The 56906-nt window shown below is 67.5% G+C and carries 49 protein-coding genes and 2 tRNA genes (2 of these 51 only partly in view); 19 read left to right on the top strand and 32 right to left on the bottom strand.

Annotated features, from left to right (window positions below):
* From FFS23_RS02635 to ligA, 3 genes are all read right to left on the bottom strand, one after another.
* Window positions 1–470 carry the beginning of a sensor histidine kinase gene (locus tag FFS23_RS02635; protein ID WP_038659440.1) on the bottom strand. It extends 643 nt beyond the left edge of the window, so only the first 470 of its 1113 coding nucleotides appear in the window; it begins with the start codon at window positions 468–470; its stop codon lies off the left edge, out of view.
* Between the two features lie 102 nt (window positions 471–572).
* The gene (locus tag FFS23_RS02630; protein WP_137897335.1) at window positions 573–3362 is read right to left on the bottom strand and encodes a TonB-dependent receptor; all 2790 of its coding nucleotides are present in this window, start codon (window positions 3360–3362) and stop codon (window positions 573–575) included.
* Window positions 3363–3531: 169 nt separating this feature from the next.
* Window positions 3532–5682: an NAD-dependent DNA ligase LigA gene (gene ligA / locus FFS23_RS02625; RefSeq protein ID WP_137897334.1), complete on the bottom strand. Its 2151-nt coding sequence runs from the start codon at window positions 5680–5682 to the stop codon at window positions 3532–3534.
* 162 nt (window positions 5683–5844) lie between these two features.
* Between ligA and FFS23_RS02620 the strand changes: the two genes are divergently transcribed.
* Window positions 5845–6825 (top strand): SDR family oxidoreductase, encoded by a 981-nt coding sequence (locus tag FFS23_RS02620; RefSeq protein ID WP_137897333.1) that lies wholly within the window; start codon window positions 5845–5847, stop codon window positions 6823–6825.
* Window positions 6826–6860: 35 nt separating this feature from the next.
* On the opposite strand, the gene recN is transcribed toward FFS23_RS02620, so the two are convergent.
* Both recN and FFS23_RS02610 read right to left on the bottom strand, forming a co-directional pair.
* The gene (gene recN, locus FFS23_RS02615; RefSeq protein WP_137897332.1) at window positions 6861–8519 is read right to left on the bottom strand and encodes a DNA repair protein RecN; all 1659 of its coding nucleotides are present in this window, start codon (window positions 8517–8519) and stop codon (window positions 6861–6863) included.
* An 89-nt stretch (window positions 8520–8608) separates the two neighbouring features.
* Window positions 8609–9577: an outer membrane protein assembly factor BamD gene (locus tag FFS23_RS02610; protein ID WP_038659425.1), complete on the bottom strand. Its 969-nt coding sequence runs from the start codon at window positions 9575–9577 to the stop codon at window positions 8609–8611.
* A 91-nt stretch (window positions 9578–9668) separates the two neighbouring features.
* Between FFS23_RS02610 and FFS23_RS02605 the strand changes: the two genes are divergently transcribed.
* Both FFS23_RS02605 and FFS23_RS02600 read left to right on the top strand, forming a co-directional pair.
* Complete coding sequence (locus tag FFS23_RS02605; protein WP_137897331.1) at window positions 9669–10493, top strand: pirin family protein; 825 nt, start codon at window positions 9669–9671, stop codon at window positions 10491–10493.
* 50 nt (window positions 10494–10543) lie between these two features.
* Complete coding sequence (locus FFS23_RS02600) at window positions 10544–11752, top strand: glycosyltransferase (protein ID WP_038659419.1); 1209 nt, start codon at window positions 10544–10546, stop codon at window positions 11750–11752.
* On the opposite strand, the gene FFS23_RS02595 is transcribed toward FFS23_RS02600, so the two are convergent.
* The 4 genes from FFS23_RS02595 to yajC are packed head-to-tail and all read right to left on the bottom strand — an operon-like array spanning window position 11734 to window position 15043.
* Entirely contained in the window at window positions 11734–12102 is a 369-nt protein-coding gene (locus FFS23_RS02595) for an Mth938-like domain-containing protein (RefSeq protein ID WP_137897368.1), read from the bottom strand. The two genes, FFS23_RS02600 and FFS23_RS02595, sit on opposite strands and share 19 nt — an antisense overlap.
* Window positions 12103–12112: 10 nt before the next feature.
* A complete protein-coding gene (gene secF / locus FFS23_RS02590; RefSeq protein ID WP_137897330.1) occupies window positions 12113–13087 on the bottom strand; it encodes a protein translocase subunit SecF in 975 nt (324 codons plus the stop codon).
* 16 nt (window positions 13088–13103) lie between these two features.
* A complete protein-coding gene (secD, locus tag FFS23_RS02585) occupies window positions 13104–14705 on the bottom strand; it encodes a protein translocase subunit SecD (protein ID WP_038659411.1) in 1602 nt (533 codons plus the stop codon).
* Window positions 14705–15043, bottom strand: a complete 339-nt coding sequence (gene yajC / locus FFS23_RS02580; RefSeq protein ID WP_038659408.1) for a preprotein translocase subunit YajC — start codon at window positions 15041–15043, stop codon at window positions 14705–14707. Before yajC ends, secD begins: the two co-directional genes overlap by 1 nt.
* 205 nt (window positions 15044–15248) lie before the next feature.
* On the opposite strand from yajC, the gene FFS23_RS02575 reads away from it, so the two are divergent.
* Window positions 15249–15325 (top strand) — tRNA-Pro (locus FFS23_RS02575).
* Between the two features lie 93 nt (window positions 15326–15418).
* Here FFS23_RS02575 and FFS23_RS02570 read toward each other — a convergent pair.
* The 4 genes from FFS23_RS02570 to FFS23_RS02555 form a co-directional block, all read right to left on the bottom strand.
* Window positions 15419–16075 carry a GntR family transcriptional regulator gene (locus FFS23_RS02570; RefSeq protein ID WP_137897329.1) on the bottom strand — a complete coding sequence of 219 codons (657 nt, stop codon included), beginning with the start codon at window positions 16073–16075 and terminating at the stop codon, window positions 15419–15421.
* An 86-nt stretch (window positions 16076–16161) separates the two neighbouring features.
* A complete protein-coding gene (locus tag FFS23_RS02565) occupies window positions 16162–17610 on the bottom strand; it encodes an efflux transporter outer membrane subunit (RefSeq protein WP_502702110.1) in 1449 nt (482 codons plus the stop codon).
* A 4-nt stretch (window positions 17611–17614) separates the two neighbouring features.
* Window positions 17615–19189 carry an MDR family MFS transporter gene (locus tag FFS23_RS02560; protein WP_137897328.1) on the bottom strand — a complete coding sequence of 525 codons (1575 nt, stop codon included), beginning with the start codon at window positions 19187–19189 and terminating at the stop codon, window positions 17615–17617.
* On the bottom strand, window positions 19186–20373 hold the full coding sequence (locus FFS23_RS02555; RefSeq protein ID WP_249340488.1) for an HlyD family secretion protein: 1188 nt from the start codon (window positions 20371–20373) through the stop codon (window positions 19186–19188). The genes FFS23_RS02560 and FFS23_RS02555 overlap by 4 nt, the downstream gene beginning before the upstream one ends.
* A gap of 75 nt (window positions 20374–20448) precedes the next feature.
* Here FFS23_RS02555 and FFS23_RS02550 point away from each other — a divergent pair, with 75 nt between their 5' ends.
* Entirely contained in the window at window positions 20449–20892 is a 444-nt protein-coding gene (locus tag FFS23_RS02550) for a MarR family winged helix-turn-helix transcriptional regulator (RefSeq protein WP_137897327.1), read from the top strand.
* Between the two features lie 205 nt (window positions 20893–21097).
* Here FFS23_RS02550 and FFS23_RS02545 read toward each other — a convergent pair whose 3' ends face one another.
* From FFS23_RS02545 to FFS23_RS02530, 4 genes are all read right to left on the bottom strand, one after another.
* Window positions 21098–21289 (bottom strand): YbdD/YjiX family protein, encoded by a 192-nt coding sequence (locus FFS23_RS02545; protein WP_137897326.1) that lies wholly within the window; start codon window positions 21287–21289, stop codon window positions 21098–21100.
* On the bottom strand, window positions 21286–23340 hold the full coding sequence (locus tag FFS23_RS02540; RefSeq protein WP_137897325.1) for a carbon starvation CstA family protein: 2055 nt from the start codon (window positions 23338–23340) through the stop codon (window positions 21286–21288). Before FFS23_RS02540 ends, FFS23_RS02545 begins: the two co-directional genes overlap by 4 nt.
* A 78-nt stretch (window positions 23341–23418) precedes the next feature.
* On the bottom strand, window positions 23419–25356 hold the full coding sequence (gene acs / locus FFS23_RS02535) for an acetate--CoA ligase (RefSeq protein WP_137897324.1): 1938 nt from the start codon (window positions 25354–25356) through the stop codon (window positions 23419–23421).
* Window positions 25357–25443: 87 nt separating this feature from the next.
* On the bottom strand, window positions 25444–26271 hold the full coding sequence (locus FFS23_RS02530; protein WP_137897323.1) for an alpha/beta fold hydrolase: 828 nt from the start codon (window positions 26269–26271) through the stop codon (window positions 25444–25446).
* Between the two features lie 126 nt (window positions 26272–26397).
* Between FFS23_RS02530 and FFS23_RS02525 the strand changes: the two genes are divergently transcribed.
* Entirely contained in the window at window positions 26398–28134 is a 1737-nt protein-coding gene (locus tag FFS23_RS02525) for a DUF885 domain-containing protein (RefSeq protein ID WP_137897322.1), read from the top strand.
* A 130-nt stretch (window positions 28135–28264) separates the two neighbouring features.
* Here FFS23_RS02525 and FFS23_RS02520 read toward each other — a convergent pair whose 3' ends face one another.
* Window positions 28265–29662 carry an MFS transporter gene (locus FFS23_RS02520; protein ID WP_137897321.1) on the bottom strand — a complete coding sequence of 466 codons (1398 nt, stop codon included), beginning with the start codon at window positions 29660–29662 and terminating at the stop codon, window positions 28265–28267.
* Window positions 29663–29746: 84 nt separating this feature from the next.
* On the opposite strand from FFS23_RS02520, the gene FFS23_RS02515 reads away from it, so the two are divergent.
* A complete protein-coding gene (locus FFS23_RS02515; RefSeq protein ID WP_137897320.1) occupies window positions 29747–31861 on the top strand; it encodes a prolyl oligopeptidase family serine peptidase in 2115 nt (704 codons plus the stop codon).
* A 40-nt stretch (window positions 31862–31901) separates the two neighbouring features.
* On the opposite strand, the gene FFS23_RS02510 is transcribed toward FFS23_RS02515, so the two are convergent.
* Window positions 31902–31991, bottom strand: a tRNA-Ser gene (locus FFS23_RS02510).
* 137 nt (window positions 31992–32128) lie between these two features.
* On the opposite strand from FFS23_RS02510, the gene FFS23_RS02505 reads away from it, so the two are divergent.
* The 8 genes from FFS23_RS02505 (at window position 32129) to mazG (ending at window position 39868) form a co-directional block, all read left to right on the top strand.
* The gene (locus FFS23_RS02505; protein WP_249340487.1) at window positions 32129–33130 is read left to right on the top strand and encodes a lytic murein transglycosylase; all 1002 of its coding nucleotides are present in this window, start codon (window positions 32129–32131) and stop codon (window positions 33128–33130) included.
* 68 nt (window positions 33131–33198) lie between these two features.
* Window positions 33199–34365 carry a D-alanyl-D-alanine carboxypeptidase family protein gene (locus FFS23_RS02500; RefSeq protein ID WP_038659370.1) on the top strand — a complete coding sequence of 389 codons (1167 nt, stop codon included), beginning with the start codon at window positions 33199–33201 and terminating at the stop codon, window positions 34363–34365.
* Between the two features lie 10 nt (window positions 34366–34375).
* The gene (locus FFS23_RS02495; protein ID WP_137897318.1) at window positions 34376–35350 is read left to right on the top strand and encodes a DNA polymerase III subunit delta'; all 975 of its coding nucleotides are present in this window, start codon (window positions 34376–34378) and stop codon (window positions 35348–35350) included.
* 41 nt (window positions 35351–35391) lie between these two features.
* Complete coding sequence (metG, locus tag FFS23_RS02490; RefSeq protein WP_137897317.1) at window positions 35392–36942, top strand: methionine--tRNA ligase; 1551 nt, start codon at window positions 35392–35394, stop codon at window positions 36940–36942.
* Complete coding sequence (locus FFS23_RS02485) at window positions 36942–37718, top strand: TatD family hydrolase (protein WP_137897365.1); 777 nt, start codon at window positions 36942–36944, stop codon at window positions 37716–37718. Before metG ends, FFS23_RS02485 begins: the two co-directional genes overlap by 1 nt.
* Entirely contained in the window at window positions 37715–38479 is a 765-nt protein-coding gene (locus FFS23_RS02480; RefSeq protein WP_171009327.1) for an MBL fold metallo-hydrolase, read from the top strand. The genes FFS23_RS02485 and FFS23_RS02480 overlap by 4 nt, the downstream gene beginning before the upstream one ends.
* Complete coding sequence (locus FFS23_RS02475; RefSeq protein WP_137897316.1) at window positions 38476–39093, top strand: retropepsin-like aspartic protease family protein; 618 nt, start codon at window positions 38476–38478, stop codon at window positions 39091–39093. Before FFS23_RS02480 ends, FFS23_RS02475 begins: the two co-directional genes overlap by 4 nt.
* 43 nt (window positions 39094–39136) lie before the next feature.
* On the top strand, window positions 39137–39868 hold the full coding sequence (gene mazG, locus FFS23_RS02470) for a nucleoside triphosphate pyrophosphohydrolase (RefSeq protein WP_137897315.1): 732 nt from the start codon (window positions 39137–39139) through the stop codon (window positions 39866–39868).
* A 9-nt stretch (window positions 39869–39877) separates the two neighbouring features.
* On the opposite strand, the gene hflX is transcribed toward mazG, so the two are convergent.
* The 7 genes from hflX to dusB form a co-directional block, all read right to left on the bottom strand.
* On the bottom strand, window positions 39878–41164 hold the full coding sequence (hflX, locus tag FFS23_RS02465) for a GTPase HflX (protein WP_137897314.1): 1287 nt from the start codon (window positions 41162–41164) through the stop codon (window positions 39878–39880).
* 2 nt (window positions 41165–41166) lie between these two features.
* Complete coding sequence (gene hfq / locus FFS23_RS02460) at window positions 41167–41652, bottom strand: RNA chaperone Hfq (RefSeq protein ID WP_038659355.1); 486 nt, start codon at window positions 41650–41652, stop codon at window positions 41167–41169.
* A gap of 122 nt (window positions 41653–41774) precedes the next feature.
* The gene (ntrX, locus tag FFS23_RS02455) at window positions 41775–43151 is read right to left on the bottom strand and encodes a nitrogen assimilation response regulator NtrX (RefSeq protein WP_038659353.1); all 1377 of its coding nucleotides are present in this window, start codon (window positions 43149–43151) and stop codon (window positions 41775–41777) included.
* 3 nt (window positions 43152–43154) lie between these two features.
* The gene (locus tag FFS23_RS02450) at window positions 43155–45380 is read right to left on the bottom strand and encodes a sensor histidine kinase NtrY-like (RefSeq protein ID WP_137897313.1); all 2226 of its coding nucleotides are present in this window, start codon (window positions 45378–45380) and stop codon (window positions 43155–43157) included.
* A gap of 586 nt (window positions 45381–45966) precedes the next feature.
* Entirely contained in the window at window positions 45967–47382 is a 1416-nt protein-coding gene (gene ntrC, locus FFS23_RS02445) for a nitrogen regulation protein NR(I) (protein WP_137897312.1), read from the bottom strand.
* Window positions 47379–48440: a two-component system sensor histidine kinase NtrB gene (locus FFS23_RS02440; RefSeq protein ID WP_137897311.1), complete on the bottom strand. Its 1062-nt coding sequence runs from the start codon at window positions 48438–48440 to the stop codon at window positions 47379–47381. Before FFS23_RS02440 ends, ntrC begins: the two co-directional genes overlap by 4 nt.
* A gap of 7 nt (window positions 48441–48447) precedes the next feature.
* Window positions 48448–49455, bottom strand: a complete 1008-nt coding sequence (gene dusB, locus FFS23_RS02435) for a tRNA dihydrouridine synthase DusB (RefSeq protein WP_137897310.1) — start codon at window positions 49453–49455, stop codon at window positions 48448–48450.
* A gap of 81 nt (window positions 49456–49536) precedes the next feature.
* Between dusB and FFS23_RS02430 the strand changes: the two genes are divergently transcribed.
* Genes FFS23_RS02430 through FFS23_RS02420 form a run of 3 tightly spaced genes read left to right on the top strand, consistent with a single transcriptional unit; the run spans window position 49537 to window position 51679 of the window.
* Complete coding sequence (locus tag FFS23_RS02430) at window positions 49537–50661, top strand: bifunctional 2-C-methyl-D-erythritol 4-phosphate cytidylyltransferase/2-C-methyl-D-erythritol 2,4-cyclodiphosphate synthase (RefSeq protein ID WP_137897309.1); 1125 nt, start codon at window positions 49537–49539, stop codon at window positions 50659–50661.
* Complete coding sequence (locus FFS23_RS02425; protein WP_137897308.1) at window positions 50658–51179, top strand: hypothetical protein; 522 nt, start codon at window positions 50658–50660, stop codon at window positions 51177–51179. Before FFS23_RS02430 ends, FFS23_RS02425 begins: the two co-directional genes overlap by 4 nt.
* A complete protein-coding gene (locus FFS23_RS02420; protein WP_038659336.1) occupies window positions 51179–51679 on the top strand; it encodes a CinA family protein in 501 nt (166 codons plus the stop codon). Before FFS23_RS02425 ends, FFS23_RS02420 begins: the two co-directional genes overlap by 1 nt.
* Here the strand turns inward: FFS23_RS02420 and FFS23_RS02415 are convergent.
* Together FFS23_RS02415 and lipA are read right to left on the bottom strand one after the other, a co-directional pair.
* Complete coding sequence (locus tag FFS23_RS02415; RefSeq protein WP_137897307.1) at window positions 51640–52098, bottom strand: type II toxin-antitoxin system RatA family toxin; 459 nt, start codon at window positions 52096–52098, stop codon at window positions 51640–51642. The two genes, FFS23_RS02420 and FFS23_RS02415, sit on opposite strands and share 40 nt — an antisense overlap.
* Complete coding sequence (gene lipA, locus FFS23_RS02410; protein ID WP_137897306.1) at window positions 52091–53041, bottom strand: lipoyl synthase; 951 nt, start codon at window positions 53039–53041, stop codon at window positions 52091–52093. The genes FFS23_RS02415 and lipA overlap by 8 nt, the downstream gene beginning before the upstream one ends.
* 139 nt (window positions 53042–53180) lie before the next feature.
* Here lipA and FFS23_RS02405 point away from each other — a divergent pair, with 139 nt between their 5' ends.
* On the top strand, window positions 53181–53810 hold the full coding sequence (locus tag FFS23_RS02405) for a carbonic anhydrase (protein ID WP_137897305.1): 630 nt from the start codon (window positions 53181–53183) through the stop codon (window positions 53808–53810).
* Window positions 53811–54039: 229 nt separating this feature from the next.
* On the opposite strand, the gene FFS23_RS02400 is transcribed toward FFS23_RS02405, so the two are convergent.
* The 4 genes from FFS23_RS02400 to FFS23_RS02385 form a co-directional block, all read right to left on the bottom strand.
* A complete protein-coding gene (locus FFS23_RS02400; protein ID WP_171009326.1) occupies window positions 54040–54558 on the bottom strand; it encodes a GNAT family N-acetyltransferase in 519 nt (172 codons plus the stop codon).
* Window positions 54558–54980 (bottom strand): nucleoside-diphosphate kinase, encoded by a 423-nt coding sequence (gene ndk / locus FFS23_RS02395; RefSeq protein WP_038659321.1) that lies wholly within the window; start codon window positions 54978–54980, stop codon window positions 54558–54560. The genes FFS23_RS02400 and ndk overlap by 1 nt, the downstream gene beginning before the upstream one ends.
* A gap of 112 nt (window positions 54981–55092) precedes the next feature.
* Window positions 55093–55533, bottom strand: a complete 441-nt coding sequence (locus FFS23_RS02390) for a DNA polymerase III subunit chi (protein WP_137897303.1) — start codon at window positions 55531–55533, stop codon at window positions 55093–55095.
* Window positions 55534–55860: 327 nt separating this feature from the next.
* A protein-coding gene (locus FFS23_RS02385) for a leucyl aminopeptidase (RefSeq protein ID WP_137897302.1) crosses the window boundary here: on the bottom strand, window positions 55861–56906 show its 3' portion. Its footprint extends 427 nt past the window's final position; only the last 1046 of its 1473 coding nucleotides appear in the window; its start codon lies off the right edge, out of view; its stop codon occupies window positions 55861–55863.

Here is a 56906-nt window from a genome sequence, read left to right as displayed (position 1 = left end):
ATCTCGTCGATCTGCTGCTCGACGATCAGGTAGAAATTGATCCCGAAATACAGCGCCGACCACCCCGCCATCACCGTGAAGGCGACATAGAAGGAGACGAGCAGCCGCGGCAGCGTCACGCCGGGCTGGCCGTTCTGGATCAGCGACCAGGTGAAGGCGTCGAGAAAGGCGAAGAACAAGGTCGCCGCGGCGAAGGCAAGGACGGTCAGCAACAGCCCCGGCGCGCGCGCCAATCCGCGGAAATAGCCGTAGAAGGTCGAGAGCAGCAGCGTGACGCAATAACCGACGATCGCCTCGACGATCACCGGGATGATCGCGTCGAGCGACAGATTGGTCAGCGTCGAGGCGCCGCGCAGCAGCAGATAGCCGGTCCAGCCGACCGCCTGCAACGTCCAGAAGGCGCGGCTTTTGTTCTCGAAGAACGGACGCACGTTGAGCGCCGGGCGGGATGGGGCGGGAAGGGTCGCCATGTCGGGGCGTCTCTACACGGGTGATCCCGCCGGTGCAAAAAAGAAGGGCCGCCGCTCCCGAGGGGAGCGGCGGCCCAAGACGTTGCTAGTCGGGATAGCGGATCAAAATGCCGTGTTGATCGACATGATGAAAGCGCGTGGGCTGCCGATCTGAACGAACGGGATGGTGTTATTGACCGAAAGGGTCGAACCGCCCGTGAATCCGCCAACGTAGAATTTGTTGAAGGCGTTGACGACGTTAAGCTGCAGATACGTCTTGTTGTTGCCGCCGATGCCGATCCAATCAAGCGCCAGACGCGCGTCAAAGTCGACGACCGTATAGCCCTTGGCATAAGAATCCCAAGTCTGGACCAAGATGCCGCGCGTGCCGGTGTACGTCGCAGGCACGTCGTTCACCGTGGGGCAAACGGTGTTCACGAGTGCGACCGTGCAGCCGAAGTTGCCGAGATTCTGGTCGTTAACGTAACGGCGGCCGGTGCGTTTGGCCTGTGCGCCGAGTTCGAGGGGGCCCAGCGTCGCCTGAATACGGCCGCCGAACGTGTATACGGGCGCACCGGATTCGCGCTTACCTGCGGTCTGGGCGAGGATGGGCGCACCCGCGACGGTACAGTTATTGGTCGTATTGGCTGCGGTCAGCGTCGTCGGGCAGCGGCCGATCTCGACGTCGTTCTTGATCTCCGACTTCAGGTAGGAGCCGTAGACGTAGAACAGCAGCTCGTTGATCGGACGATAAGAAATGTTGCCGTCGATACCATACTTATCGACGCGTCCGAGGTTGCGGTAGATCGTCTGCTGGGTGTCGATGTCGTAGGAGCTTGCCAGACGATTCTGGAAGCGCGTGTACCAAGGGCCGACCGAAGCCTGGATGCGGCTGCTCGCGAAACGAAGGCCCGCATCGAAATTGTCGGTAATCTCAGGCGTCGGGTTCGCGGCGTTGGTGTTCTGCGGATAATAGAATGCCTGATACAGGTTGTCCGTGCCCGGGACCTGAATGCCCTTCGAGTAATTGCCGAAGATCGAAAAGGCATTGCTGATTTCGTACGTCAGACCGCCCGCCGGTAGGATGCGATCATATTTGTAGACGCGGTTCTGCGGCGCCGCGAAGCCAGTTATCGTCGGGGCGGTTGCGGTGCCACCAACGACATAGGGGTTGGCCGTCGCATACGCCGTGTTCTGTCCCGGAGTGGCCAAACAGTCGACATTGCCGCCCGCCGAGGTCGAGAAGCAATAATTGGTTAGATCGCGCTTGAACCATTTGCCGGTCACCGACGCTTCGACGCGCAGCTTGCTGTCGAAGAAATTACCGATGTATTGCGCGAAGCCCTGGTTCAGGATCGCCTTCGAAAAGCGGTTGCGCTTCTGCACGATGCCGCCGTTGGTGGCTGCGAGACCGTTATTGCTCGGGAAGACGTCGAACGGAATGCCGTTCGCCTGAAGGTAGCCGAGCTCGCCGGTCTGGCGATGGCGGCCATAATCGAGCGTGTAGCCGACACGCAGGCTCTGCGTGTCCGAAAAGTCGTAACGCAGCGATGCGATGACGCCATAGCGGTTGGTCACCGTCTGGCTGGGCGCAAGCAGCGTGATCTGATCGAGCACGTCACCATCGCCGTTCAGGTCACGCCCGAAATAATACTGGCCGCCGATAAAGCCGTATTGCGGCGTGCTGATCGCCGGCAGTGTGGACGTCGCCGCGCGGGTGTAGCCGCTTTCACGTGCCGTGACCGTGCCGCCGCCGTTCGCCTTGGTGTATTGATACGAGGGATCGACAAAGAGCGTCAGCTTGTCGTTTAGCGTGAATCGTGAGTTGACGCGGATGTTGGCCGTGTTCGAAGGGTTGTAGCGCTCGTCGAAGGTGGTGCCGCAGCCGCTGCCGTTATTGGACGCGCCGGGCACGTTGACGATCGCCGGCGTGTCGGCGACACCAGCCTGCGGCTGGTCGATCTGGCAGCGACCCACCGAATACGGCAATTCGTCGCGGCTGTTCGGGAAGCGGCTAAGGTTGCTCGTTCCTGCAACGCGGGTCGCGCCGGTGACGAGAACCGGGGCGGCGGCATTGGCACCGGTGCCGCCCGTCGAGGTGAAGACGTTCGTATCATAGCGCAGCGGTGCCGAGCCGAAGAAGTTGTTGCGATTCTGGTTGTAGTGGCCGGCAACGGAGATGAAGTCCTTGCCGCTGCCGATCGGCTGATAGACCTTCGCGTTATACTGCTGCTTGTTGATCTTGCCGAAATTGTTGAACACGACGTCGTTGGTCGCGCTCGAGCCCGAGAACCATGCCTTGGTGCCGAATGGGGTGAAGACGCCCGTGTTGACCAAGCCGAACACGCGGAAGAAGCTGTAATCGCCGATCGAGCCGACCATCCGGGCGCCGAGATCGTCGGTCGGGATCAGCGTGCGATAGTTCACCGTCGAACCTGATGCCGAGGCGGTCGGCGAGTCCGGGTCGGTCGATCCGAGATTGACATTGACCTGCTCGATGAGCTCGGGATCGAGCTGCTGGTTGGAATAGATCGCGTAGTTACCGGTATCGTTGAGGGGAATACCGTCGAACGTCTGGCTGATGCGGCTGCCGTCGAACCCGCGAATGGTGAGCGTGCCGCCTGCTGAGCCGAAAGGATCGTTGTTCTGGAAGCTGACGCCGGGCAGCTGGTTGATGATGTCGTTCACCGTCTGGCCAGGCGTCTGGTGCGAGATGAAGGTCTGATTGAGAACCTGCTTGTTCTTCGCCGTGTTGGGGATGTCGACGCCGCCGACACCGGTCTCCCGCGCGCCGGTCACGACGATGTCAGTGCCCACGTTGTCTGCTTCGGACGATCCTGTCGACTGAGCGGAGGCTGCGGCTGGAATCATGAGCGCGGCCAAGGCCACGCCGCAAGCGAATGTCGTGCGCATCGAATAAGTCCCCTTTGAGCGTCTGCTCGGAATCGCGGCCGGCTGTTTGCCGTTGCCGCGGCCCTTGGGTGCCTAATATTGCGAGTTTGTGACATTCGCGAGCCTGACGATGGTGCTGCGATGCTTCGATATTTTGCGTTGCAAAAAAGCCACGCCGGTGGCGATCAGATCATGCCGGTCCGGCCACGATTTCAACCCATTGCGCCTCGCTGATCACGGTCACGCCGAGGTCGCTCGCCTTCTTGAGCTTCGACCCCGCATCCGCGCCAGCGACGACCAGATCGGTCTTGGCCGACACCGACCCCGAGACGCGCGCGCCCAGCGCCTCGGCCTGTGCCTTCGCCTCGTCACGCGACAGGGTTTCAAGTTTGCCGGTGAACACCACGGTCTTGCCGCTCACCTGCGACGCACGCGTTTCCCAAACCAATTCGGTCGGGCGCACTTCGCGCAACAGGTCGAAGACGACATCGCGGTTGTGGCGCTCGGCGCAGAATCCGATCAGCGCGCCGGCGACCTCGGGACCGATCCCCGGCGTCTCGATCGCCGCGACGAGCAACCGGTCGCGGCGCAGGACGAACTTGCGTTCGGTCTCGCCGATGACCGGCTCGATCCGATGGTGGAGGAACACCGCGTGGCGCAGCATCGCGCCGAGCGCGCGGATCGAGCGATAGCGGCGGGCGAGGTCGCGGGCGGTGATCTCGCCGACGTGGCGGATGCCGAGCGCGAACAGGAAGCGGTCGAGCGCAATCTCGCGCCGCGCGGCGATCGCCGCGACCAGATTGGCCGCCCAGGTCCGCCCATCCTTCTTGCGCGCGGCGAGCTGGTCCTCGGTGAGACGGAAGATGTCGGCGGGCGACTGGATCAGGCCGTCGGTGAAGAAGGCCTCGATCAGCGTCGCGCCGAGCCCGGTGATGTCGAAGGCGTGGCGCGAGACGAAGTGGATCAGCCGTTCGACCCGCTGCGCCGGGCAGATCAGCCCGCCGGTGCAGCGATAGACGACCTCGCCCTCGTCGCGCTCGACGGTCGATCCGCAATCGGGGCAGCTGCGGGGGAAGGGCCAGGCGGGGCGGTCCGCCTCCGGCGTGAGGTTGCGGACGATCTGCGGGATGACGTCGCCGGCGCGCTGGACGACGACGCGATCGCCCTCGCGCACGCCGAGCCGCTCGATCTCGTCGGCATTGTGCAGCGTCGCATTGGTCACGACGACGCCGCCGACGGTGACCGGCGCGAGTCGCGCGACCGGGGTCAGCGCACCGGTGCGACCGACCTGGATATCGATCCGCTCCAGCGTCGTCTGCGCCTGTTCGGCGGGGAATTTGTGTGCGATCGCCCAGCGCGGCACGCGGCCGACGACGCCGAGCCGCTCCTGCCAGTCGAGCCGGTCGAGCTTGTAGACGACGCCGTCGATGTCGAACGGCAGATCGGCGCGCTGCGCCTCGATCCCCGCATAGGTGCGCAGGACGTCGGCCGCATCGCCCGCGACGGCGATATTGGGGGTCAGCGGCGTGATCAGATCGTCGTCGGCGACGCGAAAGCCCCAGTCGCGGACATGCTGGACCATCGCCGACTGCGTCGTCTCGGGCAATGTGTCGTGATCGCCCCAGCCCCAGGCGAAGAAGCGCAGCGGCCGGGTGGCGGTGACGCGCGCGTCCTTCTGGCGCAGCGAGCCGGCGGCGGCATTGCGCGGGTTGGCGAACTGGCGCGCCTTTTCGGGGTCCTCGGCCTCGTCGAGCAGGCGCCGGTTGAGCGCGGTGAAATCGGCCTTCGCCATATAGACCTCGCCGCGGACCTCGAACACCGCCGGGGCGTCGGCGGGGAGGCGGTGCGGGATGTCGGCGATATGGCGGACGTTGGCGGTGACGTCCTCGCCGATCCGGCCGTCGCCGCGGGTGAGGGCCTGTTCGAGCACGCCGTCGACATAGCGCAGCGAGCACGACAGGCCGTCGATCTTGGGCTCGGCGGTGAGCAGGACCGGCTCGTCGGCGTCGAGCCGCAGGAAGCGCCGGATACGCGCGACGAACTCGACGACGTCCTCCTCGCTGAACGCATTGTCGAGGCTGGTCATCGGCCGGGCATGCGGCGCCTTGGCCAGATGCGCGGCGGGGGCGGCGCCGACCTGCCGGTTCGGCGAATCGGCACGGACGAGCTCCGGGAAGGCCGCTTCGATCGCGGCGTTGCGCCGGACCAGTGCATCATAGGCGGCGTCGGAGATCTCGGGCGCATCCTCGGTGTGATAGCGCTGGTTGTGATGGGCGATCTCGGCCGCGAGTGTTTCGAGCTCGGCGGCGGCATCCGGCGCGGTCTTCGGCAGGTCGGTCATGGCAGCGGGGTAGGGGAGCAAGGGCCGGTCGGGCAAGGCTCGCCGCGACGGGCAGACCCCGTCATCGAATATCTTGCTGTAAAACCGCAATAATCTTCCTCGATCGATGAACTATCGGGGCGTGCGGGAGCTTTTCCTACGAACGCCTTCCGGAGCCCTGCCATGACCGATCAGACCAACCGCCGCGACCTGTTCAAGGGTGCCGCCGTCGTCGGCGCCGCTGCCGTCGCCGGATCGGCGATCGCGCAGACCGGCCCCGCCGCGGCGCCGGCCGACCCGCGGACGAAGTTCACCAACCAGCCTTTCCCCGAACAGAAGCAGAAATGGCCGGCGTTGCAGCGCGAGATGAAGCCGGTGCCCGACTGCGGCGAAGCGAGTTACCGCGGCTCGGGCAAGCTGACCGGGCGCAAGGCGCTCGTCACCGGCGGCGATTCGGGCATCGGCCGCGCCGCGGCGATCGCCTTCGCGCGCGAGGGTGCCGACGTCGCGATCAACTATTTCCCGACCGAGGAACCCGATGCGCAGGACGTCGCACGACTGTTGCGGGCGGAGGGGCGCAAGGTCGTGCTGATCCCCGGCGACCTGACCGACGAAAAATTCTGCCGAGACCTCATCGCCCGCGCCAATCGCGAGCTCGGCGGAATCGACATTCTCGTCAACAATGCCGCCTATCAACAATCGAAGCAATCGATCGCCGAAATCACCGCCGAGCAATTCGACCGGACGATGAAGACCAACGTCTATGCGATGTTCCACCTCAGCAAGGCGGCGATCCCGCTGATGAAGCCGGGTGCGGCGATCATCAACACCGGCTCGGTCAATTCGGTCGCGCCCGAGGAGGAGTTGCTCGATTACGCCTCGACCAAGGGGGCGATCCTGATCTTTACCAAGGCGCTCGCCAAGCAGCTCGGCAAACAGGGTATCCGCGTCAACATGGTGGCACCCGGACCGATCTGGACGCCGTTGCAGGTCGCAGGCGGGCAATTGCCCGGCAAGATGCACGAATTCGGGCAGGACACGCCGATGGGGCGGGCGGGGCAGCCGGCGGAGCTCGCCGGCCTCTACGTGGTGCTGGCGGATAGCGGCAACAGCTTCACGACGGGCAGCGCGTTCGGCGCCAATGGCGGCACGGGCGCGATCTGACCGGGAAGCGCGGGGCCGATTCACCGGCCCCGCGGTCAGGCCGTTTCGAGCAGCCGTTCCGCCTGTGCGCGCGCCTCGTCGGTGACGGTCGCGCCCGACAGCATCCGCGCGATCTCCTCGCGCCGTTCCGCCTCGTCGAGCACGCGGACGCCGGTACGCGTCACTATGCCGTCGTGGCTCTTGGCGATCAGCAGATGCTCGGCGCCACGCGCGGCGACCTGCGGTGAGTGGGTGACGACCAGCAATTGGGTATGTTCGGCGAGCCGCGCCAGCCGCTCGCCGATCGCGCTCGCGACAGCGCCGCCGACGCCGCGGTCGATCTCGTCGAAGATCATCGTCGCCGCGCCGCCTTCCTCCGCCAGCGCGACCTTGAGCGCGAGGATGAAGCGCGACAGCTCGCCCCCCGAGGCGATCTTGGCGAGCGGCGCGAAGGGCGCGCCCGGGTTGGTCGCGATCTCGAACTCGACCCGATCCTTGCCATGCGACGACCAGCCGTCCGGCGCATGCGTGGCCACGACGGTGCGGAAGCGCGCTGCGTCGAGCTTCAACGGCGCCAGCTCGCCGGCCACCGCCGCGTCGAGCCGTTCGGCGGCGGCATGGCGCCGCCGGGACAGGATGTCGGCGGCGGCGTCGTAATCGGCCCGTGCCGCGGCAACGGCGGTCTCCAGCACGGCGATGCCGTCCTCGCCGGCTTCGAGCCGTTCCAGCTTGGTGCGAAGATCCTCGGTCAGCGCCGCGAGTTCGTCGGGTTGGACGCGATGCTTGCGCGACATGCCACGCAGCTCGAACAGGCGTGCCTCGTCCTCCTCCAGCGCGCGCGGGTCGAAGGCGAGGTCGCGTCGCGCCTCGGCCAATTGCTCTTCGGCAACCGTCGCCTCGATCACCGCGCGGTCGATCGCGGCGAGCGCCTCGCCCAGCGCGGCATGATCCTCGGCGATCCGTTCGAGGACGCGTGCCGCCTGGCGGAGCTGCGCGAGGCCGCCGTTCGATCCTTCGAGATAGTCGTCGATCGCGGCAAGCTCGTCGGCGATCTTCTCGGCGCGCTGCATCCCGCGCCGCTTGTCGGCCAGTGCTTCTTCCTCGCCGGGCTCGGCGGCCAGCGTGGTGAGTTCGCCGACCGCATGTTCCAGCCATTCGCGATCCCGCGCCGCGGTCTCGATCTCGGCACGCGCGGCGGCCAGCTTGGTTTCCGCCGCGCGCAGCGTCGTCCAGGCGCGCGCGGTGTCGCCCGGATCGACCCGGCCGAAGGCGTCGAGCAAGGCGCGATGGCCGCGCGGATTGAGCAGGCCACGATCGTCGTGCTGACCGTGGATCTCGACGAGCATCGGCGCCATCTCGCGGAGCAGCGCAGCGCCGGCGGGCTGGTTGTTGACGAAGCCGCGGCTGCCGCCGTCGGCCTTGACGATGCGGCGCACCAGCAACGGCTCTCCCGGCTCGATCTCCACGCCATTGTCGTCGAGCAACGCGGCAAGCGGGCCGTTCGGCGGATCGAAGGTCGCGGTGACGACCGCCTGGGTCGCGCCATGACGGACGAGACCCGTCTCGCCACGGCCGCCGAGCGCCAGCCCCAGGGCATCGAGCAGGATCGACTTGCCCGCCCCGGTCTCGCCGGTGAGCACGTCGAGCCCGTGCCCGAATTCCAGGTCGAGCGCCTCGATCAGCACCACATCGCGAATGGACAGCGCGGTCAGCATCGCGGTCGATATAGCGCGGCGTTACCGGGATGTTGATCCCTAAACGTTCCGGTCCGTCACGAAAGTGTCGGCCGGCGCGCCGCGATCCATCAGCTCGTCGGCGTCTCGGTGCTCGGCACCGGCCCGCCGGTGGTGCCGCCGGTCGTCCCGACCGGGGTGGGCGCACCGGGGGCCTCGGCCTTGGGCGTCGCGGTGCCCGATTCGCCGGGCAGCGTCTGTGCCTTCGCACCAGGCGTGCCGGCCGGGATGATCGGCTGCCCCGCCGGGATCGGCGCAACGGGCTTGACCGGATGCTTCTGCATCAACTCGTAAGCGTGATTGTACCAGTCGCTTCCCGGATAATTGGCGCCGAGCACCGCGGTCGCCTTCTGCGCCTCGTCGGGCAGGCCGACGGCGAGATAGCTCTCGGTCAGCCGCATCAGCGCTTCGGGCGTGTGCGTGGTCGTCTGGAACTTGTCGATCACGGTGCGGAACCGCAGCGTCGCGGCGAGCCACTGGCCGCGCGTTTCGTAGAACCGGCCGACTTCCATCTCCTTGCCGGCAAGGTGATCGTTGACGAGGTCGATCTTCAGCCGGGCGTCGGAAGCATAGCGCGTGTTGGGATAGCGGCGGGTCAGTTCGCCGAGCGCGTCGAGCGCCTGACGGGTGATCTTCTGGTCACGCGTGACGTCGCGGATCTGCTCGTAATAGCTCAGCGCGACGAGGTAATAGGCATAAGGGGCATCGCGGTTGCCGGGATGGACCGACAGGAAGCGCTGTGCCGACTGGATGCTCTGCGTGTAATCCTTGTTCAGATAATAACTGAACGCGCTCATCAGCTGCGCGCGGCGCGCCCAGATCGAATAGGGATGCTGGCGCTCGACCTCGTCGAACAGCACCGCCGCTTCCTTGTAGCGCCCTTGATCGAGCCGCTTGCGCGCGGTCGAATAGAGCGTGCCGACGTCGCGCGCGACATAGGGCAGGTCGGACTTCGCACGATTGCGGGCGCAGCCCGCGACGGGAAGCGCGAGGACGGCGATCAGCGCTGCGGCAAGCGCCTTGGACTGGGGGATACGCATCGGCTAAGGCTCTTAGCGTAAGGCCGCCCGTGCGAACAATCCCCCCTGTCGCACGTTGGCGCCGAGTTGATACGATCACGAAAGGACCCGCATGCCTGCTACCCTGCTCCACACCCATCGCGTCGAAAAGCCATGGGGCCGGCATGATCTGGGCTTCGGGTTCGAGGATGCGCCCGCCGACGGCGAGCCGATCGGCGAAATCTGGTTCCAGGAGCCGGGTGACACGTCCCCCGACCTGCTCATCAAATATCTGTTCACCGGCCAGAAACTGTCGGTGCAGGTCCATCCCGACGACGAGCAGGCGCATGCCCGTGGCCTGCCGCGCGGCAAAGACGAATGCTGGACGATCCTGGCGGCGCGTCCCGATTCGACGATCGCGCTCGGCCCCAAGGCGCCGATCTCTGCCGAGCAGCTGCGCACCGACGCGCAGGACGGTTCGATCGAGGACGATCTCGACTGGGTGCCGGTCAAGGCGGGCGATTTCTATTATGCGCCATCAGGCACGATCCACGCGATCGGCGGCGGGCTGACGCTGATCGAGGTGCAGCAGAATAGCGAGACCACTTATCGCCTGTACGATTATGGCAGCGACCGCGAATTGCACCTCGATGACGGCGTCGCGGTGGCGCATTTGACCCCCTATCAGCCGATCACCTCGCCGGGCGCGGCCGGGGAGGGGCGGACGATCCTCGTCGAGGGGCCGAAATTCGTCCTCGAACGCTGGTCCGCCGGCAGCCATGACGTCGCCCTGGCCGAAGGGCAGACGGGCTGGCTGGTGCCGATCAGCGGCTCGGGCGAGGTCGCCGGTACCGCCTTCAAGGCGGGCGAATGCCTCACCGTCAGCGGCAGCGAGACGATCACCACCAGCGCCGGCGCCGACCTGCTGTTCGCCTATCCGGGCACCCGGCGCATCTGAACGGACGGGTCGGGAGAAAGCTTTAACTTCGAGTGGTTAGTACGCGGGTCATGCTCCGCGTACTGACGCTCTCGACCTTGTTTCCGGACGCTACCCGACCGAACTTCGGGATATTCGTCGAACGGCAGACGCGTGGCCTCGCCACTGCCGAGGATGTCGAGGTTCGCGTCGTCGCGCCGATCGGCCTGCCGCCCGGTCCGCTGGCGCTGATCCATCATGCCGACAAGCTGACGCTGCCCTTGCACGAGATATGGCACGGGTTGCCCGTCCATCGGCCGCGTTTCACCTCGATCCCCGGCGTCGGCGGGCGTTGGCACGCACACCATCTGGTCCGCGCGCTCGTGCCGCTGCTCGACGACATCCGCACCGACTTCGCCTTTGATGTCATCGACGCCTCCTTCTTCTTTCCGGACGGCCCGGCCGCGGTGGCATTGGGCGAGCGCTATGGCGTGCCGGTGTCGATCAAGGCGCGCGGCGCCGATATCCACCATTGGGGCACCAGCGGCCCGACCGCCGCGCAGGTCATCGCCGCCTCGCACGGCGCCGACGGCCTGCTCGCGGTCAGCGCCGCCATGCGGACGGACATGGCGGCGCTCGGCATGCCGGAGGAGCGTATCCGCGTTCATCTCACCGGTGTGGATCTGGCACGGTTCCGGCCGGTCGCGGACCGCCCGGCCGCGAGGACGGCGCTGGGGCTGACGGGGCCGCTGGTGCTGTCACTCGGCGCGCTGATTTCACGCAAGGGCCACGATCTGGTGCTCCGGGCCGTGGCGGCCTTGCCGGGAGTCGCATTGGCGATTGCAGGCGATGGACCGGAGCGCGCGCGGCTGCTGGCTCTGGCCGACGAATTGGGATGTGCGGATCGCCTGCACCTGCTCGGTGCGGTGCCGCACGGCGAACTTCCGGCGATCTGTGCGGCGGCGGACGTCATGGCGCTGGCCTCCACGTCCGAGGGGCTGGCCAACGCATGGCTGGAGGCGCTCGCCTGCGGGACGCCGATCGTCATCTCCGATGCGGGTGGTGCACGCGAGGTCGTCGCCTCACGCGCCGCCGGGCGCATCGCGCACCGCGATCCGGCATCGTTCGCCGTGGCGATTGCCGACCTGCTCGCGGCGCCGCCGGAGCCGGAGGCGGTGCGCGCCACCGCGTCGGCCTTCACCTGGGAGGCGAATACCGCCGCCTTGGTCGATCATCTACGCGGGCTCGTTCGCCACGGCCGGCGCAGGACGATCCGGACGCGTCAGGCGTCGAGCGGGTAGAGCGCCGCACCGATCACGCGCCCCTCGCCACGCAGCACGCCCCAGGCGCGCGCGGCGGCACGGCTATCCATCGCCTCGACGCCGATCCCGCGATCCTCGAGCGCGCTGACCAGCGCGACCGGCGGCCGCACCAACGTCGCCCCGGTGCCGATCAGGATGAACTCCGGATCGGCGTCGATCAGCAACTGCAACGCATCCTCGCCGAGCACCGAAAGCGCCGGCGGGGTCCATTCGACCGACGTCTCATGCGTCATCAACAGAGCGCGTGCCACATGCTCATCATCGACGCGAAACCCACTGCCGACGAAGCCGCGGACGATCGGGCCGCCGGTCTGCGCGTCTGCCTGCATCCGCATCGCCTCAGCCCTCGCGCGGGCCGACGCGCTCCGCATTGTCGGCGACGCCGCGGGTCGGCTTGTCGGCGCCGGTCGGCTCGGCGCGCAGACCCAGCGTAATGAGCAGCGACGACGACACGTAGATCGACGAATAGGTGCCGACGACGATGCCGAGGATCATTGCGGCAGTGAAGCCGCGCAGCACGTGGCCGCCGAGCAGCAGCATTGCGACGAGTGCGAGGAGGATCGTCACCGAGGTCATCACGGTGCGCGGCAGCGTTTCGTTGACCGACAGGTTGATGATCTCGCGCATGTCCATCTTGCGATAGCGGCGCATGTTCTCGCGGATGCGATCGTCGATGACGATCTTGTCGTTGATCGAATAGCCGATGATGGTCAGCACCGCGGCGATGATGTTGAGGTCGAACTCGAACCGTGACAAGGCGAAGAAGCCGACCGTCATCAGCAGATCGTGGACGATCGCGACGATGGTGGAGACGCCGAACTGCCATTCGAAGCGCAGGATCGCGAACAGGCCGATGCCGAGCACCGCCAGCACGACGGCGAGCACGCCGTTGCGGATTAGTTCGCCGGACACCTTGCCGGACACGGTCGAATAACGGCTGAACGTCGCCCCGGGGAAGGCGCGTGCCAGTGCGGTTTCCACCTTCTTCACAACGGCGTTGGTCGCACCTTCGTCCGCACCTTCCTGCACCGGCAGGCGGATGATCAGCGTCTGCGGACCGCCCTGCTGCTGCAACGCGGCTTCGCCGACGCCGAGGCCGTCGATCACCGAACGCACCTTGTTCTGATCGGGCGGGCTGGCGAACTTCTCCTCGATCATCAGGCCGCCGACGAAGTCGACGCCGAAGTTGAGGCCTTTGTAGACGGTCAGCCCGACCGCGATCACGCTCAACAGCAGCGTCAGCCCGAAGGCAAGGCCGCGCAGCCGGACGAAGTCGATGTTGGTGTTGTCGGGTACGATTTTCAGGAGGCGCATGTCTTGGCCTTTCGCCTCAGATGTTGATCGTCTTGGGCTTCTCGCGCCGGATCCACTGCGCGACGAGCATGCGCGTGAAGGTGACGGCGGTGAAGACCGAGGTGGCGATGCCGATCAGCAGCACGACCGCGAAGCCCTTGACCGGACCGGAGCCCAGCGCGAACATGATGATGCCCGAGATGGCATGCGTCATATTGGCCTCGAAGATCGTCCGGCTGGCTTCCTTGTAGCCGAGTTCGACCGCCTGGACGACCGAGCGTCCACGCCGGCGTTCCTCGCGGATACGTTCGTTGATGAGCACGTTGGCGTCTACCGCCGTGCCGATCGTCAAGACGAAGCCGGCGATGCCCGGCAGCGTCAGCGTGCCGTTGAGCAGCGCCAGCACGCCGAGGATGACGAACACGTTGATGACGACGGCGATGTTCGCATAGAGGCCGAACCGCCCATAGGTCAGGAACATGAAGGCGACGACCAGCGCGACCGCGACCGAGCAGGCGAGAATGCCGGCCCGCACCGAATCCGCGCCCAGGTCGGGTCCGACGGTCGATTCCTCGATGACCTTGAGATTGATCGCCAGCTTGCCCGAACGCAGCGCGATCGCGAGCTGGTTGGCACTGTCGACGGTGAACCCGCCGTTGATGACCGCCGAGCCGCCGAGGATCGCAGTCTCGATGTTCGGCGCGGTGACGACCTGATTGTCGACGATGATCGCGAACGGTTTGCCGACATTGGCCTGCGTCACGCGCGCGAACCGGTTGCCGCCCGCCGCGTTGAACGTGATCTGGACGTTGGGCTGATTGGTCTGCTGATCGAACGCCTGGCGTGCGTCGGCGAGCTGGTCGCCCGAGATCATCACCGAGCGTTTGACGGCGATGAAGGGCACGCCCGACGGGTTCTTCGGATAGGGCAGGATCTGGCTGCCGATCGGGGCGATGCCCTTAACGAGATCCGCCGGGTTGGTGACCGTCTGATCGACCAGCTTGAATTCGAGCTTGGCGGTCTTGCCGAGCAGATCCTTCAGCGCCTGCGGATTTTGCAGGCCCGGCACCTGGACGAGGATGCGGTTGTCGCCCTGGCGGACGATGGTCGGTTCGCGCGTGCCGAGCGCGTCGATGCGCTTGCGGACGACGTCGGTGGCGTCTTCCATCGCCGTCTTGATCGCCTGCTGCAGGCCGGCCTGCGTCGGCGAGAGCACGAACCGGCTCGAATCGACGACCTGGATGTCCCATTCGCGCTGGCCGGTCATCCCCGCGCCGCCACCGGTGATGCCGAGCAGCCGCTCGCGCGCGGCATCGACCTGGCTGGGGTCGCGCAGCATGAAGCTGATCTGGTTGTTGCGCGTCGAGACGTCGCCGATGTCGATCCGCGGCGTGCCGTTGCGCATCGTGCCCTGGATCTGTTCGCGCATCGCCTCGATCCGCGTGTTCGCGAGATCCTGCGTATCCGCCTCGAGCATCAGATAGCTGCCGCCCGCAAGGTCGAGGCCCTTGTTGATGCGCGGGTGGAACGGCCAGCTGTTGGTGACGGACTCGGGCAGGAAGCTGGGGATCGACAGCGCGCAGAGCAGCGCGAGCACCGCCCAGATCGACGCTACCTTCCAGCGCGGAAAGTCGAGCATCAGTCGTTCGCCGGCTTCGTATTGAGGCCGGTCACCTCGGCGAGCGTCGCCTTGACGACCCGGATGCGGGTATTCGGGGCGATCTCGACCTCGACGAACGCATCCTCGACCTTGGTGACCTTGCCCATCACGCCGCCGGCGGTGACGACGCTGTCGCCCTTCTTCACCGCGGCCACGGCCTGCTGCAGCGCCTTCATGCGGGTCTGCTGCGGGCGAATCATCAGGAAGTAAAAGACGATGAAGATGAGAAGCAGCGGCGCGAAGCTGATGAGCGAGGCGTACCCGCCGGCATCAGCGGCACTGCCGGCGGTCTGGGCATAAGCTGGAGAGATCAACATCGTATCCGTGCATGGTTGATCGGCGGGGGAAATCCTCCGCACAAGATAATCCGCGCGCTAGCATCGGTTAGGGCGGCGCGCAATGTTGCGCCGCTGCAACGGCTCTTCCCGGCGCAGCATCGATAAAGGCCGCTTGCATCCCCCGGCGGACCCGCCTACAGGCCCCGCTCCGGGATCGATGGCCATGTGCCGACGGTCCCTCGGTCGGGGCGTAGCGCAGCCTGGTAGCGCATCACACTGGGGGTGTGGGGGTCGCAGGTTCGAATCCTGTCGCCCCGACCATTTCATTCGCTCGGGACGGGCGAGCCGGATCGATCCCGCGGGATCTCCAACCAATAACATTACAGATTGCGTAAGCGCCGTCGCGGCGCAGATCTATCGGCTGCGCAGGTGTTGCAGCTCGGCCTGCAGATCGGCGCGGGTCAGTTCGAGATGCTGGATCATGAGCTGCTCGACCGTGTCGCCGTCGCCGTCGAGCCAGGCGGCGAGCAAATCGCGATGTTCGCGGTCGGCACGCGCGAACCGGCCGGCAGGCTCCAGATGCGCGATGACGTAACGTTCGGCGAGCATCGCCAGCCGCTCGATCAACTGGGTCGTCAGCATGCGGTCGCCGGGCCGCACCAGCGCGACGTGGAAGCGGCGATGGCGCACCGCAATTTCGGTGGGCGCGGCGCCGCGTGCCTCTTCGAGCGCGGCAAGTGAGGTCGTCGCATAGCTGCGGTCGTCGCCATCCGCCTCCGCCGCACCGATCGCCGCGGCACGCGGCTCGATCGCCAGGCGCAACGCATAGATCTCGTCCGCCTGTTCCGCCGATAGCGCACGGACCGAATAGCCGCGGTTCGCCTGGCTGTGGATCAGCCCTTCGTGTTCGAGCCGGACGAGCGCCTCGCGCAGCGGGATCTTGCTGACCCCCAATTCCGCGGCGAGCGCATCCTGCCGGATCGGCGCTTCGGCGCGGATCGATCCATCGACGATCCGTTCGCGGACGATTTCGAAGACCTGATCGGAAAGGGTCCGTACGACGATGCTCATCGGCTTGTTTCCCAGCGCGACGATCGCGACGCGTATACGGTCCTCTTCCAGAATCCGGCCGCAAGATCAATATATTGCAAATCGGATCACACCGCAGGCGGCGTTGCCCCCCAGCCCAGGCCGAGCGCTTTTTGCAAGGCGATGAAGTCGCCGGTCAGCCCCGCCGTGCCCGCCGACAGATTCTGTTCGGCAGCGACCCGCTGCCGCTCGGCGTCGAGCGTGTCGATCAACGTCGCGGTGCCGGCGCGGAAGCGTTGCTGCATCAGATCGGCGGCACGATCGGCACTCGCCTTGCTGCGCAACAGGCTGGCGACCGTCTCGCGGCGGTGGCCGAAGCGGGAGAGGGCATCCTCCGCATCCTTCAGCGCGCCGAGCACGGTGCCGCGATATTGCGCCTCGGCCTCGTCGCGCTGGCCCTCGGCCTGATTGATCCGCGCGCGGTTGCGACCGAAGTCGAGGAAGTTCCATTGCAGCATCGGCGCGGCGAGGCCGACCAGCTTGTCCGGGCTGATGTCGGAGAGCTTGGTCCCGCCGAGGCCGATCAGCCCGAGGATGTTGAGCCGCGGGAAGCGCGCCGCGTCGGCAACGCCGACCTGCGCGGTGCGCTGCGCCAACTGGCGCTCGGCCGCGCGGATGTCCGGACGGCGCTTGAGTAAGGCGGCGGGGTCGCCGACCGCGACCGCGGCGGGGGGCAACGGCACTGCGCCGATCGGGCTCAGTCGCGCATCGAGGGCGCCTGGCTCCTGTCCGGTCAAAACCGCCAGCGCGTTGAGGTAGCTTTCGAGCTCGGCCTGAAGCGGCACGATCTGGCCGTTGGTCGACTCGACCTGGCCACGCAGCCGCTCGACATCGAGATCGGAGGCGGCGCCTTGCCCGAACCGCTGCTGGGTAAGCTTGAGCATCTGCTGCTGCATCCGCGCCGCGTCGCGCGCCAGGGCGATGCGGCGCTGGACGTCACGCAGATTGACATAGGCCTGAGCGACGTCGGCGGTGAGGCTGACCTGCGCATCGGCGACGTTCGCCTCCGCCGCCTCGGCCTGCGCGCGGGCGGCCTCGACCGAGCGGCGGCGGCCACCGAACAGATCGACCTCCCAGCTCGCGTCGAAGCCGAGGTTGTAGACGTCGACCGCGCTGGCGCCGGTGTCGCTGCCGCTCGTGCCGCCGAAGTCGAAACCGGGAATGCGCGCATGCAGATAGACTGCCGAGGCATTCGCGCTCGGTGCCTGATTGGCGCGTTCCAGCCGCAGCGAGGCGCGCGCCTGCCGCAGCCGTGCGGTCGCCACCGCGATGTTCGGGTTGGCGGCGAGCGCCTGCGTCTCGAGCTGGCTGAGCAGCGGATCGTTGAGTTGCGTCCACCAGGCGGCGACGCCCGGCGCCGCCGGCGAGGCGAGCGGGCCGCCGCGCTTGAAACCGGCGGGGGCGGCGGTGTCGGCGAGCGTCCTGGGCGGACCGGCGTAATTCGGGCCGACCGTACAGGCGCCGAGCGCCAATGCCGGGATCAGCAGAAGGGAAGGGGAGCGGAGAGTTTGCATCATCGCCTCAATGCATCGCCACGGGGCCGCCCTGCGGCAGCGGGCGGAGGAACAGGACGAGCGGCACGACGCAGCAGATGCCGACCGACAGGAGCCAGAACAGGTCGTTATAGGTCATCACCAGCGCCTCGCGCTGGATCGTACCGCCGAGCGACTGTATCGCGGTGGCGGCGCCGCCGAGCGACCGGCCGGTGGCGGCGAGATAATCCTGCAGCGCGACCGAATTGGCGTTGAGCACTTCGTCGATCCGCCGGCTGTGCAGATAGCTGCGCTGGTCCTGCAACGTCGCGATGCCGGCGAGTGCGAACGAGCCGCCGATATTGCGCGCCGCGCTGAACAGGCCGGCGGCATCGCCGGCCTCCTCTGGCCGCACCGAAGCGATCGCCGCCTGGTTGAGGAAGACGAAGCCGAGGATCGTGCCGACGCCGCGCAGCAACTGTGAATCGGTGAAGGCGCTGCCGACCGATTGCGCGGTCAGCGTCGTGTCGAGGTGGCAGCTCAGCGCCATCAGCAGCAGCCCGGAGGCGACCGCGACGCGGATGTCGAGATGGCGGATCATCAGCGGCACCAGCGGCATCATCAACAGGCTGGGGATGCCGCTGAGCAGCACCACCTTACCCGATTGCAGCGCGTTATAGTCGGCGATCGCCGCCAGGAACTGCGGGATGACATAGCTACTGCCGTACAGCACCATGCCGAGTACCAGCCCCATGATCGCGACACTGCCGAACTGGCGGTCGATCAGCAGGCGCAGCTTGACCACCGGCTTTTCGGCAATGAACTGCCCGGCGAACAGCATCGCGAGCCCGAACACGGTGAGCACGGTCAGCTTGATGATCAGCGCCGACTGGAACCATTGCTCGCGCTGTCCCTCTTCGAGAACGACGGTGAGGCCGCCGAGACCCAGTGCGAGGCCGGCGATGCCGAGCCAGTCCGCCTTGAGCAATTCGCGCAGATGCGGCTTCTGGTGCGGCAGGCCGACGAGGAGCAGCACCAGCAGCACCGCGCCGACGGGTACGTTGAGGAAAAAGGCATAATGCCAGCTGACGTTCTCGGTGAGATAGCCGCCGATCAGCGGCCCGAGCACCGGCCCGAGGATCGCGGTGACGCCGAACAACGCGGTGCCGATCGGCTGTTGCGAGCGCGGCAGTCGCGTCGCGATGATCGTCATCGCGGTCGGGATCAGCGCCCCGCCGGTGATGCCCTGGCCGGCGCGGCCGATGATCATCATCGTCAGCGTCGTCGACAGGCCGCAGACCACCGAAAAGGCGGTGAACAGGATCGATGCGATCAGCAGGAAGGTCCGCAGGCCGAGCACGCGCTCGAGCCAGGCGGAGAGCGGAATGATGATGATCTCGGCAACAAGATAGGAGGTGGCGATCCACGTGCCTTCGGTGCCGCTCGCGCCGATCTCGCCCTGGATCACCGGCAGCGCCGAATTGACGATCGAGATATCAAGCGTCGCCATCAGCGCGCCGAGACTGCCCGCCGCCACCGCCAGCCAGGCGGCAAGATCGGCGCGTTCGGGCGTGGCGGCCCGTGCCCGATTGCCCTGAGCCGCAGGAGCGGCGGCCGCGCTCATTGGCCGCGCCGCTCGTTATGCTGGTCCTGCTCGTCGCGGATGCGCTGCACGCTGCCCTTGGCGGAGCGGGTATCGACGGTGACGTCAACCGACATGCCGGGAACCAGCAGCTTGCGCGTTTCGGGCCCGGCATCGAGCGCGATGCGAACGGGAACGCGCTGAACGATCTTGGTGAAATTGCCGGTCGCATTCTGGGGCGGCAGCAGCGAGAATTGCGCACCGGTGCCCGGCGAGACGCTCTCGACGCGGCCGTGGATTTCGACACCGGGCAGCGCGTCCACGTCCAGCGTGACCGGCTGGCCGACGCGCATCAGGCCGAGCTGCGTTTCTTTGAAATTCGCCTCGACGTAGATCTGCTGCACCGGAACGATCGACATCAGCCGGGTACCGGCCTGGGCGAACTGGCCGATGCGCACCGTCTTGTCGCCGACGCGGCCATCGATACTGGCCCGCAGGATCGTCGCGCCGACATTGACCTTGGCGGCGGCGAGCTGCGCGCGGCTGGCCTCGCCCTGCGCGTTCGCCTGCTGGACCTGCGCCTGCAACGTGCCGACGCGGCGCGTCGCGCTGGTCAGCGCGGCCTGCGCCGAGGCGACCTGCGCATCCGCCTGACGCGCCTGGTTCAGCAGCTGCGACAGCTTTTCACGCGTTTCGGCACCGGAGGCGGCGAGCGGCTGGTAGCGGACGACCTCGGCATGCGCGAAGGCGGCATCGCTGCGCGCCGCGACGAGGTCCGAGCGCGCCTTGTCGATCGCCGCCTGTTGTTCGCGGATCTGCGCGCGCACGCCCTCGGCATTGGCGCGGGCGACATCGATCTGCGCCTCCACCTGCGCCGCCTGCGCGTTATAGTCGCGCGCGTCGATCTGGAGGAGCGGCGTGCCGGCCTTCACCTGCTGGTTGTCGGCGACGAACACCTTGTCGACATAGCCCGACACCTTGGGCGAGATCGTCACCGCATCCGCCTGGATATAGGCGTCGTCGGTGCCCTGCATGAACTTGCCGACGCTTTGATAGCGCACGTACCACAAGACGCCGCCGATCACCGCGACGGCGATCACGATCAGGAGGATGATCCGCACTCGCGGGTTCTTGAGCGGCGAAGGCTTGCTTCGCGCCTGGTCCGAGTCGCCCTGCGATTCGGCGCTATCATCCCGATTTTGCTCGTTTTCGGCCATCAGCTTCATCTTCTTGCTTGGATCGGCGTCGTGATGCTCGCACTTGCAGCATTGTGCAAGACCATTTAATGAGGGTCCTCACATATGTCTGATTGCGAACCCCTTGCCGCCGAGCTGTTCCGGCTTTTCTTCCGGATGCAGCGTCTGATGAACCGGCGGATGGCGGAGCAGGGTGCGTCGCTGGCGCGGACCAAATTGCTGCTGTTCCTATACAAGCGGGGGCCGTCGCGCGCGGCGGACATCGCCGACTTCTTCGATTACGCGCCGCGGACGGTGACCGAGGCGATCGACGGGCTCGAACGCGACGGGCTGGTGATGCGCACGCCCGACGAGCGGGACCGGCGCGTCAAACAGGTGTCGATCACCGACGAGGGGCGGCGGGTGATCGGCGAAACCGAACCGCTGCGCCACGAGTTGATCAATGGCGTATTCGGCGCGCTTACCGTCGAGGAGCGGCTCGCGCTTGCCGGCATGGTCGACACCCTTTCGACGGCGCTCGACACGGAAGAGGCGCGTCCACGGCGATGACGCCTATTGCATCCGGATCGGCCTATGTTAGCTTCTGCACGTCGCCGGAAGAGCGACGATGAGGAGAGGTGCTATGGACCGGTATCAGCCGACCTTGTGCCAATGTGGCTTCGGCATTCTGTGCTGCGCGAGCGGTGCGGCGCTTTCGATCTGCGCGGTGACGTTCGCCCTGTTGGGCTGAGCCGCCCGGCGGTCGCGCTGAACGTCAGCAGCAGCGACCGCCGTTGCGCCCGCCATAGCGGGCTTCCTGCCGGTTGCGAAAGAAGGCCGCCTCGCTCATCACCGGCGCATCGGGGTGCGCCGCCGCCATATGCGCCACATAGGTGCGATAGGACGGCACCCCGACCATCAGCCGGCCGGTCTCGGCGATAGCGCGCAGGATCGTCCCGACGTTCATTCCGCTGCCACTGCCAGCGCGGGGATCTCGCTGACGCTCGGCGCGTCGAGAGGGCGCGCGATCAGGCAGGTGCGGATGCCATAGCCGATGATCGACACCACCACCGCGAGGAACAGCGCGCAGAGCGCCGCGTCGATCCGGTCGTTCATCACGATCCGGCCCATCTCGCCGAGCGACTTGGCGGGCGCCAGCGTCTCGCCGCGCGCCGCCGCGTCGGCGAAACGGCGGGCGTGGGCGAGGAAGCCGACCTTCGGATCGGCGGAGAAGAGCTTGAGCAGGCTGGCGGTCACCGTGCACAGCACCAGCCACGCCGCCGGCAGGATCGTCACCCAGGCATAACGCTCGCGCTTCATCCGGAACAGCACGATGGTGGCGAGCACCAGCGCCACCGCGGCGAGCATCTGGTTCGAGATGCCGAACAGCGGCCACAAGGTGTTCACCCCGCCGAGCGGATCGGTGACGCCCTGGTAGAGGAAGAAGCCCCAGGCCGCGACGCATAGCGCCGTGCCGATCAGTCCCGGGACAAAGGACGTCGAGTTGCGGAAGCGCGGCACCGCGAGGCCGATCAGGTCCTGCAGCATGAAACGGCCGGCGCGGGTGCCGGCGTCGACGGCGGTGAGGATGAACAACGCCTCGAACAAAATCGCGAAATGATACCAGAAAGCCATCATCGCGCGGCCGCCGACCAGATGACTGAAGATCTGCGCCATCCCGACCGCCAGCGTCGGCGCGCCGCCGGCGCGGCTGATGATCGTCGTCTCGCCGACGTCGCGGGCGGTGGCGGCGATCGTCTCGGGCGTGATCGCGAACCCCATCGCCGATACCGCCGCGGCGGCGCTGGCCGGGTCGGTGCCGACGACCGCGGCGGGGCTGTTCATCGCGAAATAGACGCCGGGATCGATGATCGACGCCCCGACCAGCGCCATGATCGCGACGAAGCTCTCCATCAGCATCGCACCGTAACCGATGAAGCGCGCATCGCCTTCGCTGGCGATCAGCTTGGGGGTGGTGCCACTGGCGATCAGCGCATGGAAGCCCGACACCGCACCGCAGGCGATGGTGATGAACAGGAAGGGGAAGAGCGAACCCGACCAGACCGGGCCGCTGCCGTCGACGAACCGGGTCAGCGCCGGCATGCGCATCGGCGGCGCGACGACGACGATGCCGATCGCCAGCGCGGCGATAGCGCCGATCTTGAGGAAGGTCGACAGATAGTCGCGCGGCGCGAGCAGCAGCCACACGGGGAGCAGCGCGGCGACCGCGCCATAGCCGATCAGGATCCAGCAGAGCTGCACCGGCGTATAGGTGAACCACGGCGCCAGACTGGTCGAGGCGGCGACGTTCTGGCCGTAGACGATCGCGAGGATCAGCCCGACGAGGCCGAGCAACGAGACTTCGCCGATCCGGCCGGGCCGGATCCAGCGGGTATAGACCCCCATCAGGATCGCGAGCGGGATCGTCGCTGCGACGGTGAACATCCCCCAGGGGCTGTCGGCGAGCGCCCGCACGACGATCAGCGCGAGCACCGCCAGAATGATGATCATGATCATGAACGCGCCAAACAGCGCGATCGTCCCCGGCACCGCCCCCATCTCCATGCGGATCAGCTCGCCGAGCGATCGGCCGTCGCGTCGCATCGACAAGAACAGCACCATGAAGTCCTGCACCGCGCCGGCCAGCACGACGCCGGCGAGGATCCACAACATGCCCGGCAGATACCCCATCTGCGCCGCGAGCACCGGACCGACCAGCGGCCCCGCACCGGCGATCGCGGCGAAATGGTGGCCGAACAGCACGCGACGGTCGGTCGGGACGAAGTCGAGCCCGTCGGGGTGGCGCTGCGCCGGGGTGGGGCGCGCCGGATCGATGCCGACCACGACCTTGGCAAGATAGAGCGAATAGAAGCGATAGGCGATCAGATAGACCGACACCGCCGCAACGACGATCCACACCGCATTGACGGTCTCGCCACGGGCGGTCGCCACCACCGCGAGGGCGCCGGCGCCGATCAGCGCGACGACGATCCAGCCGATCCTGCTCGCGAAGGTCATCGATCCGTCTCCCTTTGGCGGCGTGCCTAAAGGGGGCGGGAGGAGAGGGCAACCCGCTCCCCTTACGGTCGAGGACGATCAGACGATGCGGTTCGCGACCAGATCGTCGACCACCGCCGGATCGGCCAGCGTCGAGGTGTCACCCAGTGCGGTCACGTCGCCCTCGGCGATCTTGCGCAGGATGCGGCGCATGATCTTGCCCGAGCGCGTCTTGGGTAGGGCCGGCGCGAATTGCAGCTTGTCGGGGCTGGCGATCGGGCCGATCTCCTGCCGCACCCAGGCCACCAATGCGTTGCGCAACGCCTCGTCGCCCTCCCGCCCGGCGTTAAGCGTCACATAGGCGTAAATGCCCTGACCCTTCACCTCGTGCGGCATGCCGACCACCGCCGCCTCGGCGACCGCCTCGTGCAGCACCAGCGCGCTCTCGACCTCGGCGGTCCCCATGCGATGGCCCGAGACATTGATGACGTCGTCGACCCGGCCGGTGATCCAATAATAGCCGTCGCCGTCGCGGCGGCAGCCGTCGCCGGTGAAATACTTGCCCTCATAGGTGGTGAAATAGGTCTGGAAGAAGCGATCCTGATCGCCCCAGACACCGCGCATCTGGCCGGGCCAGCTCTGCGTGATGCACAGATTGCCCTGCGCCGGGCCGGTCAGCACCGTTCCCTTGTCGTCGACGAGCTGCGGCACGACGCCGGGCAGCGGTTTCGAGGCGGACCCCGGCTTCATCGGCACCGCGCCGGGCAGGGGGGCGATCATGATCCCGCCGGTCTCGGTCTGCCACCAAGCGTCGACGATCGGCGCGCGGCCTTCGCCGACGACGTCGTGATACCAGCGCCACGCCTCCGGATTGATCGGTTCGCCGACCGAGCCGAGCAGCTTGAGCGACGAGCGATCGGTCTTGCGGACGAAATCGTCGCCCTCCTTCATCAGCGCGCGTAGCGCGGTGGGCGCGGTGAACAGCGTATGGACCTTATGGCGGTCGACCACCTGCCAGATGCGGCTGGCGTCGGGCCAGGTCGGCAGCCCCTCGTACATCAGCGTCGTGCCGCCGTTGGAGAGCGGGCCGTAGAGCAGGTAGGTGTGGCCGGTAACCCAGCCGATATCGGCGGCGCACCAGAAAACCTGCCCCGGCTTGTAATCGAAGGCGATCTTGAAGGTGAAATCCGCCCACAGCAGATAGCCGGCGGAGGTGTGGAGAACGCCCTTCGGCTTGCCGGTCGAACCGCTGGTATAGAGGATGAACAGCGGGTCTTCCGCCGCCATCGTCTCCGCCGGGCAGTCGCTGCCGACGCCGGCGGCGGCCTCGTGATACCAGACATCGCGCGCGCCCATCGTAACGTCGGCACCGGTCGCCTTGACGACGATGACCGTCTCCAGCGTCGGCGCACGCGTAGCGGCCTCGTCGACGCAGGCCTTGAGCTTGATCCTTTTGCCACCGCGACGGCCTTCGTCGGCGGTGATGACGATCTTCGACCCGCAATCCTCGATCCGGCCGGCGAGCGCATCGGCGGAGAATCCGCCGAACACGACCGAATGGATCGCGCCGATCCGCGCACAGGCGAGCGCGGCATAGGCCGCCTCGGGGATCATCGGCATGTAGAGCGTGACGCGGTCGCCCTTGCCGACGCCATGCGCCTTGAGCACGTTGGCGAAACGGCCAACCTCGTCATGGAGCTGGCGATAGGTGATGCGCCTCGGCTCTTCCGACGGCTCGTCGGGTTCCCAGATGATCGCGACGGTATCGCCGTGCTTGGCGAGATGACGGTCGATGCAATTCGCTGCGACGTTGAGTTCGCCATCCGCGAACCATTTGATGTGGAAGTCGGCCTTGGCGAACGACCAGTCGCCGCCGATCGTCGGCGCCGTGATCCAGTCGAGCCGCTTGGTCGCCTGATCGAGCCAGAAGCTGCCCGGGCTGCTCGCCGCGGCTTCGTAGAGGTCTTCGTATTTCTTGGGGTCGAGGCTGGCGTTGGTCCAGTCGCCGGTGATCGGGTAGATTTCAGGATCGGTCACGCAACGCATCCCCGCCATGATGATGAAGCGGGCGCCGTCGGGCGCCCGCGAGGGTGGATAATGGAGCGGCCGGCAGGATGCCAGCCGTTACCGGCCGAGGAAGGTCAGCAGATCGTTGGTCAGGCGATCGCCGTGCGTGGCGAAGAGGCCGTGCGGCGCGCCGTCATATTCGACGAGCTGGCTGTTCGCGATGCCGAGCGAGGCGGGACGGCCGGCCGCGTCGATCGGTACCGTCTGGTCGGAGGTGCCATGGATGATCAGCGTCGGGACGTTGAACGACGCGAGGTCGGGACGGAAGTCGGTATGGCCGAACGCCTCTGCGCAGGCGAGCGTCGGCTTGAGCCCCGCCTGCAACGCGGTGGTCGTCGCCCAGTCGAGCACGTCGTCGCTGACCGGATGGCTGATCACGCCGACGCCGAAGAATTGCTTGAAGAAGGTGTCGCGGAAGAAATGCGCGCGGTCCTTCTGGATGTTCTCGCCGATCTCGGCGAGCTTGTCCTCGGGCGTGCCGTGCGGATTGTCCTCGGTCTTCAACATGTACGGCACGACCGAGGCGACCAGCGCCGCGGCGATCACGCCTTTGCCGCCGTGGCGGCTCATGTAGCGCGCGACCTCGCCGCCGCCCATCGAGAAGCCGACGAGCGTGGCGTCGGTATCGGCGCCGGTCGCCGCCATCACATCGGCCAGATCGTCGGCGAGCGTGTCATAGTCATAGCCGCTCCACGGCTGGCCCGACCGGCCGAAACCGCGGCGGTCGTAGGCGATCGCCCGGAAACCGGCGTCGGCGAGCGCCATCATCTGCGGGTCCCAGCTGTCGGACGACAAGGGCCAGCCGTGCAGCAGGATGACCGGGCGGCCCGATCCCCAATCCTTGACGTAGATGTCGGTGCCGTCGCGCGTTTTGACGTAGGGCATGAAATCGTCCTCTCGTAGTGTCAGCGCGGTCAACGTGGCGCGCCGCGGGCCGTTCCTCGCCCGGGCTGGCGTTCGCGACGGCCGGATGCCAGCATCGCGGCGAAACACGAATCAGGGGATCAGGTTATGCGTATCTTCGTGGCGGCCTCGCTGCTCGCGCTCGCCGTAGCAGGCTGTTCGGGCGGCGCGCCCTCCGCGACCAACGAGAGCGCGGCGGCGCAACCGGCGCACAGCAACGGCTTCGCGCAATTCCGCGACGGCTTCGTCGAGGGCTGGTTCAAGCTCGATCCGGCCAATGCGGTCTATCAGGGCCGCCACGATTTCGACGGCCAGTTGCCCGACTGGAGCGGCGCCGGGCTGCAACGCCAGTCCGCCTTCCTCCACCACGCCATCGACCGCGCCCGCGCGTTCGGCGATGCCGATCTCAGCCCCGACGAGCGGTTCGAACGCGACTATCTGATCCGCGTCGCCGAGGGGAAATTGTTCTGGCTCGAGGATGCCGACCAGCCGCATGCCAACCCGGCCTATTACGTCGGCGGCGGGCTCGACCCCAACGTCTATATCGCCCGACCCTATGCCGACGCGCCGACGCGGCTGAAGGCGCTGATCGCCTTCTTCGGGCGGGTGCCGGCGGCGGCGCAGGCGATCCGCGCCAATCTCAAGACGCCGATGCCGCGGTCGTTCATCGATTACGGCGTCGCCGGGTTCAACGGCTTCGCGGATTATTACGTCGGCGACGCGCGCAAGGCCTTTGCAGACGTCCGCGACCCGGCCTTGCAGGCGCAACTCAAGACCTCCTCGGAGGCGGCGAGCAAGGCGGTGCGCGAACTCGGCGGCTGGCTCGCGGCGCAGCGTGGCACCGCGACGGACGATTTCGCGCTCGGCGCCGATCGCTTCCAGCGGATGGTACGCGCCACCGAGGGCGTCGACGCGTCGCTCGCGACGCTGGAGGCGGCGGGCCGCGCCGACCTCAAGCGCAACCAGGATGCGCTCGCCGCCGCCTGCAAGCAATTCGCGCCGGGCCAGACGATCCCCGCCTGCATCGACAAGATGAACGCCAACAAGTCGGCGGACGGCCCGGTAGCGGAGGCGCGGCGACAGATTCCGACGCTGCGCGCCTTCGTCGTCGCCAAGGACCTCGTCACCATTCCCGGCACCGAGGAAGCGAAGGTCGAGGAAAGCCCGCCCTACAACCGCCAGAACTCGGCCTATATCGACCCCGCCGGCCCGTATGAGAAGAACGTGCCGTCGGTCTATTATATCTCGCCGCCCGATCCGTCGTGGGACAAGAAGACGCAGGACGCCTTCGTGCCGGGCAAGAAGGATCTGCTGTTCACTTCGGTGCACGAGGTCATGCCGGGGCATTTCCTCCAGTTCCTCCACGCCAACCGGTCCAAGTCGATGTTCGGCCGGGTGTTCGTCGGCTATGCCTTCGCCGAGGGCTGGGCGCATTATGCCGAGGAGATGATGTGGGAAGCGGGCCTCGATAACGGCGATCCCGAGACGCATATCGGCCAGATCAGCAACGCGCTGCTGCGCGATTGCCGCTTCCTGTCGGCGATCGGCATGCACGCGCGCGGCATGACGCAGGAGCAGAGCCTCAAGATGTTCCGCGAACAATGCTATCAGGACGAGGGCAATTCGCGCCAGCAGGCGGCGCGCGGTACCTATGATCCGGCCTATCTCAATTACACGCTCGGCAAGCTGATGATCCGCAAGCTGCGCGACGACTGGACCGCCACCCGCGGCGGTCGCAAGGCGTGGAAGGCGTTCCACGACCAGTTCCTCAGCTACGGCGGCCCGGCGATTCCGCTGGTGCGGCAGCGGATGATGGGCGAGGAGACGGCGCGGGCGGTGTTCTGACCGGCTGACGTGGCCTTCGTCCTTCCGTTCGCCCTGAGCCTGTCGAAGGGCAGGTGAGTCTCATCGTGCTTCGACAGGCTCAGCACGAACGGTTGCGGACATAGTCGCCGGTCGGCTGGAAGGGGAAGACTCACCGCGAAACCTGCGTGCCCGGCTGCTCGTCTTCCGCCTCGTCGCTCGACGGATTGCGGATCGACGGGCGCAGCCGGGCGAGGCTGCACAGGCCCGCCACCAGAGCGAGGCCCGCGGCGACCAGCGGCGGCGCCATCCCCGCGCCGACGTTCATCGCGAGCAGCGCCGCGACCAGCGTCGCGCCCGTCGTCTGCCCGACCAGCCGCACCGTGCCGACGAGGCCGCCCGCCGCCGCGGCGCGCTCGCGCGGGGCGGAGCCGATGATGAGCCGCGCATTGGGCGGCAGGAACAGGCCGAACCCCGAGCCGCACAACGCCATCCGCCACGCGATGTCGAAATAGGCGGCATCGGCAGGCAACGTCGCGATCAGCAGCAGCGCGACGATCGACACCGCCATGCCGATCCCGCCGAGCAGCCCCGCCGGCACCCGGTCGGACAGCCAGCCGGCGAGCGGCGCGACGATCATGTTGGTGAGCGGCCAAGGCGCGATCGCCGCGCCGACCTCAGCCGCGCTGAAGCCATAACCGTGCTGCAACCGGAACGGTGTCGACAGCAGCAGCGTCATCGAGGCGGTGAATGCCGTATAGGCACCGATCGCCGACAGTGCGATCACCGGCCGCGCGAGCAGGTCGATCGGCAGGATCGGTTTTTCCTCGCCGCGCTCGCGCCGGACGAAGATCCAGCCGATGCCCGCTCCGACCGCGACGATCGCCGCCGACACCACCGGGCTGTCGCCGTGTACCGCGCTTTCCGCCCCCGAGATAACGAGGCCGATCATGCTCGCGCACATCACCGCGCCGAGCACGTCGAACTTTTCGTCGCGCGGCTCGGGCGCGGGCAGCGCGCGGCCGAGCGCAAGGCTGAGCAACGCGAACGGCACCGCGCTGGCGAACACCCAGGGCCACGGCGCGATGCCGAGCACCAGTCCGCCGATCGTCGGCGCCAGCGCCGCCGAGCTCGACACCACCACCGAATTGATTCCGAGCCCACGCCCCAATTGCTTCGCGGGATAGATCGAGCGGATCAGCGCCGACGAGACGCTGAGCGCCGCCGCCGCGCCGAGCGCCTGCGCGGCGCGGACGACGAGCAGGAACGGCAGGCTCTTGGCGAAGAAGCAGAGCAGCGTCGCGACGGTGAAGACGAGCTGGCCGAACTGATAGGTGCGCTTGAGCCCGAATTTGTCGCCGAGCCCGGCGAAGGGCAGGATCATCATCGCCAGGATGAGCTGATAGACGGTGACCACCGCCACTACCGCGCTGTTGCCGACGTGCAGGTCGCGCGCGATCGTCGGCAGCGCCACCGTGGCGATGCCGCCGTCGATGATGACCAGCGCGGTCCCCGCGGAGATCGCGCCGATCGCGACATAACGGCGGGGCAGGGGCAAGCCATCGGTCATCGGATAGGGTCCAGGCATACGGGCGGATTGCGCGCCAACGCATTGCCCGGCAAGACCGGTCCATCACAGGGAGAAACCGCGCCGATGATCCTCCGCACGCTGCTGATCGCCTCGACGATCCTTGCCGCCGCGCCCGCGCTCGCGCAGAGCAGGCCGATGACGACCACCCCGACCACCGAAACCGACCCCTATATCTGGCTCGAGGACAAGGACGGCGCCAAGCCGCTCGCCTGGGTCGAGGCGGAGAACGCCAAGACGCTGCCGCGGCTGCAGAACGATCCGCGCTACCGGACCTTCTATGCCGAGGCGCTGGCGATCGCCTCGGCCAAGGATCGTATCCCGATGCCGAGCCAGCTCTTTGGCCGCATCTACAATTTCTGGCGCGACGCCGATCATCCGCAGGGCATCTGGCGCTGGACGACCGAGGCGAGCTACGCCCAGCCGCAGCCGCAATGGACGACGGTGCTCGACCTCGACTCGCTGTCGAAGGCGGAGGGCAAGAAATGGGTGTGGAAGGGCGCGTCCTGCCTGCATCCTGAGGAACGCCTCTGCCTCATCGCGCTGTCCGAGGGCGGCGAGGACGCGATCAGCTATCGCGAGTTCGATCTCGCCACCGGCCAGTTCGTCGCCGGCGGCTTCGCGCTGCCCAAGTCGAAGCAGGGCGCGAGCTGGCTCGACAAGGACACGCTGCTGGTCAGCCGCGACTGGGGGCAGGGGACGATGACCGCGTCGAGCTATCCCTTCGTCGTCAAGCTGGTGAAGCGCGGCCAGTCGCTCGACGCGGCGCAGGAGATTTTCCGCGGTCAGCCGACCGACCAGCTCGGTACCTATGCCGGCGTGATCACCGATGGCCAGGGCAACCGGCTGGTCGCGATCGAACGGCGCATCACCTTCTTCGGCGGCGAGACGCACGTCTGGACGCCGGAGGGGGCCAAGAAGCTCGACATTCCGGCGCGGACCAGTCCGGTCGGCATGGTCGCGGGGCAGGTGCTGTTCCAGACCAGCGATCCGTGGGGTGCGGTGACCGCCGGATCGGTCGCGTCGGCGCCGCTCGCCGAGGTGCAGGCCAATGCGATCCGGCCCGTCGTGCTGTTCGCGCCGACGCCGCGCCAGTCGGTCGACGAGGTAGTGACGACGAAAGACCATGTTGTCCTGATCTACAACGACAACGTCCGGGGCCGCGCATCGGTCTACACGCCGGGCAAGACCGGCTGGACGTCGAAACCGATCGCCCTGCCCGACAATGTCTCGCTCGGCGTCGCCAGCGCCGACGACAAGAGCAATCACGGCTATCTCACCGTCACCGGCTTCCTGACGCCGACGACGCTGCTGCCGCTCGACGCCGCTACGGCGAGCGCCGCGAGGCCGGTCAAGACGCTGCCCGCGAAGTTCGACGCGAGCAACCTCGTCGTCGAGCAGCATGAGGCGACCTCGACCGACGGCACCAAGGTGCCGTATTTCATCGTTCACAAGAAGGGCATCGCGCTCGACGGCACGACGCCGACGATCATGACGGCTTACGGCGGGTTCGAGCTGCCGATGCTGCCGGGCTATTCGGCGATCACCGGCAAATTGTGGCTCGAGCGCGGCGGCAGCTACGTCCTCGCCAATATCCGCGGCGGCGGCGAATTCGGCCCCAAATGGCACGACGCCGGCCGCAAGACCAAGCGGCAGGTGATCTACGACGATTTCGCCAGCGTCGCGAAGGACCTGTTCGCGCGCAAGCTGACCAGTGCGCAGACGCTCGGCATCTACGGCGGCTCGAACGGTGGCCTGCTGATGGGCGTCGAGTTCAACCAGCATCCCGATCTGTGGAGGGCGGTGACCATCCAGGTGCCGCTGCTCGACATGCTGCGCTACGAACAGATCGCCGCGGGCGCGTCATGGGTCGACGAATATGGTTCGGTCTCAGTGCCGGAGGAGAAGGCGTTCCTCGCGGCGATCTCGCCCTATCAGAATATCAAAAAGGGCGTGGCCTATCCCGAGCCCTATATCTGGACGACGACCAAGGACGACCGCGTCGGCCCGCAGCACGCGCGCAAGTTCGCCGCGCGGCTGAAGGAATACGGCCTGCCGTATCTGTTCTACGAGGATACCGCCGGCGGCCATTCGGGCGATGCCGACATCGAACAGGGTGCGCGGTTGCAGGCGTTGCAGATGACCTATTTCGCGCAGAAGCTGCTCGGCCCGGCGAAATGACCTGTGCGTGTCCCCGATCTTTAATCGGGGACGCAGCAGTTGGCGGAGGGAGTGGGATTCGAACCCACGGTAGGCTTCCACCTACGGCGGTTTTCAAGACCGCTGCCTTAAACCACTCGGCCATCCCTCCGTGGTGACCCCGGATAGTCGCACCGCGGCTGCCCGTGCAACCCCTGCGACGATAAGAGGTTCACGCCACCCGCCCGCTGTGGCACCACGGCCGGCATGTGGGGGCAACGACTGCGACGCGCGCTGACGACCGGCGTAATGGCAACGACCTTGGCGCTCGGCGGCGCCGCGCCCGTCGCGGCGCAGGACGAAGCCGGGTTCCAGACCTATCTGCAGGAGCTTCGCCGGCAGGCGCTGGCCGAGGGCGTGACGGAGCGGACGGTCGATGCCGTCTTCCCGACGTTGACGCTCAGCGACCGCACGATCCAGCTCGATCGCGCCCAGCCGGGCAATCCCGGCAGCACCGCGACGCCGCCGTTCGCGCCGTATAAGGCGAGCCATGTCGACGCCGCGCGGATCGGCCGCGGCCGTACCACTTATCAGGCGCAGCGGGCGCGACTGGCGCGCGTCGAGCGCGAGACGGGCGTCCCCGAATCGATCATGGTCGCGATCTGGGGCCATGAGACCAATTATGGTGCCTATACCGGCAATTTCGATCTGCTGCGCAGCCTCGCCAGCCTCGCCTATGAGGGGCGGCGGCGCAGCCTGTTCGCGGGCGAGTTCATCGCCGGGCTCAAGATCCTCGACCGCGGCATTCCGCGCGAGCAGTTGAAGGGCAGCTGGGCGGGCGCGACGGGCAATCCGCAGTTCCTGCCCTCCGTCTATCTCCGCCTCGCACGCGACGGCGATGGCGATGGGCGGGCCGATATCTGGACCAGCCCGGCGGATACGCTGGCCTCAATCGGCAATTATTTTGCCAATGCTGGCTGGCGTCCCGGTCAGCCATGGGGCCTTGCGGTCAGCGTTCCGGCGGGGCTCGACCGTAGCGGCCTGACCAGCCGGCTCGTGTCGCCGCGCTGCCCGCGCGTGTTCGAGCGGCACAGCCGCTGGCGGACGATGGCGGAGTGGCGCGCGCTGGGCGTGGTGCCGCAGGGCAGGGCATGGCCCGCCGACAGCGTGCAGGCGACGCTGATCGAGCCCGACGGTCCCGGCGCGACCGCCTATCTGCTCACCGGCAATTATCGGGTGATCCTCGATTACAATTGCTCGAACTTCTACGCGCTATCGGTCGGCCTGCTCGCCGATGCGGTTGAGGGCTGACGCCGCCCGCGCGCGGCGCTATGCCAGCATCATTCCCGCTTAACCTCCCGGAAAGCCCCATCGCCGTCATGAACAAGCTGCTCGCCGCCCCCCTCGCGATCGTCGCCGCCGCCGTCCCGTCGGTCGCCGCCGCGCCCCAGTTTCAGGGGACCGCGCCGATCGCCTATATGGAAGACCTGTCGTCGGGCGCGGTGCTCTATCAGCGCGATGCCGACCGCCGCATGCCGCCGGCGTCGATGGCAAAGATGATGACCGTCTATGTCGCCTTCGACATGATCAAAAAGGGCGAGTTGAAGCTCGGCCAGACGTTTCAGGTCCGGCCCGAGACGTGGCAGCGCTGGCACGGGCCGCAGGCCGGCTCGACGATGTTCCTGTCGACCGGGGAGAACGTCAGCGTCGAGAATCTCCTCAAGGGCATCGTCACGCTGTCGGGCAACGACGCCTGTGTCGTGCTCGCCGAGGGCATTTCGGGGACCGAACAGACCTTCACCGACCGGATGAACGATCAGGCGAAGAAGCTCGGCCTGACCAACAGCCATTTCGGCACGTCGAACGGCTGGCCCGACAATGGCGTGACCTATGTCACCGCCAAGGATCTCGCGCATCTCGCCAGCGCGACGATCAAGGACTTCCCAGATCTCTACAAGCGCTTCTATTCGCTGCGCAGCTTCACCTGGGGCAAGACGCTCGGCGCCGGTGCCGACATCACCCAGGCCAATCGCGATCCGCTGCTCGGCCGCGTCGCCGGCGCCGATGGGCTGAAGACCGGCCATACCGAGGAGGCGGGTTTCGGCTTCACCGGTTCGGCGGAGCAGAACGGCCGGCGGTTGGTGATGGTCGTCGCCGGGCTGACCTCGTCTAACGGCCGCGCCGAGGAATCGGTGCGCTTCATGGAATGGGGCTTCCGCGCCTGGCAGGCCAAGCCGGTCGTCGCTGCGGGCAAGCAGGTGTCGACCGCCGAGGTACAGATGGGCAGCGCGAGCAGCGTCGGCCTCGTCGCGCCGCGGCAGCTCACCGTCACCGTGCCGGCGGGTGCGGTGCCGCAGATGAGCGCCAAGGTCGTCTACGATGGGCCGATCCGCGCCCCGATCAAGGCCGGCCAGCATATCGCCGATCTCGTCGTCAAGGCGCCCGACCTGCCCGAACAGCGGCTGCCGCTGGTCGCCGACAAGGATATCGGCGAGGCCGGCTTCTTCGGTCGCGCCTGGGCGGGACTGACCTCGCTCTTCGGCTGATGCCGCGGCCGTGACCGAATTGTTCGGCAACGCCGACGCGCACACCGCATTCGTCGCGGCGCTGCGCGGCGGCGCCCTGCATCACGCCTGGCTGCTGGTCGGGCCGGAGGGCGTCGGCAAGGCGCGCTTCGCGCAGGCCGCGGCGCTGCGCATGCTTGCCGAGGCGAGCGCGACCGGCGTCTCGGCGCCGGGGCTGGTCGTGCCGGAGGGGCATCCGACGCGCGCGCTGGTCGATGCCGGCTCCCACCCCGATCTGCGCGTGATGCAGCGGCTGCCCAAGGATCCCGAAAAGCCCGATCAGGATCTGGCGCGGAGCATCACGATCGCGCAGGTGCGCAGTCTCCAGCCGCTGTTCGCGACGACGCCGTCGATGGGCGCGCGCCGCGTCGTCATCATCGATGCCGCCGACGATCTCGAGCGCAACGGTGCCAACGCGCTGCTCAAGAACCTCGAAGAGCCGCCGGCGGGGACGATCTTCCTGCTCGTCAGCCATGCGCCGGGCCGACTGCTGCCGACGATCCGCTCGCGCTGCCGCGTGCTGCGCTTCGCCGCGCTCGACGACGACGATATGGCAAAGGCGCTGCGGCAGGCCTTGCCCGAGGCCGATGCGGATGAGATCGCCGCGCTGGTGCGAACCGGGGAGGGCGCGCCCGGCCGTGCTCTGCGTTATGCCGGGCTTGATATCGACGGGCTCGACCGGGCGATCGCAGGCATCGCCGAGGATGGCGATCCGATGAATGCGCGCCGCGCCGCGCTTGCCAGGGCGCTGGCGGGGAAGGGCAATGCCGCGCGCTACGAAGCCTTCCTCGATCGCGTGCCGGCGATGATCGCGCGCGAGGCGCGGAGCCGGTCGGGCGCGCGGCTCAAGACGGCGCTCGATGCGCAGGCGGCGGCGCGTGATCTTGCCGGTGCGGCGCTTGGCCTGTCGCTCGATGCGCAGGCGACGGTATTCGAGATGGCGGCGATCGTCGCGGCGCTGCGCTGACCCGCTTCACCTCGCCCTGAGGATCGACTAGGAGGCCCGGCATGGCCGATCCTTATTATATCACCACCGCGATCCATTACCCGAACGGGCGTCCGCATATCGGCCACGCTTATGAGATGATCGCCGCCGACGCGATCGCGCGCTTCCAGCGGCAGGCGGGCCGCGACGTCCGCTTCCAGACCGGCACCGACGAGCATGGCCTCAAGATGGCGCAGACGGCGCGGGCCCGGGGCGTCGAGGTGCGCGCCTTCGCCGACGAAATGTCGTCCCATTTCAGCGAGATGGCGGACACACTTAACATCTCCTACGATCGGTTTATCCGCACCGTCGAGCCCGCCCATTATGCCGCGAGCCAGGCAATCTGGCGGGCGATGCGCGACAAGGGCGACCTGTACCTCGACCGCTACGAGGGCTGGTATTCGGTTCGCGACGAAGCCTTTTACGACGAGAAGGAGCTGATCGACGGGGAGGGGGGGCAGCGCCTCTCGCCGCAGGGCACGCCGGTCGAATGGACCGCGGAGGAGACGTGGTTCTTCCGCCTGTCGAAATATCAGCAGCCCTTGCTCGACCTATACGCCGCCAATCCCGATTTCATCCGTCCGGAAACCCGGCGCAACGAGGTGATGCGCTTCGTCGAGGGCGGCCTGTCCGACCTGTCGGTGTCGCGGACCAGCTTCGACTGGGGTGTGCCGGTGCCGGACAGCCCCGGCCACGTCATGTACGTCTGGGTCGATGCGCTGACCAATTATCTGACCGGTGCCGGCTATCCGGACGACAGCGAAGCGCTGGCGCGCTTCTGGCCGGCCGATCTGCATCTAATCGGCAAGGATATCACGCGCTTCCACACCGTCTACTGGCCGGCGTTCCTGATGTCGGCGAACCTGCCGATCCCGAAACAGGTGTTCGCGCATGGCTTCGTGCTCCACCGTGGCGAGAAGATGTCGAAGTCGGTAGGCAATGTCGTCAGCCCCGACGAACTGACGCAGGCGTTCGGCGTCGACGCGGTCCGCTATTTCCTGCTCCGCGAGGTCAGCTTCGGGCAGGACGGCAGCTATTCAGCCGAGGCGATCGTGACGCGGGTCAACGCCGAACTGGCCAACAGCTTCGGCAACCTCGCACAACGGACTTTGTCGTTCATCGCCAAGAATCTCGGCGGCGCATTCCCCGATGCCGGGCGTAGCGATCCCGCCGATGCGATGCTGATCGAGGAGATCGTCGTCGCCTGTGCCGGGCTCAAGACCGCGTTCGACGATCTGATGCTGAGCCAGGGGATCGAGGCGTGGATGCGCGGCGTGTTCGCCTGTAACCAATATATCGATGCGCAGGCGCCCTGGGCATTGCGCAAGACCGATCCCGAGCGGATGCATGCCGTGCTCGGCACGCTGGTCCGCGCGATCCGCATGCTGGCGATCGCCATCCTGCCGGTGGTGCCGGATGCGGCGGGCAAGGTGCTCGACCAGATCGGCGTCGATGTGCGCGATCACGCCGCGATCGACGACGACGGTTGGTATGCGCGTCAGGCGGCGTCCGGCTTCGTGATCGCACCCCCGTCGCCGGTCTTCCCGCGCCTCGAGCTGCCGGTGACGGAATGATGTTCGCCGACAGCCACTGCCACCTCAACTACAAGGGCGTGTTCGAGCAGCAGGGCGAGGTGCTGGCCCGGGCGCGGGCGAGGGGCGTCGGCGCGATGCTCAACATTTCGACGCGCGAGAGCGAATGGGATGCCGTCGTCGCTACCGCGGAACGCGAGCCCGACGTCTGGGCCGCGATCGGCATCCACCCCAACGAAGCCGACGCCTATCCGGATGTCGGGCGCGCGACGCTGGTCGATCGCGCCGCGCATCCGCGTGTCGTCGCGATCGGTGAGTCGGGACTGGATTATTACTACGAACATTCCGATCGGGCGCGGCAGCAGGCGAGCTTCCGCACGCATATCGCCGCCTGTCGCGAGACGGGATTGCCGCTGATCGTCCACACCCGCGACGCGGAGGAGGATACGCTGGCGATCCTGCGCGAGGAGATGGAGCAGGGGGCCTATCGCGGTGTCATCCATTGCTTCACCGCGAGCGGGGCGTTCGCCGACGGGGCCCTTGAACTGGGCTTCTATATCTCGATTTCGGGGATCGTGACGTTCAAGAACGCGCGCGATCTGCAAGAGACCGCCGCACGGCTGCCGAGCGACCGCTTGCTGATCGAGACCGACGCGCCGTTCCTCGCGCCGGTACCCAATCGCGGCAAGCCGGGCGAACCGGGCTTCGTCGCAGACACGGCCGCCTTTCTTGCCAAGCTGCGCGGCGAGCCACTTGAAGAGCTGGCCGCAAGAACCGCCGACAATTTCTTCACTTTGTTCGATAAAGCGCAGCGGTGAAGGTCCGTATCCTCGGCTCGGGCACCTCGTCTGGCGTGCCGCGGATCGGCAACGATTGGGGCGCCTGCGACCCCGGCGAACCACGCAACCGGCGTACCCGCGCGTCGCTGCTGGTCGAGCATGACGGCACGCGCATCCTCATCGATACCGGGCCCGACATGCGCGAGCAGTTGCTTGCCGCCGACGTCGCGGCGGTCGACGCGATCATCTGGACGCACGATCACGCCGATCACTGTCACGGTATCGACGATGTCCGCCAGATCTACCATGCGCTCGGTAGACCCGTGCAAGGCTTCGCCCGACCGAAGACGTTGGCGGCCTTGCACGAAAAGTTCACCTATGTCTTCGCCGGTCGGCAGGGCTATCCACCAACAATCCAAGCGGCGGCGCTGCCCGATCGACTGACGATCGGCAGCATCACGATCGACGTCGTCGACCAGCCGCATGGCCATATCACCTCGGCCGGACTGCGCTTCTCCGCCGGCGACGCGGTGGTCGGCTATGCCACCGACTTTCACGAACTCACGCCGGCGATGCGCGCGCTTTATACCGGGCTCGACGTCTGGATCGTCGACGCGCTGCGCTATGCGCCGCACCCGACGCATCCCGACGTACCGGCGGTGCTCGACTGGATCGAACAGCTTCGCCCGGGGCGGTCAGCGTTCATACATATGGACCATAGTATGGACTATGCGACGTTGATGGCGACGCTGCCGCCAGGCGTCGAACCTGGCTACGACGGACTCGAATTCACGCCATGAACACGGATCTGGGCGGCTCGACGCTCTTCTATCTGGTGCTGCTCATCCTCCCGATTTCGGCGTTGATCGCCCGACGCGTCCCGATCCTCCGCATCGTCCTGTCGCTGGCAAGTTGGGCGCTCATCATCGGTCTGCTCGTCATCGTCGTCGGCCAGCGCGAGCGGTTCGATCCGTATCTGCAACGGATCGCCAGCGTGCTGAAGATCGCCGACCAGACGGTCGTCGGGCGCGAGACGCGGATTCGCATGGCCGCCGACGGGCATTTCTGGGCGCGGGTGACGCTGGACGGTGTCCCGCGGCGGATGCTGATCGACAGCGGCGCAACGGTGACCGCGCTGTCGACGCGCACCGCGCAGGCCGCCGCGCTCGACGTGCGCAACAGCGCGTTCCCGATGATCCTCAACACCGCCAATGGCCAGATCAGCGCGCAGACCGCGACGGTCCGCGAATTGCGACTGGGCGATATCGCCGCGCGTGGCCTCGGCGTCGTCGTCTCGCCGGCATTCGGCGATACCGACGTGCTGGGCATGAATTTCCTGTCCAAGCTGAAATCGTGGCGGGTCGAGGGGCAGACGCTGATCCTCGAACCCCACCACCATCAAGATTTTACATAATGTATATTATCGATCCCAAGCTTGGGTCGGTGAGAGGGGGCGCATGACGGTCGAACGGCTGGTAGCGATCATGGCGCGGCTGCGCGACCCCAAGCGTGGCTGCGACTGGGACGTCGCGCAGACCTGGGCGACGATCGCGCCGTACACGATCGAGGAAGCCTATGAGGTCGCCGACGCGATCGCCCGCGACGATGCGGCCGATCTCAAGGACGAGCTCGGCGACCTATTGCTTCAGGTCGTCTTTCACAGCCGGATAGCCGAGGAAGCCGGCGCCTTCACGCTTGACGATGTCGTGGCGTCGATCAGCGACAAGATGGAACGTCGCCACCCCCATATCTTCGGCGATGCGGCGCAGAGCCCCGGCTGGGAGGAACTCAAGGCGGCCGAGCGCAGCGGCAAGAGCGATGCGAGTGCGCTGGCAGGCGTCGCTGCCGGGCTGCCGGCGTTGATGCGCGCAGTGAAGCTCCAGAAGCGTGCCGCCCGCGTCGGCTTCGACTGGCCCGACGCAGACGGTTCCCGCGCGAAACTGCACGAAGAAATCGAAGAGGTCGATGCCGCGACCGGCGATGAGATCGAAGACGAGATCGGTGATCTACTCTTCGCTGCGGTCAACTGGGCGCGGCATCTCGGCGTCGATCCGGAAACGGCATTGCGACGTGGCAATGCCAAGTTCGAACGCCGCTTCCGGGCGATGGAGGCGATCGCCGGCGAGAGCTTTCCGGCGCTCAGCCTCGACGACAAGGAAGCGCTCTGGCAGCGGGTGAAGCGCGGCTAGGTCGCCCCCTCACCGCTGCAAGAAGCGTTCGTAATCGCGCTCTGCGAGGCGAACCTCATACTGCGTCTGAAGATCTTCGCTGATCTGGCCGAGCACTTCGCCATGTGCGTGGAGCCAAGCCGCCCCCGCCCCGTCGCCGGCGTCGAGCGTGATCCAATAGCGGCGATGGCCGGCGGTGAGCTTGGCGGCGACCTGCTCGATCAGGTCGTCGATCCCCTCCCCGCTGAGCGCCGAGATCGCGACGACATCGTCGCGATGCCCCGCCTCGACCAGCACGTCGTCGTGCCGCTCGGGATCGAGCAGGTCGAGCTTGTTCCACGCCTCGAAGCGCGGCGTCAGTTCGGACACGCCGATCTCGGCGAGCACTGCCTCGACGTCGCTGCGCTGCGCCTCGGTCTCGGGATGCGCGATGTCGCGGACGTGGATCAGCAGGTCGGCCGACACCACTTCCTCCAGCGTCGCCTGGAAGGCGGCGACGAGCTGCGTCGGCAGGTCGGAGACGAAGCCCACCGTGTCCGACAGGATCGCCTTGTCGATGCCCGGCAGCGAGATCTGCCGCAACGTCGGGTCGAGCGTCGCGAACAACAGGTCCTCGGCCATGACATGCGCGCCGGTCAGCCGGTTGAACAGCGTCGACTTGCCGGCATTGGTATAGCCGACGAGCGCGATGATTGGCCACGGCGCGCGCTGGCGCCGGTCGCGATGCAGGCCGCGGGTACGGCTGACCTGCTCCAGCTCGCGCCGGAGCCGTGCCATCCGGTCGCGGATCAGCCGCCGGTCGGCCTCGATCTGCGTTTCGCCGGGACCGCCGAGGAAGCCGAAGCCGCCGCGCTGCCGCTCGAGATGGGTCCAGCTGCGCACCAGCCGCCCGGCCTGATAGTCGAGATGCGCGAGTTCGACCTGCAACCGCCCTTCGGCGGTGGCGGCGCGTTCGCCAAAAATCTCGAGGATCAGGCCGGTACGATCGATCACCTTGGCTTCGAGCGCGGTTTCGAGATTGCGCTGTTGCACGGGCGTAAGGCTCGCGTCGAAGACGACGAGATCGGCCTCGTTCTGGCGGACCTGCACCGCAAGCTGCTCGACCTGACCGCTGCCGATCAGCGTCGCCGCCTTGGGCGCCCTCACCCTTACCGCGACCTTTTCGGTCACGACGAGACCGATCGCAGCGGCCAGCCCCGCGGTCTCGTCGAGCCGGGCGTCGGCATCGCGATGCGCATCGCCCTGGTCGGGCAGGACGATCAGCGTGCGTCCGCCGCGGGCGAAATCGTCGCGATCGCGATTGAAGCCATTGGTCACGGTCAGTCTTCCGTCTCCCCGTCATCGGCAAGGTTGAGCGCGCGCGCCGGCTGGATCGTCGACACGGCATGTTTGTAGACGAGCTGCGCCATGCCCTCGCGCTGGAGCAACATGCAGAACAGGTCGAAGCCGGCGATCTGGCCCTGCAGCATGACGCCGTTGATCAGGAACATCGTTACCGAATCCTCGGACTTGCGCACCGCGTTGAGGAAGATCTCCTGCAACAGCGGCTGTTTGCGCTGCGCCTCGCCGACCGATTCGATCAGCGCGGCGATATCCATCGGCCCCGACGGCATGATCGTCGAGATGGCGTGCTTGTAGATGAGCTGGGACTGGCCGTCGCGGCGCAGCAGCACCGAGAAATTGTCGAACCAGGTGACGATGCCCTGCAATTTGACGCCCTTGACCAGAAACATGGTCACCGGGGTCTTCGAGCGGCGAAGGGCATTGAGGAAGAGGTCCTGCAGGGACCCTTGTTTTTCGGCCATGATGAGCCTTTCGGTTTTTGGCGAGCCGTTTGCCCGCTATCGCGCCGTTTCCCGGCGTCGGATCGCCGCCCGGGTCGGGCGGCACCTTGCATCTATGAACGAAGGAGCGCTTCGTCCAGCGCTCAATCCTCGCGCACGTCGGTGATACCGAGCAGCTTGAGCTTCCGGTGGAGCGCCGAGCGCTCCATGCCGATGAAGCTCGCGGTGCGGCTGATGTTGCCCGAGAAGCGGCGGATCTGGACGCGGAGATATTCGCGCTCGAACGTTTCGCGTGCCTCGCGGAGCGGCGCGCCCATGATCGCGCCCCCGCCCCCGCTGCCGAGATCGCCCTGATCGCCGAGCACTTCGGCGGGAAGCAGGTCGAGATCGATCCGACCGATGCGGTCGCCGGGGGCGAGGATGATCGTCCGCTCGACGACGTTGCGGAGCTGGCGGACGTTGCCTGGCCAATCGTAGGATTGCAGCGCGACCATCGCGTCGGGCGCGATCTCGGGCGTCGGCACGCGGCGATCGGCGGCATAATGCGCCATGAAATGCTCGACCAGCGCTGGAATGTCCTCGCGGCGTTCGGACAGGGCCGGCAGCACGACGGGGACGACGTTGAGGCGGTAATAGAGGTCCTCGCGGAAGCGGCCCTCGGCGATCTCGTGCGTCAGGTCGCGCGAGGTGGCGGAGACGACGCGGACGTCGACCTTGACGATCCGCGTGCCGCCGATGCGGCTGAAGCTCTGGTCGGTGAGCACACGCAGGATACGCGCCTGCGTCGCGACCGGCATGTCGGCGATCTCGTCGAGGAACAAGGTGCCGCCATGCGCCTGTTCGAGCAGGCCGGGGCGGACGAGGTCGCCGCTTTCCTCGACGCCGAACAGCTCCTCCTCGACGCGTTCGGGGGTCATGCGCGCGGCGCTGACGATGACGAAGGGCGCCTGCGCGCGGTTGCTCCAGCCATGGAGCAGGCGCGCGGCGACCTCCTTGCCGACGCCGGCGGGGCCCATGATCAGCACGCGGCTGCCGGTGGCGGCGACGCGCTTGAGCGTCGCGCGGACGCCGTTGATCGCGCCCGAGCTGCCGGTGAGGTCGCTCTCGCGCCCCGCCGAGACGCGGAGGCTGGCGACCTCGCGGCGCAGGCGCTCGGTCTCGGTCGCGCGGGCGACGAGCAGCAGCAGGCGCTCCGCCTCGAACGGCTTTTCGATGAAGTCGCTGGCGCCGCGGCGGATCGCGGCGACGGCGGTGTCGAGATTGCCGTGGCCCGAGATGACGAGCACCGGGATCGACGGATCGCGGCGCTTGATCTCGTCGAGCAGTTCCAATCCGTCGAGCCGCGAGCCCTGGAGCCAGACGTCGAGCAGCACCAGCGACGGGCGGCGGGTGGCGATCGCCTCGAGCGTCGCGTCGCTGTTGGCGGCGGAGCGGGTCTCATAGCCCTCGTCTTCGAGGACGCCGGCGACCAGTTCGCGGATGTCGTGTTCGTCGTCGACGACGAGGATGTCGAGCGGCATGGCTTAATTCCGATTGCGTGTGAGGGCGGCGAGCTGGCCTTCGTCAGCCGGCTCGGGCGCCGCGGCCCCCTGGTCGAGGGCGGCGAGCGCCGCGGCGTCGAAGGTCATGCGGACGACGGTCCCCCCGCCGTCGCGGTCGGCGAAGGTCATGGTGCCGTGATGCTCCTCGACGATCTTCTTGACGATCGCGAGGCCGAGGCCGGTGCCGCGGGCGCGCGTCGTCATATAGGGTTCGACGATCCGGTCGCGGTCGGGCGGCAGGCCGACGCCGGTGTCGGCGAGTTCGACCGTCGTAACATCACTATCCTCACGCACATGCATCATCACGGACCCACCGCTTTCGCCTTTGCTTTCAATGGCTTCTACGGCGTTCTTGACGATGTTCGTGAACGCCTGGCCGAGCTGGCGGCGGTCGCAGACGAGTGTGGGTGCGGGGATGCTGTGGTCGAGCTCGAAACGGATATTGGGATGCGCGACCTCGTGCAGGAACAGCGCCTGCCGGGCGATGTCGACGAGCGATTCCTCGCGGAACACCGGCTTGGGCATCCGCGCGAAGGAGGAGAATTCGTCGACCATCCGGCGCAGGTCGCCGACCTGGCGGACGATCGTGTCGGTCAGCCGCGCGAAGGTGGTGTCGGCGGGATCGATCTTGCTGCCGTAGCGGCGCTGAAGGCGCTCGGCGGCGAGCTGGATCGGGGTGAGCGGGTTCTTGATCTCATGCGCGATCCGCCGCGCGACGTCCGACCAGGCGGCGCGGCGCTGGTCGAGCAATTGCTGGGTGATGTCGTCGAAGGTGAGGATCGGACCGGCATCGGTGCGCGCGATGCGCACTGCGAGCGTCCGCGTCTCGCCGTTGCGGATGACCTGGACGATCGCCTCGCGTTCATGGCCGAGGACGAGGTCGGCGAGTTCGGGCGCGATGGTGGTGAGCGGCCGACCGATCAGCCCGTCCGCCCCCGTTCCGATCAATTCGGTGGCGGAGCGATTGGCGAGGCGGATCGTGCCGTCCTCGGCAGTGGCGACGACGCCGGCGGACACGCCGGCCATCACCGCCTCGATCAGCGCGCGGCGATTCTCGAGCTGGTCGTTGGCGGTGACCAATGCGCTGTTCTGCTCCTGCAGGCGGCCGGTCATCTGGTTGAAGGCGTTGGCGAGCGTGCCGACTTCGTCCTTGCGACGCGGGTCGGGAACCCGCGCGGTGAGATCGCCGGTGGCCACCTTGCGTGCGGCCCCCACCAGTTCGGCGACCGGACGGACGAGTCGGTCCGCCACCGCCAACGCCGCCCAGACCGCGATGCCGACGATGAGCAGCGATAGGATCAGCAGCGCGGCGTTGAACTTGAGCTGCAACGCGCGTGAGCGGCTCTGCAGCGCCTGATAATCGCGGATGATCGCGTCGCCGCGGCGGATCTGGCTGGCAAGCTGCGGGTCGAAGATGCGTGACGAGTACAGATAGGCGCCATTGCCGTAGGCAATCGGGACGACGGCACCGATCCGGTCATCGTTGCGGACGAGCACGTAGCGTGCCCCCTTGTCGATCGCCTGTTCGACCGCAGGCGTGACGACGTTCTGAAGCGGCTTGTCGTAGGGATTGAGGACGATCAGGGGATCGCTATCGTTGCGGCCGATGATCATCGCCTCCGACTGCTCGCGACGATAGGTCTGGAGCAGCAGCGCATTCTGGAAAAATGCGCTGTCGATCGCATGGGTCCTGAGATCGATGGCGAGATCGCCGCTCATCGCCTGCACCTGCGAGATGACCCGGTTCGCCTCACGCTGATAATTTTCGCCGACCAGCTTGCGGGCGTTCTCCAGCATGCCGCTGGCCCGGTCGGAGGACCAGAATTCGACGCCGATCTGGAAGAGCAGCGAGGCAAAGACGGTGACGAGCAACGCCGGGACGGCGGCAATGATCGAAAAGATCGCCACCAGCCGGACGTGGAGGACCCCCTCCCCGCCGACCAGCGACGCCGCGGCGCGCTTGCGGGCGATGCGGCGGCCGAGCAGCATCAGCAACGCGATACTGGGGACGAGGTTGGCGACGAGCAGCGAGGCGATCGCGGGCGGGGAGAGTGGCTGTGCCGGCTTGCTGCTGCCGGTGATGACGAAATAGGTCGCCGTCGCGATGGCGATGGCTAGCGCGAGCACCAGCGCCTCGACGGCGGGCGTGATGCGCAGCCGGCGGTCCGGGGCGGGTGCGATCAGATCGGGCATGGGGGCCGCGTTCATTCGACCCTTCGTACAACGTGGATTGTTGCACGGAAACCACATAATTTATCGGCAACGGTGGTTTGTGGTGACAGTAAGATGAGCGGGGCGTCGCTGGTGGGGCGTGACTTTGTTCACGCGGAGGCGCGGAGGCGCGGAGGCGCGGAGGTGTCGCCCCCGGTGCGGCGGCAGCGCTTTCCATCGCACCTCCGGCGCTGACAGGCCACGTTGCCGCGGGCGGTTCATCTCCGCGCCTCCGCGCCTCCGCGTGAACCGATCCCGCTTTCCTTTCGAACCCCGGGCAATCGCATATGGCTGCGTTGATGAGGCTCGATCGGTTTCCTTATCGAAGCCGTCACCCCGGACTCGTTCCGGGGTCCACCGTGCCGCAGGGAAACGGCGTCAAATCAAGCCGTTCTCCTCGCCGCAGGGTGGACCCCGGAACAAGTCCGGGGTGACGGAATAAGCTTGGAACACGGCAGGTTCGAATGAACGATTGGCGTTCCGGACTCCTGGGCTCCTGCGTTCGCAGGAGCACGGGGGGACGGCGCGCGGGTGGTGGCGGATGACCCACGCCTCCGCGGCAGGATCACGAGGCCCTATTCCGTCATTCCTCCGCCCGTGCGCTGATGCCCAATGTGTCCAGTCGCTTGCGCAAGGTGTTGCGGTTGAGGCCGAGTGCGCGCGCCGCGCGGAGCTGGTTGCCGGCGTGGCGGGCGAGCATCGCCTCGATCAGCGGGCGTTCGACCTCGCCGATGACGCGGTCGTACAGCGTGCCGTCGTCGAGTGCGCCGGGACGCTCGCGGGCGATACGCTCGACCAGATGACGGACCGCTTCGGCGATGCCGGGATCGGATGTCTCGCCGCTGGTGCCGGGGGCGCCGAGCAGGTCGCGGATCGTCGCGGCGTCGATCAGTTCGTCGCGGGCGAGCACCGCCAGACGGCGCATCAGATTTTCGAGCTCGCGGACGTTGCCGGGCCAGTCGTGCGCGGTGAGCGATGCCTGCGCCGCATCGCTGAGCTGACGGCGCGGCAGCCCCTGTGCCGCCGCCATTTCGAGGAAATGGCGGGCGAGCAACGGAATGTCCTGCCGGCGTTCGCGCAGCGCCGGCAGCGCGATCGGCACGACGTTGAGCCGGTAGAACAAATCCTCGCGGAACTGGCCGGAGGCGACCTGCTGGGTGAGGTCGCGATTGGTGGCGGCGACGACGCGGACGTCGGCGCGCATCGTCCGCGCGCCGCCCACGGTGGTGAATTCGCCCGACTGGAGAACGCGGAGCAGCCGCGTCTGCGCCTCCATCGGCATGTCGCCGATCTCGTCGAGGAAGAGCGTGCCGCCGGCGGCCTGTTCGAAGCGGCCGGCGTTGCGCACGGCAGCGCCGGTGAAGGCGCCGCGTTCGTGGCCGAACAATTCCGCCTCGATCAGCTCGCGCGGGATCGCGGCCATGTTGATCGCGACGAAGGGCGCGGCGCGGCGCGCGCCGAGATCGTGGATCGCGCGCGCGACCAATTCCTTGCCGGTGCCCGATTCGCCCGAGATCAGCACGGTGAGGTCGTTGGAGAGCACGCGCGCGATGATGCGATAGACGTCCTGCATCGCCGGCGAGCGGCCGATCAGCGGCAGCGCCGGGTCCTCGCTCGCCTCGGGCTGCGGCATCACCGCGCCGCGAGCGAGCGCGCCGGTCACAGCGCGGGTGAGATCGTCGAGATCGAACGGCTTGGGGAGATATTCATAGGCACCGACCTCGGCCGCGCGCACCGCGGTGGTCAGCGTGTTCTGCGCCGAGAGGATGATGATCGGCAGTTGCGGCAGGCGCTCGCCGATCTCCTTGGCGCGGGCGATGCCGTCGCCGTCTGGCAGGATGACGTCGGTGATCAGCACGTCGGGGACGCGGGTGGCGAGCATGCGGTCGGCCTGCGCCAGCGTCTCGGCGGTCTGCACGTCATGGCCGGCACGGCGCAGCGCCTGCGCGACGACGGTACGGATCGCGGCATCGTCGTCGACGACGAGGATGCGGGTCATGCCGCGGCGCGCGGCAGCAGGAGGCGGAGCGTCGTCATTTCCGGGGTTCCTTCGCGGGCATATTGGACGATGCCGCCCATGTCGCGGACCAGTTTGTCGACCAGCGCGAGGCCGAGCCCCTGCCCCTCCGGCCGACCCGAAACGAAGGCGTCGAACAGATGGTCGGCGATATCGGCGGGCGCGCCGGGGCCGTTGTCGATCACGCAGATCTCGATCGGCAGCGGCGTGCGCGGCCTGCCGGGGGCGGCCGCCACCGACATGCCATGGCGATAGGCCGTGGTGATGAGGATGCGCGGATTGCGCACCGATCGACTGGCTTCGACGGCGTTCTTGAGAAGGTTTATGAGGATTTGCAGCAGCGCGTCGCGGTTGATCGCGGCGGGCGGCAGCGACGGGTCGAACCGCTCCTCGATCGCGACGCCGCGCGCGAAGCCGGCGAGCGCGAGGCGGCGGGCGTGGCCGATCAGCGGATAGATGTTCTCCGGCACGATCGGCAGCGGGCGGGTGTCGCTGAAATCCTGCATCCGGTCGATCAGCGCGGCGATGCGGTCGACCTCGGTGACGATCAGCGTGGTCAGCTCGCCGGTGCCGAGCAATTGCGCGGCGCCGCGGATGCCCGACAGCGGGTTCTTGATCTCATGCGCCAGCATCGCCGCGGCGCCGCTCGCCGCGCGCGCGCCGGCGCTGCGACCGGTCTGGGTGAGGCCGCGGGTACTGGCGGCGGTGTGGAGCGTGATCGCGCGCCAGCCGGGATGGTCGGGGACCGCCGCCTCGACGAAATCGACGCGGATCTTCGGGCCGTGCGGCGTCGCGATCTCGGTGTCGTAAAAGGCGAAGCCCTGTCCGTCGCGGCGGTCGTCCGCGGCGGGCGGCGGCAGGATCGCCGCGAGCGGCTGGCCGCACATCACCCGTTCGGACAGATTGAGCAATTGTTCGGCGAAGCCATTGGCATGCGCGATGCGATCGTCGGGATCGACCACCACGACCGCGACCGGCAGCGCCGCGAACAGCTCGGCGAAACCGGGCCGGCCGGAGGTGTAGCCGGTGCGCTGCTCCATCGACGCGTCAGGCGGCCTGCCGGATCGGTTGATCGCGATGCGGCGCGTAGAAGTCGGCGAGCATGCGCTTGACCACCGCGGCGTCGGGCTGCTGGTTGACCGCATTGCGGAACTCGGCGGAGCCGGTCAGCCCCTTGGTGTACCAGCCGATATGCTTGCGTGCCATGTTGACCCCGGTGACGTCGCCATAATGGTCGAGCATCGCATCGTAATGCTCGGTGATGACGCGATATTGTTCGTCGAGCGACGGGTCGGGACGGCGGTTGCCGGTGGCGAGAAACTCCATCACCTGGCCGAGCAGCCACGGGCGGCCATAGGCGCCGCGGCCGATCATGATGCCGTCGGCGCCCGACTGGTCGAGCGCGGCGACGGCGTCGTCGATCGTGCAGATGTCGCCGTTGGCGATCACCGGGATCGTCACCGCATCCTTGACGGTGCGGATGAAGCGCCAGTCGGCCTGGCCCTTGTACATCTGGTTGCGCGTGCGGCCGTGGACGGTGATGAGCTGCACGCCGAGATCCTGTGCGATGCGCGAGAGTTCGGGCGCGTTGAGGCTGTCGAGATCCCAGCCCATCCGCATCTTGAGCGTGACCGGCGCCTTGACCGCCTTGACCACCGCATCGACGAGTTGCGCGGCGAGCTTGAGGTCGCGCATCAACGCCGAACCGGCATCGCCGTTGGTGACCTTGCGCACCGGGCAGCCCATGTTGATGTCGATGATCGCGGCGCCGCGATCCTCGGCGAGCTTCGCCGCCTCCGCCATCTCATAGGGGGTGCAGCCGACGAGCTGCATCGAGACGGGCTCTTCGGACAGATGCCACGCCGCCTTCTGGATCGACTGGCGCGTCTCGCGGATCGCCGCCTGACTGGCGATCATCTCGGTGACGTTGAGACCCGAGCCGTAGCGGCGCACGAGCGTGCGGAACGGCATGTCGGTGACGCCGGTCATCGGCGCCAGGACGACGGGCTGGTCGATCCGCACGGGACCGATCTGGATGGGCGTGAGAGCTGCCATGATCTGCCTGAAAATTGGGCATCTCCCTAGCGGCTTGCGGCGGTGCTGGCAAGGTTGCGGGCGGGCGGCTAGAGCGACGCGATGACGGATCGACCTTCGACGACGGCGCTGATCGTGGCGGCGGGCAGCGGCTCGCGTGCCGGCGGCGCGCTTCCCAAACAATATGCTATGGTGGCGGGCAAACCGCTGGTCGCGCATGCCTATGCCGCCTTCGCCGGGCACCCGGCGGTGGGCGAGGTGGTGGTGGTGATCGCCCCCGGCGCCGAAGCGCTGGCGGCGGCGGCGTTGGGCGGGGTGCGCACCGTGGTCGGCGGCGCGACGCGGCGCGAGTCGGTGGCGCGCGGGCTGGCGGCGGTGAGCGGCGCGCGCGTCCTGGTGCACGATGCGGCGCGGCCGTTCGTGCCGGCGGCGGTGATCGACCGCGTGCTGGCGGCGCTCGACGAGGCCGAGGCGGCGATGCCGGTGCTGGCGGTGGCGGATACGCTGGTACGCGACGGCGCGGTGGTGCCGCGCGACGGCCTGGCGCGCGTGCAGACGCCGCAGGGCTTCCGCACCGACTCCTTGCGCGCGGCGCATGCCGGCTGGCCGGCGGGCGACGAGGCGACCGACGACGCGCAGATGGTGCGGCGGCTTGGCGGGAGCGTCGCTTTGGTGCAGGGCGATGCGATGCTCGACAAGGTAACGCATCCAGACGATTTCGCCGCCGCAGAGGCGCGTGTGACCCGGGAGACGCGCAGCGCGTCGGGGTTCGACGTGCACCGGCTCGAGGCGGGCGAGGAATTGTGGCTCGGCGGGGTGCTGATCCCGCACGACAAGGGGCTGTCCGGCCATAGCGACGCCGACGTCGGCCTGCATGCGCTGACCGACGCTTTGCTCGGGACGATCGCGGCGGGGGATATCGGGACGCACTTTCCGCCTTCCGACCCGCAGTGGAAGGGGGCCGATTCCGCGCAATTCCTCCAGCATGCCGCGACGCTGATCGCCGACAAGGGCGGCCGGATCGACTTCGTCGACCTGACGCTGATCTGCGAGGCGCCCAAGATCGGGCCGCATCGCGAGGCGATGCGCGCGCGGATCGGTGCGCTGCTCGGCCTGAGCGAGGATCGGGTGAGCATCAAGGCGACGACGACCGAACGGCTCGGCTTCACCGGCCGCGGCGAGGGCATCGCCGCGCAGGCGGTCGCGACCGTGAGCCTGCCGCGATGAGGGCGCTGGTCGCGATCGTCGCGCTGCTCGCCGCCTCGTCGGCCGAGGCGCAGACGCGCTGCATCACCACGCCCGAGGCGGAGGCGATGACGCTCGTCGCGTTGCCCGACATCATCCAGCAGACCGGGATCATCTGCACGACGCGCCTCCCCTCCTCCAGCCTGATCCGGCGGACGGACGGCGAGTTTCTCGGCCGCTATCGCGACGCCGCGGACCGTGCCTGGCCGAATGCGCGCGCGGCGATCGTCAAACTGTCCGATCCGATGATCGATTCGCTGCTCCAGTCCGAATTCGCGCGGCCGCTGCTCACCGCGGCGCTGGCGCCGTTGCTGGTCGGGCGGATCAATCCGGCGGATTGCGGGACGATCGACCGCTTCGTCACCCAGCTCGCGCCGCTGCCGCCGCAGAACACCGCGGGGGTGATCGTCACCACCCTGCGCTATTTCAAGGCGGAGAAGGCGAAGGGCAAGGCGATCGCGGTGCCCGACCTGCCGCTCTGCCCGGAGGGCCAACGCTGATGGACACCGTCCTTCCCCGCGAGCTGATCGAGGCGGCGACCCGCGTCGTCGAGGCGAACCGCGCCGCCGGCCGCACGATCGCCGTCGCGGAAAGCTGCACCGGCGGGCTGGTCGCCGCGGCGATCACCGAGGTGCCGGGCTCGTCCGACGTGTTCGGTGCGGGCTTCGTCACTTATTCGAACGACGCCAAGATGAAGCTGCTCAAGGTGAACAGCGACGTGCTCGAGACGTTCGGCGCGGTGTCGATCGCAGTGGCATGGAGCATGGCGCAGGGCGCGCTCGCCAACAGCGGCGCGGACGTCGCGGTGGCGATCACCGGCGTCGCCGGGCCGGGTGGCGGATCGATCAAGAAACCGGTCGGCACCGTCGTCTTCGCGCGCGCCGAGAAGGGCGGCGATCCGTCCGACGTCCATGCCGATCGCAAGGCGTTCGGCGATCTCGGCCGCGGCGGGATCCGGCTTCAGGCGGCGCTGGTCGCGCTCGAACTGCTGCTGCCGTAGAGGACCTTGGCGCGATCCTCGAACGCGCCGATCATCCGGCGCAGCGCGACGCCGAACACCTGCCCCGCCAGCATCTCGAACATCCGGTTCTTGAACTGGAAGTCGACCGCGAAATCGACCGCGCAGCCGCCCTCCTCGGGGCGGAAGCGCCAGTCATTGTGCAGATATTTGAGCGGCCCGTCGACATATTCGACATGGATCGTCTCGGCACGCGTCTTCTCGACCTTCGAGGTGAAGGTCTCGCGCAGCCCCTTGAAGCCGACGATCATGTCGGCGAGCGTCGCGGTGTCGCTGTCCTGGCGCACGCGCATCGCGCTGACCCAGGGCAGGAACTCCGGGTAGCGCTTCACGTCGGCGACCATGTCGAACATCTGCTCCGGCGTGTAGGGCAGATGGCGCGTCTCGGAATGTTTAGGCACGAACGCTCGCGGTCGGCGCGACCGCGCTCTGGGCGAGCTTGGCGGCACGGGCATCGCGCATCTTCGCGAAATCGTCGCCGGCGTGATAGCTCGACCGGGTCAGCGGCGACGAGGCGACCAGCAGGAACCCCTTGGCGCGCGCAATCGCGGCATAGCTGTCGAACGCCTTGGGCGTGACGAATTCGGCGACCTTGGCGTGGCGCGGCGTCGGCTGGAGATACTGGCCCATCGTCAGAAAATCGATGTCGGCCGAGCGCATGTCGTCCATCACCTGATGCACTTCGAGCCGCTGTTCGCCGAGGCCGAGCATCACGCCGGACTTGGTGAAGATCGACGGGTCGAGCTTCTTGACGCTCTCCAGCAGGCGGATCGACGCATAATAACGCGCGCCGGGCCGGATCGTCGGATAGAGCCGCGGCACCGTTTCCAGATTGTGGTTGTAGACGTCGGGACGCGCCGCGACGATCGCCTCGACCGCCGCCTCGTGCTTGTTGCGGAAGTCGGGTGTCAGAATCTCGATCGTCGTCTTCGGGTTCGACCGGCGGATCGCCTCGATCACCTTGACGAACTGCTTCGCGCCGCCGTCGGGCAGATCGTCGCGATCGACCGAGGTGACGACGATATGTTCGAGGCCCATCTGCGCCGCGGCATCGGCGACGTTATTGGGCTCCATCGGATCGACCGCACGCGGCATGCCGGTCTTGACGTTGCAGAAGGCGCAGGCCCGCGTGCAGGTGTCGCCGAGGATCATCACCGTCGCATGCTTCTTCGACCAGCATTCGCCGATGTTCGGACAGGCCGCCTCTTCGCAGACGGTGGTCAGGCTTTTCGAACGCATCAATTCGCGCGTCGCGGCGAAGCCGGCGCTGGTCGGCGCCTTGACGCGGATCCAGTCGGGCTTGCGCAGGCGTTCCGGACGGGCGAGCGGGGTCATCTCGTTCATGATCCGCGAGATAGCGACTCCCGGGTTTGTGAACAACCGTCATGCCGTTTGTGAAGAAGCTTTGCCCGCCGCGCGTCGGGGGGACCCTCCCCGCAAATATGCGTTATAGCAGCCGAAACGGACACATGATGGAGGTACAATGACCGATTTCGCCGATATGGTCGAAGGCTATCGCCGGTTCCGCGCCAAGGGCTGGACCGAGCAGCGCGAGCGCTGGAGCCAGCTCAGCCAGGGCCAGGACCCCAAGGTGATGGTGGTCGCCTGTTCGGACAGCCGCGTCGACCCGATGCAGATCTTCGACGTCGCGCCGGGCGAGATCTTCACGGTGCGCAACGTCGCCAACCTCGTGCCGCCGTTCGAGACGAGCAAGGGTTATCACGGCGTCTCCGCCGCGGTGGAATTCGCGGTGACGCAGCTCGAGGTGCCCGAAGTGGTGGTGATGGGCCACGCCTCGTGCGGCGGTTGCGCCGCGGCGCTGTCGGGCGGGTTCAAGGACAGCAAGCCGGGCGAAGGCGGCTTCATCTCCGACTGGGTCGGGCTGCTCGACGATGCGCGCGACAAGGTGAAGGCGGAGTTCGGCGACGGCGCCGATGCGAAGCGCGAACTGGAGCATGAAGCGGTGCGGGTCAGCATCGCCAACCTGCGCACCTTCCCGTTCGTCGCGGACCGCGAGGCAGCGGGTACGCTCAAGCTGCGCGGGGCGTATTTCGCGATCGCCGACGGCCAGCTGCACGTGATGGACGACGACGGGGTGTTCGCACCGGCGTGACGAGGTGATTCAGCCCTCGCCCGGGCGGGCAGGGCAATCGCAGTTGACCGTTTGGAGTATAGCGACGGCATTCCTATTCCGTCATGCCGGACTTGATCCGGCATCCCGCTTCTTCGCACCGTCCGGAGAAGCGGGACCCCGGATCAAGTCCGGGGTGACGGAGTCTTTTGGAATGTCGTCCGAATCCTACAGACGGCCAAATGCGACAGCCTTGCCCTGACGGGAGGATTTATAAGGCGCGCGCGTAGATGAAGTCGTCGCACAGCGTCGCGCCGACCCGGTACTGGCGCCGGCCGGCGATCGCGAAGCCCTGTCGTTCGTAGAAGCGCCGCGCGCGATCGTTGCCGCCGTAGACGCCGAGGAGCAGGCGGGTCCTGCCCATCGCCCGCGCGTCGTCGACCGCGCGCATCATCATCGCCTGCCCGAGGCCCGAGCCATAAGCGGCCGGCAGCGTGTAGATGCGGCGAAGTTCGATATCGCCCGCACCGATCGTCAGCGGCAAATCGGGCGTGGTGAGCAACGTATAGCCGACCGGCGCGGCGCCATCGGGATGCTCGGCGAGCGTCACCACGCTGGCCGGATCGTTCGTCCATGCGGCGAAGCGCTCGGCCGAACTGTTCTTCGCGACATGCGCGACGATGTCGGCACCGTCGAGGATGCCGGCGAAGGTGGTGAGAAAGCTTGCGGCCGCCACCAGTGCGACCGCGGGCGCATCCTCCGGGGACGCGCGCCGCAGCCGCCAGGTCATCAGCCGACGATCTCTTCGGGCTTGAAGAAATAGGCGATCTCGATCTCGGCATTCTCGTCGGAATCCGAGCCGTGCACGCTGTTCGCCTCGATCGACTCGGCGAGTTCCTTGCGGATCGTGCCGGGCTCGGCGTTCGCCGGATTCGTCGCGCCCATGATGTCGCGGTTGCGCTGCATGGCATTCTCGCCCTCGAGCACCTGCACGACGACCGGACCGGAGATCATGAAGCTGACGAGGTCGTTGAAGAACGGACGCTCGCGGTGGACGGCGTAGAAGCCCTCGGCCTGCTCGCGGGTCATCTGGATGCGCTTGGACGCGACGACGCGCAGGCCGGCCTCTTCGAGCATCTTGGTGACCGCACCGGTCAGGTTGCGGCGGGTGGCATCGGGCTTGATGATCGAAAAGGTACGGTTCGCGGCCATGATGGTCACGGGCTCCTGTCTTGAACGGGCGGAAAGTGGCGCCGCCCTAGTCGGGGGGCGCCGGCTTTGCAACCGCTTCGGCGGGGCCGGGAAACCAGCGCCGGACCGGGACCTAGGCCGCCTGTTCCCAGCGGCCGGCGTCATTCTGTTTCCAATAGCGCCGCTCGACGCCGTCGCGACCGCCGAGCGCGCGCCACGCGTCGCGCGCCGGGCGGATGAACTCGTCTTCGAAGACATGGAAGGCGCGGTCGAAGTCGAGCGCGGCGTCGCGCCATTCGCCGTCGACCAGCGCGACGTAGCGGGCGCCGTTCGCGGCGCGAACCTCGGGTGCGATGAGGATCGGCTGGCGGGCGTCGTCGCCGGCGCCGAGTTGGGCGTGCGGCAGGAAGCTGTCGGGCCGATAGACCCAGAGCAACCGGTCGAGTTCGGCGCGCTGCTCGTCGCGGCCGCTGACGATCAGCAGCCGGTTGCCGGTCTCGACAACCTTCGCGGCGATCTGCGGCAACGCACGGTCGAGCGGGGTTGCGGTGAGATGGTAGAAGTCGACCTGCATCGGGCCGGGGTAGCGTGGCGGTGGAGCGGCGTCACCCCTTGCGGTGATGGATGCGTGGTCGCGTATCGAGCACGGCCGTCCCATTCGGGCCGTGAGGTTGGCCACGCGCTTTCCGTACCCACTCCGTCACCCCGGACTCGTTCCGGGGTCCACCTCGCGGCGAGGGGAACGGCTTGAGGCGACCCCGTTCTCCTGCGGCCCGGTGGACCCCGGAACGAGTCCGGGGTGACGGGTAGCAGGTGGAGCCCGATCGAGCCTCGCTGCCGCCGCCGTAGGCGGTTGCTCGTCGGTTCTGCCCCTCCCGTCCAAAGAGGGGCGCAACGGCGGTCAGGCTTCGAAATGGTCGGCGATGGCGCGGTCGAGGAGGCGGACGCCGTAGCCGGTGGCGCCCTTGTCGTAGGTGGCGCCGGCCTTGTCGCTCCACACCATGCCGGCGATGTCGAGATGCGCCCAGGCGACGCCCTCGTCGACGAAGCGCTGGATGAACTGCGCCGCGGTGATCGAGCCGGCGCCGCGCGGGCCGACGTTCTTCATGTCGGCGATCGGCGAGTCGATCAGCTTGTTGTAGGCGTCCGACAACGGGAAGCGCCACAATTTGTCGCCGGTCGCGAGGCCGGCGGCGAGCAGCGTGTCGGCGAGGCCGTCGTCATTGGCGAAGACGCCGCCATATTCGTTGCCGAGGCTGACGATCATCGCGCCGGTCAGCGTGGCGAGATCGATGATCGTCTTCGGACGGAAGGTCTTCTGCGTCCAGGTGATCGCGTCGGCGAGGACCAGCCGGCCCTCGGCATCGGTGTTGAGGATCTCGATCGTCTGCCCCGACATCGAGGTGACGACGTCGCCGGGACGCTGCGCATTGCCGTCGGGCATGTTCTCGACGAGGCCCATCACGCCGACGACGTTGAGCTTCGCCTTACGCGCGGCGAGCGCCTTCATCGTGCCGGCGACCGCGCCGGCGCCGCCCATGTCCCACTTCATGTCCTCCATGCCCGCGCCTGGCTTGAGCGAGATGCCGCCGGTGTCGAAGGTCACGCCCTTTCCGACCAGCGCGAGCGACGGATCGCCCTCGCCCGCCCCGTTCCACTTCAGCGCGAGGATGCGCGCCTCGCGCACCGAGCCCTGGCTGACGCCGAGCAACGCGCCCATGCCGAGTTCGGCCATCTCCGCCTCGTCGACGATGATGATCTCGAGCCCCAGCCCCTCGACGCTGGCGCGGACCTGTTCGACGAAGCTTTCGGGATAGAGGATGTTGGGCGGCGCGGCGACGAGGTTGCGGGTGAGGTCGAGACCCTGGGTGACCGCATGCTGCGCCGCCCAGGCGGCGTCGGTGTCGGCGGGGGCGCCGACGATGGTCAGCGTGGCGAGCGTCGGCT

The organism is Sphingomonas sp. 2SG (assembly GCF_005503285.1).
GTDB classification, from domain to species: Bacteria; Pseudomonadota; Alphaproteobacteria; order Sphingomonadales; family Sphingomonadaceae; genus Sphingomonas; species Sphingomonas taxi.
The sequence above is the reverse complement of the archived record's forward strand: the minus strand, read 5'-3'. Positions and strand labels throughout refer to the sequence as shown.

Excerpts from the sequence above, each read along its gene's own strand:
- FFS23_RS02485 (WP_137897365.1), top strand. The coding sequence starts at position 36,942 with ATGTTCGCCGACAGCCACTGCCACCTCAACTACAAGGGCGTGTTCGAG.
- FFS23_RS02530 (WP_137897323.1), bottom strand. The coding sequence starts at position 26,271 with ATGCCCTACGTCAAAACGCGCGACGGCACCGACATCTACGTCAAGGAT.
- recN (WP_137897332.1), bottom strand. The coding sequence starts at position 8,519 with ATGCTGACCGCGCTGTCCATTCGCGATGTGGTGCTGATCGAGGCGCTC.
- FFS23_RS02560 (WP_137897328.1), bottom strand. The coding sequence starts at position 19,189 with ATGAGCGCGGCCGCCGCTCCTGCGGCTCAGGGCAATCGGGCACGGGCC.
- FFS23_RS02610 (WP_038659425.1), bottom strand. The coding sequence starts at position 9,577 with ATGCGTATCCCCCAGTCCAAGGCGCTTGCCGCAGCGCTGATCGCCGTC.
- hfq (WP_038659355.1), bottom strand. The coding sequence starts at position 41,652 with ATGGCCGAAAAACAAGGGTCCCTGCAGGACCTCTTCCTCAATGCCCTT.
- ntrC (WP_137897312.1), bottom strand. The coding sequence starts at position 47,382 with ATGACCCGCATCCTCGTCGTCGACGACGATGCCGCGATCCGTACCGTC.
- FFS23_RS02600 (WP_038659419.1), top strand. The coding sequence starts at position 10,544 with ATGCTCCGCGTACTGACGCTCTCGACCTTGTTTCCGGACGCTACCCGA.
- FFS23_RS02545 (WP_137897326.1), bottom strand. The coding sequence starts at position 21,289 with ATGAACGTCGGGACGATCCTGCGCGCTATCGCCGAGACCGGCCGGCTG.
- dusB (WP_137897310.1), bottom strand. The coding sequence starts at position 49,455 with ATGGCAGCTCTCACGCCCATCCAGATCGGTCCCGTGCGGATCGACCAG.
- FFS23_RS02405 (WP_137897305.1), top strand. The coding sequence starts at position 53,181 with ATGACCGATTTCGCCGATATGGTCGAAGGCTATCGCCGGTTCCGCGCC.
- ligA (WP_137897334.1), bottom strand. The coding sequence starts at position 5,682 with ATGACCGACCTGCCGAAGACCGCGCCGGATGCCGCCGCCGAGCTCGAA.
- FFS23_RS02620 (WP_137897333.1), top strand. The coding sequence starts at position 5,845 with ATGACCGATCAGACCAACCGCCGCGACCTGTTCAAGGGTGCCGCCGTC.
- FFS23_RS02420 (WP_038659336.1), top strand. The coding sequence starts at position 51,179 with ATGGACACCGTCCTTCCCCGCGAGCTGATCGAGGCGGCGACCCGCGTC.
- FFS23_RS02595 (WP_137897368.1), bottom strand. The coding sequence starts at position 12,102 with ATGCAGGCAGACGCGCAGACCGGCGGCCCGATCGTCCGCGGCTTCGTC.
- metG (WP_137897317.1), top strand. The coding sequence starts at position 35,392 with ATGGCCGATCCTTATTATATCACCACCGCGATCCATTACCCGAACGGG.
- lipA (WP_137897306.1), bottom strand. The coding sequence starts at position 53,041 with ATGAACGAGATGACCCCGCTCGCCCGTCCGGAACGCCTGCGCAAGCCC.
- FFS23_RS02400 (WP_171009326.1), bottom strand. The coding sequence starts at position 54,558 with ATGACCTGGCGGCTGCGGCGCGCGTCCCCGGAGGATGCGCCCGCGGTC.
- FFS23_RS02550 (WP_137897327.1), top strand. The coding sequence starts at position 20,449 with ATGTCTGATTGCGAACCCCTTGCCGCCGAGCTGTTCCGGCTTTTCTTC.
- FFS23_RS02440 (WP_137897311.1), bottom strand. The coding sequence starts at position 48,440 with ATGGAGCAGCGCACCGGCTACACCTCCGGCCGGCCCGGTTTCGCCGAG.
- FFS23_RS02430 (WP_137897309.1), top strand. The coding sequence starts at position 49,537 with ATGACGGATCGACCTTCGACGACGGCGCTGATCGTGGCGGCGGGCAGC.
- FFS23_RS02605 (WP_137897331.1), top strand. The coding sequence starts at position 9,669 with ATGCCTGCTACCCTGCTCCACACCCATCGCGTCGAAAAGCCATGGGGC.
- yajC (WP_038659408.1), bottom strand. The coding sequence starts at position 15,043 with ATGTTGATCTCTCCAGCTTATGCCCAGACCGCCGGCAGTGCCGCTGAT.
- FFS23_RS02425 (WP_137897308.1), top strand. The coding sequence starts at position 50,658 with ATGAGGGCGCTGGTCGCGATCGTCGCGCTGCTCGCCGCCTCGTCGGCC.
- mazG (WP_137897315.1), top strand. The coding sequence starts at position 39,137 with ATGACGGTCGAACGGCTGGTAGCGATCATGGCGCGGCTGCGCGACCCC.
- ndk (WP_038659321.1), bottom strand. The coding sequence starts at position 54,980 with ATGGCCGCGAACCGTACCTTTTCGATCATCAAGCCCGATGCCACCCGC.
- FFS23_RS02515 (WP_137897320.1), top strand. The coding sequence starts at position 29,747 with ATGATCCTCCGCACGCTGCTGATCGCCTCGACGATCCTTGCCGCCGCG.
- ntrX (WP_038659353.1), bottom strand. The coding sequence starts at position 43,151 with ATGCCGCTCGACATCCTCGTCGTCGACGACGAACACGACATCCGCGAA.
- FFS23_RS02500 (WP_038659370.1), top strand. The coding sequence starts at position 33,199 with ATGAACAAGCTGCTCGCCGCCCCCCTCGCGATCGTCGCCGCCGCCGTC.
- FFS23_RS02565 (WP_502702110.1), bottom strand. The coding sequence starts at position 17,610 with ATGATGCAAACTCTCCGCTCCCCTTCCCTTCTGCTGATCCCGGCATTG.
- FFS23_RS02540 (WP_137897325.1), bottom strand. The coding sequence starts at position 23,340 with ATGACCTTCGCGAGCAGGATCGGCTGGATCGTCGTCGCGCTGATCGGC.
- FFS23_RS02520 (WP_137897321.1), bottom strand. The coding sequence starts at position 29,662 with ATGACCGATGGCTTGCCCCTGCCCCGCCGTTATGTCGCGATCGGCGCG.
- FFS23_RS02525 (WP_137897322.1), top strand. The coding sequence starts at position 26,398 with ATGCGTATCTTCGTGGCGGCCTCGCTGCTCGCGCTCGCCGTAGCAGGC.
- FFS23_RS02570 (WP_137897329.1), bottom strand. The coding sequence starts at position 16,075 with ATGAGCATCGTCGTACGGACCCTTTCCGATCAGGTCTTCGAAATCGTC.
- FFS23_RS02450 (WP_137897313.1), bottom strand. The coding sequence starts at position 45,380 with ATGAACGCGGCCCCCATGCCCGATCTGATCGCACCCGCCCCGGACCGC.
- FFS23_RS02555 (WP_249340488.1), bottom strand. The coding sequence starts at position 20,373 with ATGAAGCTGATGGCCGAAAACGAGCAAAATCGGGATGATAGCGCCGAA.
- FFS23_RS02505 (WP_249340487.1), top strand. The coding sequence starts at position 32,129 with ATGGCAACGACCTTGGCGCTCGGCGGCGCCGCGCCCGTCGCGGCGCAG.
- secD (WP_038659411.1), bottom strand. The coding sequence starts at position 14,705 with ATGCTCGACTTTCCGCGCTGGAAGGTAGCGTCGATCTGGGCGGTGCTC.
- FFS23_RS02390 (WP_137897303.1), bottom strand. The coding sequence starts at position 55,533 with ATGCAGGTCGACTTCTACCATCTCACCGCAACCCCGCTCGACCGTGCG.
- FFS23_RS02475 (WP_137897316.1), top strand. The coding sequence starts at position 38,476 with ATGAACACGGATCTGGGCGGCTCGACGCTCTTCTATCTGGTGCTGCTC.
- secF (WP_137897330.1), bottom strand. The coding sequence starts at position 13,087 with ATGCGCCTCCTGAAAATCGTACCCGACAACACCAACATCGACTTCGTC.
- FFS23_RS02630 (WP_137897335.1), bottom strand. The coding sequence starts at position 3,362 with ATGCGCACGACATTCGCTTGCGGCGTGGCCTTGGCCGCGCTCATGATT.